62 protein-coding genes, 1 tRNA gene, 1 pseudogene, 1 riboswitch and 1 other annotated feature (1 of these 66 only partly in view) are annotated in these 56,419 nt (G+C 34.6%); of the genes and pseudogenes, 48 read left to right on the top strand and 16 right to left on the bottom strand.

From position 1 onward, the window contains the following. Positions 1-544 (top strand): annotated as a pseudogene (locus tag BCR26_RS18090) (transposase); the annotation flags it as partial. On the opposite strand, the gene BCR26_RS12100 reads toward BCR26_RS18090, so the two are convergent. Then, complete coding sequence (locus BCR26_RS12100; protein WP_069699245.1) at positions 466-1,059, bottom strand: hypothetical protein; 594 nt, start codon at positions 1,057-1,059, stop codon at positions 466-468. The pseudogene BCR26_RS18090 and the gene BCR26_RS12100 overlap by 79 nt on opposite strands. 111 nt (positions 1,060-1,170) lie before the next feature. Then, the gene (locus tag BCR26_RS12095; RefSeq protein ID WP_069699244.1) at positions 1,171-1,680 is read right to left on the bottom strand and encodes a flavodoxin domain-containing protein; all 510 of its coding nucleotides are present in this window, start codon (positions 1,678-1,680) and stop codon (positions 1,171-1,173) included. A gap of 211 nt (positions 1,681-1,891) precedes the next feature. On the opposite strand from BCR26_RS12095, the gene BCR26_RS12090 reads away from it, so the two are divergent. The 5 genes from BCR26_RS12090 (at position 1,892) to BCR26_RS12070 (ending at position 5,545) form a co-directional block, all read left to right on the top strand. Then, positions 1,892-2,491, top strand: coding sequence for a TetR/AcrR family transcriptional regulator (locus BCR26_RS12090; RefSeq protein WP_069699243.1), 600 nt, complete (start codon positions 1,892-1,894; stop codon positions 2,489-2,491). A gap of 50 nt (positions 2,492-2,541) precedes the next feature. Further along, positions 2,542-3,312: a TatD family hydrolase gene (locus BCR26_RS12085; protein ID WP_069699242.1), complete on the top strand. Its 771-nt coding sequence runs from the start codon at positions 2,542-2,544 to the stop codon at positions 3,310-3,312. Next, complete coding sequence (rnmV, locus tag BCR26_RS12080) at positions 3,309-3,881, top strand: ribonuclease M5 (RefSeq protein ID WP_069699241.1); 573 nt, start codon at positions 3,309-3,311, stop codon at positions 3,879-3,881. The genes BCR26_RS12085 and rnmV overlap by 4 nt, the downstream gene beginning before the upstream one ends. Next, positions 3,878-4,762 (top strand): 16S rRNA (adenine(1518)-N(6)/adenine(1519)-N(6))-dimethyltransferase RsmA, encoded by an 885-nt coding sequence (gene rsmA, locus BCR26_RS12075; protein WP_069699240.1) that lies wholly within the window; start codon positions 3,878-3,880, stop codon positions 4,760-4,762. The genes rnmV and rsmA overlap by 4 nt, the downstream gene beginning before the upstream one ends. A gap of 153 nt (positions 4,763-4,915) precedes the next feature. Beyond that, positions 4,916-5,545 carry a hypothetical protein gene (locus tag BCR26_RS12070; protein ID WP_069699239.1) on the top strand — a complete coding sequence of 210 codons (630 nt, stop codon included), beginning with the start codon at positions 4,916-4,918 and terminating at the stop codon, positions 5,543-5,545. A 75-nt stretch (positions 5,546-5,620) separates the two neighbouring features. On the opposite strand, the gene BCR26_RS12065 is transcribed toward BCR26_RS12070, so the two are convergent. Then, complete coding sequence (locus tag BCR26_RS12065; protein ID WP_069699256.1) at positions 5,621-6,730, bottom strand: ABC transporter ATP-binding protein; 1,110 nt, start codon at positions 6,728-6,730, stop codon at positions 5,621-5,623. A gap of 330 nt (positions 6,731-7,060) precedes the next feature. On the opposite strand from BCR26_RS12065, the gene mgsA reads away from it, so the two are divergent. The 5 genes from mgsA to BCR26_RS12045 all read left to right on the top strand — a co-directional run bounded on the left by mgsA (position 7,061) and on the right by BCR26_RS12045 (position 9,670). Next, on the top strand, positions 7,061-7,477 hold the full coding sequence (gene mgsA / locus BCR26_RS12060; RefSeq protein WP_069699238.1) for a methylglyoxal synthase: 417 nt from the start codon (positions 7,061-7,063) through the stop codon (positions 7,475-7,477). 146 nt (positions 7,478-7,623) lie between these two features. Next, a complete protein-coding gene (locus tag BCR26_RS19005) occupies positions 7,624-7,938 on the top strand; it encodes a GNAT family N-acetyltransferase (protein ID WP_342669760.1) in 315 nt (104 codons plus the stop codon). 283 nt (positions 7,939-8,221) lie between these two features. Continuing rightward, positions 8,222-8,341 carry an antibiotic biosynthesis monooxygenase gene (locus BCR26_RS19235; RefSeq protein ID WP_139124943.1) on the top strand — a complete coding sequence of 40 codons (120 nt, stop codon included), beginning with the start codon at positions 8,222-8,224 and terminating at the stop codon, positions 8,339-8,341. Between the two features lie 44 nt (positions 8,342-8,385). Beyond that, positions 8,386-8,904: a methyltransferase family protein gene (locus tag BCR26_RS12050; RefSeq protein WP_069699237.1), complete on the top strand. Its 519-nt coding sequence runs from the start codon at positions 8,386-8,388 to the stop codon at positions 8,902-8,904. Positions 8,905-8,985: 81 nt separating this feature from the next. Continuing rightward, a riboswitch (THF riboswitch) is annotated at positions 8,986-9,095 on the top strand. A 38-nt stretch (positions 9,096-9,133) separates the two neighbouring features. Then, positions 9,134-9,670: a folate family ECF transporter S component gene (locus BCR26_RS12045; protein ID WP_069699236.1), complete on the top strand. Its 537-nt coding sequence runs from the start codon at positions 9,134-9,136 to the stop codon at positions 9,668-9,670. Between the two features lie 66 nt (positions 9,671-9,736). Here the strand turns inward: BCR26_RS12045 and BCR26_RS12040 are convergent, their stop codons facing one another. Both BCR26_RS12040 and BCR26_RS12035 read right to left on the bottom strand, forming a co-directional pair. After that, positions 9,737-11,494 (bottom strand): ABC transporter ATP-binding protein, encoded by a 1,758-nt coding sequence (locus BCR26_RS12040; RefSeq protein WP_069699235.1) that lies wholly within the window; start codon positions 11,492-11,494, stop codon positions 9,737-9,739. Further along, positions 11,491-13,215 (bottom strand): ABC transporter ATP-binding protein, encoded by a 1,725-nt coding sequence (locus BCR26_RS12035; protein ID WP_069699234.1) that lies wholly within the window; start codon positions 13,213-13,215, stop codon positions 11,491-11,493. The genes BCR26_RS12040 and BCR26_RS12035 overlap by 4 nt, the downstream gene beginning before the upstream one ends. A 177-nt stretch (positions 13,216-13,392) precedes the next feature. Here BCR26_RS12035 and BCR26_RS12030 point away from each other — a divergent pair, with 177 nt between their 5' ends. From BCR26_RS12030 to BCR26_RS12020, 3 genes are all read left to right on the top strand, one after another. Then, positions 13,393-14,220, top strand: coding sequence for a putative ABC transporter permease (locus BCR26_RS12030; protein WP_069699233.1), 828 nt, complete (start codon positions 13,393-13,395; stop codon positions 14,218-14,220). A gap of 192 nt (positions 14,221-14,412) precedes the next feature. Next, positions 14,413-15,558, top strand: coding sequence for a 3D domain-containing protein (locus BCR26_RS12025; RefSeq protein WP_420842040.1), 1,146 nt, complete (start codon positions 14,413-14,415; stop codon positions 15,556-15,558). A 229-nt stretch (positions 15,559-15,787) separates the two neighbouring features. Then, positions 15,788-16,357: a GNAT family N-acetyltransferase gene (locus tag BCR26_RS12020; RefSeq protein WP_069699231.1), complete on the top strand. Its 570-nt coding sequence runs from the start codon at positions 15,788-15,790 to the stop codon at positions 16,355-16,357. 39 nt (positions 16,358-16,396) lie between these two features. Here BCR26_RS12020 and BCR26_RS12015 read toward each other — a convergent pair whose 3' ends face one another. Both BCR26_RS12015 and BCR26_RS12010 read right to left on the bottom strand, forming a co-directional pair. Then, positions 16,397-16,912: an LURP-one-related/scramblase family protein gene (locus BCR26_RS12015; protein ID WP_069699230.1), complete on the bottom strand. Its 516-nt coding sequence runs from the start codon at positions 16,910-16,912 to the stop codon at positions 16,397-16,399. A 37-nt stretch (positions 16,913-16,949) separates the two neighbouring features. After that, positions 16,950-17,819 carry a Cof-type HAD-IIB family hydrolase gene (locus BCR26_RS12010; protein ID WP_069699229.1) on the bottom strand — a complete coding sequence of 290 codons (870 nt, stop codon included), beginning with the start codon at positions 17,817-17,819 and terminating at the stop codon, positions 16,950-16,952. Between the two features lie 187 nt (positions 17,820-18,006). Between BCR26_RS12010 and BCR26_RS12005 the strand changes: the two genes are divergently transcribed. The 5 genes from BCR26_RS12005 (at position 18,007) to BCR26_RS11985 (ending at position 22,811) form a co-directional block, all read left to right on the top strand. Further along, entirely contained in the window at positions 18,007-18,690 is a 684-nt protein-coding gene (locus tag BCR26_RS12005; protein WP_069699228.1) for a uracil-DNA glycosylase, read from the top strand. Between the two features lie 452 nt (positions 18,691-19,142). Then, the gene (gene pta, locus BCR26_RS12000; RefSeq protein WP_069699227.1) at positions 19,143-20,126 is read left to right on the top strand and encodes a phosphate acetyltransferase; all 984 of its coding nucleotides are present in this window, start codon (positions 19,143-19,145) and stop codon (positions 20,124-20,126) included. A 180-nt stretch (positions 20,127-20,306) separates the two neighbouring features. Beyond that, positions 20,307-20,774 carry a tRNA (adenosine(37)-N6)-threonylcarbamoyltransferase complex ATPase subunit type 1 TsaE gene (gene tsaE, locus BCR26_RS11995; RefSeq protein WP_069699226.1) on the top strand — a complete coding sequence of 156 codons (468 nt, stop codon included), beginning with the start codon at positions 20,307-20,309 and terminating at the stop codon, positions 20,772-20,774. A 1-nt stretch (position 20,775) separates the two neighbouring features. Further along, a complete protein-coding gene (locus tag BCR26_RS11990) occupies positions 20,776-21,297 on the top strand; it encodes a GNAT family N-acetyltransferase (protein WP_069699225.1) in 522 nt (173 codons plus the stop codon). Between the two features lie 194 nt (positions 21,298-21,491). Continuing rightward, positions 21,492-22,811 (top strand): 6-phospho-beta-glucosidase, encoded by a 1,320-nt coding sequence (locus BCR26_RS11985; protein ID WP_069699224.1) that lies wholly within the window; start codon positions 21,492-21,494, stop codon positions 22,809-22,811. A gap of 231 nt (positions 22,812-23,042) precedes the next feature. Here BCR26_RS11985 and BCR26_RS11980 read toward each other — a convergent pair whose 3' ends face one another. Continuing rightward, complete coding sequence (locus BCR26_RS11980; protein ID WP_069699223.1) at positions 23,043-23,798, bottom strand: MurR/RpiR family transcriptional regulator; 756 nt, start codon at positions 23,796-23,798, stop codon at positions 23,043-23,045. Between the two features lie 157 nt (positions 23,799-23,955). Then, positions 23,956-24,687: an SDR family oxidoreductase gene (locus BCR26_RS11975; protein ID WP_069699222.1), complete on the bottom strand. Its 732-nt coding sequence runs from the start codon at positions 24,685-24,687 to the stop codon at positions 23,956-23,958. A 79-nt stretch (positions 24,688-24,766) separates the two neighbouring features. On the opposite strand from BCR26_RS11975, the gene BCR26_RS11970 reads away from it, so the two are divergent. Next, positions 24,767-25,213 carry a MerR family transcriptional regulator gene (locus tag BCR26_RS11970; protein WP_069699221.1) on the top strand — a complete coding sequence of 149 codons (447 nt, stop codon included), beginning with the start codon at positions 24,767-24,769 and terminating at the stop codon, positions 25,211-25,213. A gap of 501 nt (positions 25,214-25,714) precedes the next feature. On the opposite strand, the gene BCR26_RS19150 is transcribed toward BCR26_RS11970, so the two are convergent. Then, positions 25,715-25,849 carry a hypothetical protein gene (locus tag BCR26_RS19150; protein WP_281186549.1) on the bottom strand — a complete coding sequence of 45 codons (135 nt, stop codon included), beginning with the start codon at positions 25,847-25,849 and terminating at the stop codon, positions 25,715-25,717. A gap of 377 nt (positions 25,850-26,226) precedes the next feature. Next, positions 26,227-26,628, bottom strand: a complete 402-nt coding sequence (locus BCR26_RS11965) for a MerR family transcriptional regulator (RefSeq protein WP_069699220.1) — start codon at positions 26,626-26,628, stop codon at positions 26,227-26,229. Positions 26,629-26,709: 81 nt separating this feature from the next. Between BCR26_RS11965 and BCR26_RS18790 the strand changes: the two genes are divergently transcribed. From BCR26_RS18790 to BCR26_RS11905, 12 genes are all read left to right on the top strand, one after another. Beyond that, complete coding sequence (locus BCR26_RS18790) at positions 26,710-26,934, top strand: hypothetical protein (protein ID WP_084387121.1); 225 nt, start codon at positions 26,710-26,712, stop codon at positions 26,932-26,934. An 805-nt stretch (positions 26,935-27,739) separates the two neighbouring features. Beyond that, positions 27,740-27,964, top strand: coding sequence for a hypothetical protein (locus BCR26_RS11955; protein WP_069699219.1), 225 nt, complete (start codon positions 27,740-27,742; stop codon positions 27,962-27,964). Beyond that, complete coding sequence (locus BCR26_RS11950; RefSeq protein WP_069699218.1) at positions 27,961-28,470, top strand: phage major tail protein, TP901-1 family; 510 nt, start codon at positions 27,961-27,963, stop codon at positions 28,468-28,470. The genes BCR26_RS11955 and BCR26_RS11950 overlap by 4 nt, the downstream gene beginning before the upstream one ends. Positions 28,471-28,532: 62 nt before the next feature. After that, on the top strand, positions 28,533-28,874 hold the full coding sequence (locus BCR26_RS11945; protein ID WP_069699217.1) for a tail assembly chaperone: 342 nt from the start codon (positions 28,533-28,535) through the stop codon (positions 28,872-28,874). A gap of 56 nt (positions 28,875-28,930) precedes the next feature. After that, a complete protein-coding gene (locus tag BCR26_RS11940; protein WP_084387119.1) occupies positions 28,931-29,215 on the top strand; it encodes a hypothetical protein in 285 nt (94 codons plus the stop codon). 15 nt (positions 29,216-29,230) lie between these two features. After that, on the top strand, positions 29,231-31,237 hold the full coding sequence (locus tag BCR26_RS11935) for a phage tail protein (RefSeq protein WP_069699216.1): 2,007 nt from the start codon (positions 29,231-29,233) through the stop codon (positions 31,235-31,237). 13 nt (positions 31,238-31,250) lie between these two features. Further along, positions 31,251-32,018 carry a distal tail protein Dit gene (locus tag BCR26_RS11930; protein WP_069699215.1) on the top strand — a complete coding sequence of 256 codons (768 nt, stop codon included), beginning with the start codon at positions 31,251-31,253 and terminating at the stop codon, positions 32,016-32,018. Next, positions 32,015-34,747 carry a phage tail spike protein gene (locus tag BCR26_RS11925; RefSeq protein ID WP_069699214.1) on the top strand — a complete coding sequence of 911 codons (2,733 nt, stop codon included), beginning with the start codon at positions 32,015-32,017 and terminating at the stop codon, positions 34,745-34,747. Before BCR26_RS11930 ends, BCR26_RS11925 begins: the two co-directional genes overlap by 4 nt. A gap of 27 nt (positions 34,748-34,774) precedes the next feature. Beyond that, entirely contained in the window at positions 34,775-35,650 is an 876-nt protein-coding gene (locus tag BCR26_RS11920) for a phage baseplate upper protein (RefSeq protein ID WP_069699213.1), read from the top strand. After that, positions 35,650-35,880: a hypothetical protein gene (locus BCR26_RS11915; RefSeq protein ID WP_069699212.1), complete on the top strand. Its 231-nt coding sequence runs from the start codon at positions 35,650-35,652 to the stop codon at positions 35,878-35,880. Before BCR26_RS11920 ends, BCR26_RS11915 begins: the two co-directional genes overlap by 1 nt. Beyond that, positions 35,877-36,215, top strand: a complete 339-nt coding sequence (locus BCR26_RS11910) for a collagen-like protein (protein WP_069699211.1) — start codon at positions 35,877-35,879, stop codon at positions 36,213-36,215. The genes BCR26_RS11915 and BCR26_RS11910 overlap by 4 nt, the downstream gene beginning before the upstream one ends. Then, the gene (locus BCR26_RS11905) at positions 36,215-36,661 is read left to right on the top strand and encodes a hypothetical protein (RefSeq protein ID WP_069699210.1); all 447 of its coding nucleotides are present in this window, start codon (positions 36,215-36,217) and stop codon (positions 36,659-36,661) included. Before BCR26_RS11910 ends, BCR26_RS11905 begins: the two co-directional genes overlap by 1 nt. A gap of 55 nt (positions 36,662-36,716) precedes the next feature. On the opposite strand, the gene BCR26_RS11900 is transcribed toward BCR26_RS11905, so the two are convergent. Further along, positions 36,717-36,790, bottom strand: a tRNA-Arg gene (locus BCR26_RS11900). Between the two features lie 173 nt (positions 36,791-36,963). Next, positions 36,964-37,047 (top strand) — a sequence feature (ribosomal protein L21 leader region). A 19-nt stretch (positions 37,048-37,066) separates the two neighbouring features. On the opposite strand from BCR26_RS11900, the gene rplU reads away from it, so the two are divergent. The 5 genes from rplU to BCR26_RS11875 all read left to right on the top strand — a co-directional run bounded on the left by rplU (position 37,067) and on the right by BCR26_RS11875 (position 41,232). Beyond that, the gene (rplU, locus tag BCR26_RS11895) at positions 37,067-37,375 is read left to right on the top strand and encodes a 50S ribosomal protein L21 (protein WP_069699209.1); all 309 of its coding nucleotides are present in this window, start codon (positions 37,067-37,069) and stop codon (positions 37,373-37,375) included. A gap of 31 nt (positions 37,376-37,406) precedes the next feature. Continuing rightward, positions 37,407-37,745 carry a ribosomal-processing cysteine protease Prp gene (locus BCR26_RS11890; RefSeq protein WP_069699208.1) on the top strand — a complete coding sequence of 113 codons (339 nt, stop codon included), beginning with the start codon at positions 37,407-37,409 and terminating at the stop codon, positions 37,743-37,745. A gap of 18 nt (positions 37,746-37,763) precedes the next feature. Then, positions 37,764-38,048, top strand: coding sequence for a 50S ribosomal protein L27 (rpmA, locus tag BCR26_RS11885; RefSeq protein ID WP_069699207.1), 285 nt, complete (start codon positions 37,764-37,766; stop codon positions 38,046-38,048). Positions 38,049-38,732: 684 nt separating this feature from the next. Then, a complete protein-coding gene (locus tag BCR26_RS11880; protein ID WP_245341835.1) occupies positions 38,733-39,047 on the top strand; it encodes an SHOCT domain-containing protein in 315 nt (104 codons plus the stop codon). A 730-nt stretch (positions 39,048-39,777) separates the two neighbouring features. Continuing rightward, complete coding sequence (locus BCR26_RS11875; RefSeq protein WP_069699206.1) at positions 39,778-41,232, top strand: coiled-coil domain-containing protein; 1,455 nt, start codon at positions 39,778-39,780, stop codon at positions 41,230-41,232. An 84-nt stretch (positions 41,233-41,316) separates the two neighbouring features. Here the strand turns inward: BCR26_RS11875 and BCR26_RS11870 are convergent, their stop codons facing one another. Continuing rightward, a complete protein-coding gene (locus BCR26_RS11870; protein ID WP_069699205.1) occupies positions 41,317-42,129 on the bottom strand; it encodes a metallophosphoesterase in 813 nt (270 codons plus the stop codon). 176 nt (positions 42,130-42,305) lie between these two features. Between BCR26_RS11870 and BCR26_RS11865 the strand changes: the two genes are divergently transcribed. The 3 genes from BCR26_RS11865 to nusB all read left to right on the top strand — a co-directional run bounded on the left by BCR26_RS11865 (position 42,306) and on the right by nusB (position 44,479). Continuing rightward, on the top strand, positions 42,306-43,370 hold the full coding sequence (locus BCR26_RS11865) for a M24 family metallopeptidase (RefSeq protein WP_069699204.1): 1,065 nt from the start codon (positions 42,306-42,308) through the stop codon (positions 43,368-43,370). 241 nt (positions 43,371-43,611) lie between these two features. Beyond that, on the top strand, positions 43,612-44,037 hold the full coding sequence (locus BCR26_RS11860; RefSeq protein WP_069699203.1) for an Asp23/Gls24 family envelope stress response protein: 426 nt from the start codon (positions 43,612-43,614) through the stop codon (positions 44,035-44,037). Continuing rightward, on the top strand, positions 44,030-44,479 hold the full coding sequence (gene nusB, locus BCR26_RS11855; protein WP_069699202.1) for a transcription antitermination factor NusB: 450 nt from the start codon (positions 44,030-44,032) through the stop codon (positions 44,477-44,479). The genes BCR26_RS11860 and nusB overlap by 8 nt, the downstream gene beginning before the upstream one ends. A gap of 45 nt (positions 44,480-44,524) precedes the next feature. Here nusB and BCR26_RS11850 read toward each other — a convergent pair whose 3' ends face one another. Then, on the bottom strand, positions 44,525-46,012 hold the full coding sequence (locus BCR26_RS11850) for a helix-turn-helix domain-containing protein (protein WP_069699201.1): 1,488 nt from the start codon (positions 46,010-46,012) through the stop codon (positions 44,525-44,527). Positions 46,013-46,529: 517 nt separating this feature from the next. Here BCR26_RS11850 and BCR26_RS11845 point away from each other — a divergent pair. After that, positions 46,530-48,107 carry a peptide chain release factor 3 gene (locus tag BCR26_RS11845; RefSeq protein WP_069699200.1) on the top strand — a complete coding sequence of 526 codons (1,578 nt, stop codon included), beginning with the start codon at positions 46,530-46,532 and terminating at the stop codon, positions 48,105-48,107. A 103-nt stretch (positions 48,108-48,210) separates the two neighbouring features. On the opposite strand, the gene BCR26_RS11840 is transcribed toward BCR26_RS11845, so the two are convergent. Further along, positions 48,211-48,525 carry a DUF1827 family protein gene (locus BCR26_RS11840; protein WP_069699199.1) on the bottom strand — a complete coding sequence of 105 codons (315 nt, stop codon included), beginning with the start codon at positions 48,523-48,525 and terminating at the stop codon, positions 48,211-48,213. 200 nt (positions 48,526-48,725) lie between these two features. Beyond that, a complete protein-coding gene (locus BCR26_RS11835) occupies positions 48,726-50,957 on the bottom strand; it encodes an ATP-dependent Clp protease ATP-binding subunit (RefSeq protein ID WP_069699198.1) in 2,232 nt (743 codons plus the stop codon). A gap of 287 nt (positions 50,958-51,244) precedes the next feature. Here BCR26_RS11835 and BCR26_RS11830 point away from each other — a divergent pair, with 287 nt between their 5' ends. The 7 genes from BCR26_RS11830 to BCR26_RS11800 all read left to right on the top strand — a co-directional run. Further along, positions 51,245-51,436 (top strand): hypothetical protein, encoded by a 192-nt coding sequence (locus tag BCR26_RS11830; RefSeq protein ID WP_069699253.1) that lies wholly within the window; start codon positions 51,245-51,247, stop codon positions 51,434-51,436. Between the two features lie 170 nt (positions 51,437-51,606). Further along, positions 51,607-51,873, top strand: a complete 267-nt coding sequence (locus tag BCR26_RS11825; RefSeq protein WP_069699197.1) for a phosphocarrier protein HPr — start codon at positions 51,607-51,609, stop codon at positions 51,871-51,873. After that, positions 51,873-53,600: a phosphoenolpyruvate--protein phosphotransferase gene (gene ptsP / locus BCR26_RS11820; protein WP_069699196.1), complete on the top strand. Its 1,728-nt coding sequence runs from the start codon at positions 51,873-51,875 to the stop codon at positions 53,598-53,600. Before BCR26_RS11825 ends, ptsP begins: the two co-directional genes overlap by 1 nt. Positions 53,601-53,771: 171 nt before the next feature. Further along, on the top strand, positions 53,772-54,617 hold the full coding sequence (locus tag BCR26_RS11815; protein ID WP_069699195.1) for a bifunctional methylenetetrahydrofolate dehydrogenase/methenyltetrahydrofolate cyclohydrolase: 846 nt from the start codon (positions 53,772-53,774) through the stop codon (positions 54,615-54,617). Positions 54,618-54,626: 9 nt separating this feature from the next. Beyond that, complete coding sequence (xseA, locus tag BCR26_RS11810) at positions 54,627-55,982, top strand: exodeoxyribonuclease VII large subunit (RefSeq protein ID WP_069699194.1); 1,356 nt, start codon at positions 54,627-54,629, stop codon at positions 55,980-55,982. Between the two features lie 19 nt (positions 55,983-56,001). Further along, positions 56,002-56,241: an exodeoxyribonuclease VII small subunit gene (locus BCR26_RS11805; protein ID WP_069699193.1), complete on the top strand. Its 240-nt coding sequence runs from the start codon at positions 56,002-56,004 to the stop codon at positions 56,239-56,241. After that, positions 56,241-56,419 carry the beginning of a polyprenyl synthetase family protein gene (locus BCR26_RS11800; RefSeq protein WP_069699192.1) on the top strand. It continues 712 nt past the right edge of the window, so 179 of the gene's 891 nt are visible here — the first part of the coding sequence; the start codon lies at positions 56,241-56,243; its stop codon lies off the right edge, out of view. The genes BCR26_RS11805 and BCR26_RS11800 overlap by 1 nt, the downstream gene beginning before the upstream one ends.

Here is a 56,419-nt window from a genome sequence, read left to right as displayed (position 1 = left end):
ATCGCCCTGTCTCTTTCAAACGATACAGTAGAAGAAAAGACAAAGGTGGCTTTGTACGAGATTTCAAAGTGTATGAATGTGAAGATTGCCGGGAATGTCCTGTTCGTAGCCAATGTACCAGAGCTACGAGTGGAAAGAATCGGCAGATTCTCGTGAACAATTCATGGCGTTATTTTAAAGCCGAATGCAAGAAGAAGCTTTTGGATGAAACGACAGGAACAATTTATCGGAGACGAAAAATTGAAGTTGAACCTGTGTTCGGTCATCTAAAGGCTCATTTGGCGTTCCATCGCTTTCACTTACGAGGAAAGCTTGGCGCCAAGATTGATGTTGGCTTAGCGCTTATGGCACTAAATTTAAGAAAATTAGGAAAACATATGGAGCGAAAAGCTCTTTCAAAAGAAAAAACAGAGACGATTTTGATAATAATAGTCAAAATCGTCTCTGTTTTCTATAAATAGTAGTTTATTGTCCCACTCTCATTTTTTTATTTCTTTTAAATGGATGGAAGCGTTTAGGTAAAAGAAAAAGTAATAGGGAATAAGGAACGCAGACAATACGCCAAGTTAATGATCGGCTGATACTATTATGTTTATACAACCAATTAAGTAGAAAATGTAAACCTAGTATACTTAAAAAGACAAAAAGAAATATCAGATAGTGATGCTCATTTTTAATGAGCTTTTGAAGCAAACTGCTGGCTAACGGAACGAGATAAAAGTAAACACTTGTTAGTGTGATTCGCCAGCTTTTCACGACACTACCTAAATTAATCATCAAAAAAAGCAGTGATAACAAAATTCCAATCGGTGGGAAGAAGGCAACCAGAGCAGAATAGATGGCTCCCCATAAAATCATTAAAGGCCCATTAACGAGTGCAGAAATGCCAATGAAAAGTCCAATTAGTAAAAATTTTTGGTAGATGCTTCCGTAAGCCAACAAACCAAAAAGAAACAATAATAGCCAATGCCAGACAGTATTTATCTGTGACTTTTTATTAAAAGTGCTATTCTGTTGAACAAATGTAGTTAAAGAAGCGTGTTCCAAAAAACGTTTCAAACTAAGATAACTCCTTTCTATGAAGGCATGGTAAAAACAGTTTACTTTTATTTAGTAAAAAAATCATCAGACTAAAGTAGGTATTTTTAAATCAAGAAGGCACTTTAATGATTAAGATATATGATTAATGGTATTAATTAATTCATCAAGAGCTTGGAACTTTAAATTTTCATAACAACTTGTTTTCGTTAGATTATTGATGCCATTATTTGATAAAATTTTTTTCATAATGAGTCGTTCAAAGACATTTAATTTAGAAAAATCTACTTTTCCGCCAAGAAAAACGTTCATTTCTGCATGATTCATCAGTTCCTTTGGAAACAGTTCATTTATTTGCTTAGTAATTTCATCTGGATTGAATTGTAACCCTAAACTAAATAGAAGTAGTCTTTTTTCAGTTAATGTAGCAATATTTTCAGATAAAAAATTCTTGGTTTGTTTTCTTAAATTCCCAGCGTAGGCAGGGGCGCCTAAAATAATAATGTCGTAAGAGTCTAATTCTTTTGAGCTAATTCTATCGATGGCTGAAATATCTGATGGAGTATTCATTTTTGAAACAATTTGATAGGCAATTTCTTTCGTAGTTCCTCTTTTCGAATCAAAAAGAATAATTTTTTTCATTGTAAATTCCTCCTTATTTCGAACGTCGTTCTTTAAATGAACACTGTTCATTTGTGTTTAATTTTATTCTATCATGAATTTACTTAATTTAAAAGTTTGTTTATTCTGGCTATTTGAATAATCTATTTTTATTGCTTATAATAGACGAGTATGATTTTATGAACAATGTTCAGAATACTTGTCATCCAATAAGTAGTAAGGAGGAGTTTTTTTGAATAGTAAAGAGCGAAAAGACCGAGAGAAAGAACAATTGCAAAATAAAATTTTTGATGCAGCAGTGGAGATTATTTTGACGGAAGGACTTGAAAAATTATCTATTCGCAAAATAGCCGCCAACATCGCTTATTCACCTTCTACAATTTACAATTACTTTGAGAATAAAAATGATATACTAGATAGTATTGCTTTTTCTGTTTACTTAGAGGTCGTTAATGAGGTCAGGAATGTGTTAGCAGAGAATTCAAGAGCGACATCACGAGAAAAAATTCGCTTGTGTTCCATGGCATTCATCAAAACAATGACTAAGTATCCTGAAAAATTCAGAGCCGTAATGTTAGTGTCCAATCGATCAACGGAGGATTTAAAAACGGAACCAGATCATGAAGGAAAAGCTATTTTGGAAGAATTAATTTTATCAGGGAAAGAGCAAGGCGATTTTAATCATAGTCAAGAAGATTCTGCGGAATTATTTTTAGTTGCACTGATGGGATTTGTTTACCATGTAGTAAGCACGAACCGTCCAATAGCTGATAGCTCAACAGAAAAAATGGCTGAAACTTATATAGAAATGTTAATTCATGGCTTGGATTAAGTGGTTTTAAAGAAATTATGATAAAGTATAGAGACAGAGGAGGTCGAGAAATGATTTTTGATTCTCATACCCATTTAAATGCGGAACAATTTAAGGATGATATTCCCGAAACAATTGCTAGAGCAAAAGTGCTAGGTGTGACAGAAATGGCAGTTGTTGGGTTTGACTCAGACACGATTGAAAAATCTTTAGAATTAAGTCAAACGTATGATTTTATTCAAAGTATCATCGGCTGGCACCCAACAGAAGCAGGCAGTTATACTTCAGCCATTGAAAAAAAGTTACAAAAACAGTTAACCCTACCAAAAGTTGTTGCGTTAGGAGAAATTGGGTTAGATTATTATTGGATGAAAGATCCAAAAGAAGTCCAAGATAAGGTTTTTCGTCGCCAAATTGCGATTGCAAAAGAAATGAATTTGCCAATAAGTATTCATACACGAGATGCGATGGAAGATACTTATAAAGTATTAAAAGAAGAGAAAATCCAAGACATAGGAGGCATTATGCATAGCTTTAGCGGTGATACTGAGTGGATGGAAAAATTTTTAGCTTTAGGTATGCACATTTCATTAAGTGGTGTTGTGACCTTTAAAAAAGCGGTAGAAGTTCAAGCTGTTGCGAAAGCTGTTCCTCTAGAGAAATTATTAGTTGAAACAGATGCACCTTATCTTGCCCCTGTTCCGTATAGAGGAAAAAGAAACGAACCGGGATACACCCGTTACGTTGTTGAGAAAATTGCTGAGCTTCGTGAAGAACCTTTTGAAAAAATTGCCAAACAAACGACCCATAATGCTCATGAACTGTTTAGGTTAGAAATATGACCAGTAAACTTAAAATCGAAGAAATTATTGTAGTTGAAGGGAAAGATGATACTCGACGAATTCAAGAAGTCGTGGATGCTGACACAATTGAAACGATTGGTTCGGCAATCAACGAAGAGATTCTTGAACAAATTGAACACGCACAAGAAACAAGAGGTGTCATCGTCTTTACAGATCCTGATTTTTCAGGAGAAAAAATACGTAAGACAATCATGGAAGTCGTTCCAGATGCAAAGCATGCGTTTCTTTCTAGACGATTAGCCGCTCCTAAAAAAAGAGGCAGTAGCCTTGGGGTAGAACATGCTAGTGATGAAGCAATTCTAGCAGCACTACATTCGGTAGTTACTGCAATAGCAGAGACTGATAATTATCAAGAAATTTCTAGACAACTATTAATAAATTATGGTTTAATAGCAGGGACTCACGCGAAAGAACGCCGTGAAAAGCTCGGGGATGAGTTAAGGATTGGATATACAAATAGTAAACAACTGACGAAACGCTTAAAAATGTTTCGGATTACAGAAGAAGAACTAATTGCTGCGATGAAAAAAGTGGAGGAATCAATTTGACAGAGTATAAAGAAATAGCAACCCCTTCAAGAACGAAAGAAATATTAAAAAAACATGGTTTTTCATTTAAGAAAAGCTTAGGGCAAAACTTTTTGACAGAGCCAAACATTTTACGAAAAATAGTCGAAACAGCTGGGATTAACTCACAGACAAATGTAATTGAAGTTGGGCCGGGTATCGGGGCTTTAACAGAGCAATTAGCCAAAAATGCAGCACAAGTATTAGCTTTTGAAATAGATGACCGCTTGATTCCTGTGTTAGAAGATACCATGAGTCCATATGATAATGTGACTGTCGTTCATCAAGATGTATTAAAAGCTGACTTAGTTACAACGGTAGCAGAAACTTTTCGAGAAGAATATCCACTTAAAGTAGTGGCTAACTTACCTTATTATATTACAACACCTATTATGATGCATTTCCTTGAATCAAATTTAGACGTTCAAGAAATGGTAGTTATGATGCAAAAAGAGGTTGCGGATCGAATTTCAGCAAAACCTAGTACAAAAGCCTATGGTTCTTTATCTATTGCAGTTCAATATTTTATGGAGGCCAGTGTAGCGTTTATCGTACCTAAAACAGTGTTTATTCCTCAACCAAATGTTGATTCAGCGATTATTAAGTTAACGAAAAGAGAGAAACCAGCTGTTGAAGTAACGAGTGAAAAAGAATTTTTCAAATTGACCAAAGCGGCTTTTCAATTACGTCGTAAAACCTTGTGGAATAATTTAATTCATTACTATGGTAAAGATGAAGAAACAAAAGCTTGGTTAACAAAAAGTTTAGAGGTAGCGGGAATTGAGCCATCTCGTCGAGGTGAAACCTTGTCATTAGAAGAGTTTGCTCGGCTAAGTAATCAATTAGAAGCAAATAAAGTATAGACTAAAATAAAAGACGAACAAAAGAATAAACACTTTTGTCTGTCTTTTTTTGTGGACAAAAAGTTCATCTTCTTATGTGTCTTGACACATATTCGGTTTTCATTTAAACTATATTCTATCATATGTGTCTTGACACTTTCAGGAGGAGAAGAAATGAGAAGAAGTTCTGTTAGACAGTTAACAATTTCGGCACTATTAATAGGGATGGGGATGATTATTCCTATGGTGATGCCGAGAATTACAATCGGTCCAGCTTCGTTTACCTTAGCCAGTCATGTGCCTGTTTTTATTGCTATGTTTTTTTCACCGATGATGGCTGTAGCGGTTAGTTTGGGAACTGGGTTGGGTTTCTTTTTATCTGCAACCCCAATTATTGCGTTACGAGCACTTTCTCATTTGGTTTTCGCTGTAATTGGTGCATGGTATTTGCAAAAAAATCCAAGTATTGTTAAACCGAAAAATAAGAATATCCTTTTTAATGGACGGTTTCAGCTATTCAATTTATGTATTGGTGTCATTCATTCTGCAATTGAACTAGTGGTGGTGAGCCTCTTTTATACAATGGGGAATATGCCAGAAACTTATTATAGTCAAGGCTACATATACTCGATTTTCTTATTGATGGGCATTGGAGGATTAATTCATAGTCTTATTGATTATAATATTGCGTACTACTTAGCGTTTGCTTTAAGCAAACAATTTAATATACCAGTCTTTACTGCTGCGAATAAAAGAAAAAAGATAGGTTCTGATATACAAGTAATACCGGAAAAATCAATTTGAATACGAAAAAAAGTTGGAGCATAAATCTAAAGATTGCTCCAACTTTTTTATAGGAATTCTAAAGAAAAGTATTTCTTAAGGTAAGGTCACAACTTCTTCAGTTTCTGGATCAAAGAAATGTGCTTTATTAATATTAAAAGCTAAATCAACAAATTCACCTGGGCGATGGAAGTCACGTGCATCAACTTTAGAAATAAATTCAGTGTCACCAATTTTAGTGTATAGCATAGTCTCTGCTCCAAGTAGTTCTGAAACGACTACTTCTGAGCGAACCACCGCATCATTCATGGTATCTAAAGCTACTTGTTCACTATGAATATCCTCGGGGCGAATGCCGAAAATAATTGGTTTCCCTTCATAGCCTTTCTCGACTAAAACTTTATTTTTTCCTTCTGGTATACTTAGTTCCAAGCCATGTCCATCACGAATAACGCCATTTTGTAAGGTGACATTGAAAAAATTCATCGCTGGTGAGCCGATAAAGCCAGCAACAAAGACATTGACAGGTGTATCATAGACTTCTTTAGGAGAACCAATTTGTTGAATAAAGCCATCTTTCATAATGACAATTCGATCCGCCATAGTCATCGCTTCTGTCTGATCGTGTGTAACATAGATTGTAGTTGTTTCTAGGCGTTGATGCAGTTTTGCTATTTCAGCTCGCATCGCTACCCGTAATTTAGCATCTAAGTTAGATAAGGGTTCATCCATTAAAAAGACTTTAGCATCTCGAACAATAGCACGACCTAAAGCAACCCGTTGGCGTTGTCCCCCTGACAAGGCTGCTGGTTTTCGTTTCAAATATTCTGTTAATCCTAAAATTTCAGCGGCATTTTCGACCCGTTTTTTTATTTCAGCTTTGTCATACTTACGAAGTTTCAATCCAAAAGCCATGTTATCAAAAACTGTCATATGAGGATAAAGGGCATAGTTTTGGAATACCATCGCGATATCACGATCTTTTGGTGCGACATCATTCATCACTTTATCACCAATCATTAACTGGCCTTCACTAATATCTTCAAGACCTGCAATCATTCGTAGTGTAGTAGATTTTCCACAACCAGAAGGGCCAACAAAAACAATAAATTCACGATCAGCAATCTCTAAATTAAAGTCAGTTACAGAATAATTTTCTGCATTGTCATATTTTTTAAATACATGTTTTAAAGCCATTTCTACCATTTTATTCACTCTTTCCTCTTTTAGTCTATATACAGTATATTGAAAGCGCTGTATTTTCTCAATGTAAGGTTGCACAAGAAAAATCCGTTTTTTCCGTCAAGTTGACTAGGATGTGTTTGGAAACAAAGATGATATCTGAATTTTTTGAAATGTGTGAAAATCTAGCTTATGTGGTGCATAATTAAGACTTTATGGCAACCAGTTACCTATGATTGACGAAAATATTCGTCGCAGTAATTTTCAGACACATCCTAAGGTGCTTCCAAAGATTCGGCACAATATCGATAGGTTTGTTATAATGGTTAGAAGAAATCGATTGGAGGACAAAAAATGAAAATAGCATTAATCGCTCATGATCGAAAAAAAGAATTGATGGTTAAGTTAACACTGGCCTATTTACCTGTTTTAGAAGAACTTGAACTATTTGCTACAGGAACAACTGGGTTAAAAATAACTGAAGCTACAGGTTTGGCAGTCCATCGCTTTAAATCAGGCCCGTTAGGGGGCGATCAGCAAATCGGTGCAATGATTTCTGAAGATCAACTAGATATGGTCATATTTTTACGAGATCCATTAGCTTCACAGCCTCATGAACCAGACGTAAATGCATTGATTCGGCTAAGTGATGTTTATGAAATTCCATTAGCAACGAATATTGGAACAGCTGAAGTGTTATTGAGAGGTTTGCAGGCAGGATTTGTTGACTTTAGGGAAGTAGTTCATGAGATGGATAATAGGGTTATTTAGAAGATAGAGTTTTATGTTCCTTATAAAAATGATTGGAGTTAAGTATGAGTAAGTATATGTTGAAAAGAGAAGTTCCTGAAGTAGAAGAGTATTTAGCTTTACGTGAAAAAGTTGGCTTATAAAAAAGAGGAAGAAAAAGTAGTGAAATTGGTTTAGGAAATAGCATTCACTCAGTCACAATTAGAAAAGAATCTACTGGTGAGTTAATTGGGATGGGTCGTATTGTTGGGGATGGTGGGACAAGCTACCAAGTCGTTGATGTAGCAGTTGCTGCCGAGTTTCAAGGAAAAGGGTTCGGTAAAAAAATAATGATGGAATTAATGCTGTATATTCAGAAATATATTGATCCCTTAGCTTATGTTAGTTTAATAGCAGTTTGCCCTGCAAACAAACTATATGAACAATTCGGTTTTGTTGAAACTAGTCCAAAGAGTATAGGTATGTATTTCAAAAGAAGTTGACAGTGGAGTAGAATTATAGAAATTAATTGCAGAATTGTCATAGTTTTTTATAGAAAGACTATAAGTATTAAAAAAGTGATTTGTACTATTTTGAAAAACAAAATTTTTCTAGGCAGGCGAAAAATTCATGAGATAAATAGTTGCTTCTTCAAAGATAAAAATAGGTTGTTTAACAGAAGCGTTGTTTCTTTATGAAGAATTAGCAGCTAAAACTAGACAAGCAACTGGGTGTCTTTTTGTACGAGCAGCATGAAGAGTTGAGAGACAATCATTTTTTCCTTTAATTGAAGAATGGGAAAGCTTAGAGGCTTTAAAAGCACATACAAAAACAGAACATTTTATGAGTATTGTGGCACAACTCTCTAAATATGAAACAGAATTACCGGTCTTAAGATTGAAGTAAATTTTTTAATACTGATTGATTGAATTAGATAGGAGAAATGGGAGATGAACAGCTTTGTTTTAATTATTCCGTTACTAATTATTCGTTTTATTATTTTGGGAGCTTTGAATCCAACGGCTTTAAAAGAAGTAGCCTACTTTGCACCACTTTTAGAAAAGGAAAGAATAGCTTATTACGTTTACCAACTAGCCAATGCGCTACTGATTATTTTCCCATTTTTTCTTAAAACAAGATTTGATTCAATTATTGGTATTCTTGGTGGGACTATTTATCTAGCTGGCATTCTTTTATTATTAATTTCTACCACTAATTTTGCAAAGTCGACAAAAAAAGAATTAAGAACGCAGGGAATCTATCGTTTTTCGAGAAATCCAATGTATGTAGGCTATTTTTTATTCTTCTTAGGATGTGTTCTTATTACCAAATCAGTGATTTTATTTGTGAGTTTGATTAGCTTTCAAATCTCTTCACATTGGATTATTTTATCTGAAGAACGCTGGTGTCAAGAAAAATTTGGTGAAAAATATCTGAGTTATAAAGGAAAAGTTCGTCGCTATTTTTAGAAAAGTTCTTTTAAGAAGAATAGAAATTTGAGATTGATTACGATTTGTGCTATATTTCATATAGGCTTCGGGCCTAAATAAATCAGAGTAGGAAATAAAGCGTTAAGTGCTGAATAGATGGGATGTTGCTATTTGGACGAAGGATAAGTTAAACGAGGCTTATACGCGGTTTTATTTTCGCATTCGCTGCATGTTTATTTGTGTAGCAACTCTTAGAGGAGATGCTAAAATGAAAAAAAGTAAAATTGAAACACGGATGATCACATTGATGGGCTTGCTTATTGCAATGATGGTTATTCTCTCACGTTTTATTGCGATTGAAACGCAGTTTTTAAAAGTGAGTGTAACATTTATTCCCGAGTCATTAATGGGAATTCTATTTGGTCCTTTTTGGACTGGAATCGGTAGTGCTATTGCAGATGTAATAGGAATGTTGTTATTCTCAAAAGCTCCTTACTTTCCTGGGTTTACATTGAATGCTTTTATTACCGGTGCAATTTATGGCTTTTTCTATTATAAGAAGGAGTTGACGTGGAAACGGATTTTCATGGCGACATTTTTGGTAACAGTTATTGTTCACTTTTTCTTAACACCGTTATGGTTAGGATTAATGTATGGCGTGGACATTACCAATATTATTTGGTGGATTCCAAGGATTGTCAAAAATACGATCTTTTTCCCAATTCAAGTAGTTGCAACTTACTACTTAGGAAATAAAATTCCTTACAAGAAAATGCTTGGCAAAATAATGCCTAGTTTAAAATAATAACATAAAAATGCACTGCCTTCTCCAACATCCATAGAGAAGGCAGTGCATTTTTTTGCTGTTTTTTTAATGATCAAATTGAGCTTCGTAGAGCGCATGGTAGAAACCATTTTTTTTATTTACTAATGCTTCATGAGTACCAATTTCTACAATTTTTCCATGATCCATCACAACTATTTTATCTGCTTTTTTTATTGTTGCTAATCGATGAGCAATGACAAAACTTGTACGGCCTGCCATCATTTGTAAAAAAGCATCTTGAATATATTTTTCGGTTAAAGTATCAACAGAGCTAGTTGCTTCATCTAAAATAAGCATACTTGGATTACTTATCATTGTTCGTGCAATTGTCATTAATTGCCGTTGCCCTTCTGAAATTTTAATGCCGGTACTTCCAAGCATAGTGTCTAATCCTTTTGGTAGACGTTGAACAAAATCAAAAATATAGGCTTTTTTCATAGCAGCTTCAATTTCTGCCTCAGTTGCCGAAGGGTTTCCATAAATTAAATTATCTCTAATAGAGCTATCAAACAACCAAGTATCTTGTAAGACCATACCGAAGCTTGTTCTTAGGCTATCCTTATTTATATTAGTAATAGGAATGCTGTCAATAGATATCGTGCCACCATCGACCTCATAAAACCTCATGAGAAGATTCACTAACGTGGACTTTCCAGCACCAGTTTGTCCTACAATCGCAATCATTTCGCCTGGATGAGCAACTAAATTAAAATCTTCAATTAAAGGTTTTTCTTTAGTGTATGAAAAATAGACATGTTCAAAGGCAACTTCACCACGACAGTTTTTTAACTCAATCCTATTTTCTGTTTTCTCTTTTTCAACGGGTTGATTCATCAGATCGAAAGTACGGTTCAATCCTGCTAAAGCGGTTTGGATTTGTGTACTAATACCAGATAATTCAATAAAAGGTTTTGAAAACTGAGAAGAGTAAATAGTAAAGCTAGAAAGGATACCAATCGTAATTCCTTCAGCACTATTAACAATCAATAAACCGCCAATCAATCCAATAGATAGATAAGAAAGATGATCAATAAAACGGGAAAGCGGGTTTGTTAATGAGGAAGAAAACTGTGCTTTTTGGCCTCGAACATACAGTTCTTGATTGAACCTTTCAAATTGTTTCTGAGAGACTTTTTCTCTTTGGAAAGTTTTTACTAACTTTTGATTTCCAACGATTTCTGTAACATAACCTGATATTTCTCCGACAATTCTTTGTTGTGCTGCGAAATCTTTTTGAGAGGTTTTCGCTACAATCCAGTTTACGATAAAGATAATAGGTGTCATAACCAATACAACAATCGTCAATACTGGACTTAATCGAATCATAAATAGAAACGTAATAATGATTACGGATAAACCAGAAAATACTTGATTAAAAACTGCCGTGCAAGCAGAGGAAATATTGTCCATGTCATTAGTAAAGCGGCTCAAAATATTCCCGTGGGACGTTCGGTCGTAGTAACTTAATGGTAGTTTATTTAAGTGCTCAAAGGCATCTTTTCGCAACTCTGCAATAGCAAGAAAGGAAACGCGATTTCCTAGCAATTGAATGAGCCACTGACTGACAACCGTAATAAACAAAATAATTCCTAGTAGCATAAGGATCTTTAGTAGCGCTGTAAAATCTACTGCGCCTTTTCCAATCATCGTATCTACCGATTTACCCATATAGAAAGTTAATAAAACCGTTGTTAAACCATTAGCAATTCCTAAGATAATAGCAGCTACTAATTCTATTGGGTATCGAAGTAAATAAGGTGAAAACCGTTTTAGTGAATGAAAAGCAAATTTTTTGTTCATCATTGGGAAATCACCTCTTCCTGAGAATGGATAATTTCTTGATAGTCCTTGGATGTTTTTAATAATTCTTGATGAGTCCCTAAACCTACTTGATGAGCACTATTTAAAACAAGAATTTGATCAGCTTGTTGGATGGAGCTAACTCGCTGAGAAATAATAATTAAGGTAGTCGTTGTTAATTCATTTTTTAATGCCTGTCGTAAATTTGCATCCGTCTGATAATCTAATGCACTTAAAGAATCGTCTAAAATTAAAATAGCTGGTTTACGAATCAGGGCACGCGCGATGGTTAGTCGTTGACGTTGTCCACCAGAGAAATTTTTTCCTCCTTCAAAAACAAAGGTATCTAAGCCATTTTCAAGATTTTCTACAAAGTCTTTGCATTGGGCAATTTCCAACGCATGCCAGCATTCTTCATCAGTTGCTTGTTCTTTTCCCCATTGGAGGTTTTCTCGAATAGTTCCGGTAAATAAAAGGGCTATTTGTGGAACAATCGCTATTTCATGACGCAACTTTTCTATGGGCCAGTCACGGACATTCAGATTATCAACAAAAATATTTCCTTCAGTTACATCATAAAATCTAGGAATTAATTGTGATAATGTACTTTTACCACTCCCAGTAGGACCAATGATTCCTAAAAAGCTATTTTGGGGAATGGTCAATGAAATATGTTGTAAAGAATATCCTGCCGTTGATTGGTATCGGAAGGAGACGTTATCAAAAATAATTTTGCCTTTCCCAGCCGTATGCTTTTCTTTACTAGCCATTGGTTGAAGGCTAGGCACTATCTCTAGAACCTCATTGATCCGGGAAGCTGAGGCCGATGCTCGAGTAAAAATAATAACCAAATTTGATACAACAATTAAAGCTAACAGCATTTGATTCATATAATTGATTAAGGCCAAAATTTCTCCCTGTTGAAGATTACCAATATTTATTTTGATACCACCAATGTATAAAAGAGTAATGATTCCAACATTCATGATTAAGGTTGTGGCAGGATTTAGTAAAGAAGAAATATTAGAGACTTGGATATAAGTTTTTGATAAGTCATCGGTTACTTGATTTATCTTTTCCTGCTCTTTTTCTTTTTGAGCAAAGGCTCTAATGACCCTCACGCCACTTAAATTTTGACTGATTTGACGACTAAGAGAATCGATTTTTCTTTGGACTTTTTTATAAATAGGCACCGTTTTTCTTATGATAAAATAAAGAATAATGCAGAAAATAGGCAATAAGGCTAAAAAAAGAAGACCCATCTCAACATTAATATAAAAAGCCATAATCACAGAACCGATACTTAAAAAAGGGGCTCGTATCACTAAGCGAATCAGCATTGCTAGAGCTAGTTGCAGTTGGTTCACATCATTAGTCATACGAGTAACAAGGGTATCCGTTCCTAAGCTATCTAATTCAGCATGGGAAAGCTGATTAATTTTTTTCATTAGTTGATTTCTTAATTCTGTACCAAACCCCTGTGAAGCAATGGAAGCGTAGTATTGACAAATAATTACACAGACCAATCCAATAGCAGACATGGCCAACATCCAACTAGCCATTTGAACAATATAGTTGAAATCACGTTGTTTAATTCCTGAATCAATCAGACGAGCCATAAATAAGGGCAAAACTAATTCAAAGCAGGCTTCTAAAAATTTAAAGAAGGGGCCTAGAATAATTTGTTTTTGATATTTTTTTGCATATTTCAGTAAGCCAATCATGTTCTGTCTCCTCTCTTTGTTATTATTGTAACGTAACACCTATCTCAAAGGAAGTTCCGAAGCATAAAAGTAGAAATTTTGTTACAATAGATAACAAATCAAACAAATGGCGAAACGTAATCCTGTTTTGTTAGCCAGAAACGGTGGATATCAGATTTCTAAGAAAAGGAGTATTATATGAAGGAATTTATCGAAGTAGTCTTATTATTTTTTATGTATTCATTTATTGGATGGCTATGGGAGACAATTTATTGTTCGATAAAAGCAAAAAAATTTATTTATCGAGGATTTTTAATAGGTCCGTATTGTCCGATCTATGGCTTTGGCATTTTAAGTGTGCTTTACTTTTTAAATCCATTTCAGAACAATCTTTTTTTACTCTATATTCTTTCTGCTGTTATGGTAACAGTCTTAGAATATATAACAAGTTATGCTTTAGAAAAATTATTTCACGCATCTTGGTGGGATTACAAAGATGTACCTTTGAACATAAATGGTCGAGTAGCAATCCCTGTTTCTTTATTTTGGGGAATTGATTGTGTCTTAATTGTTAAAGTAATTCAACCTAAAGTGTTGATTTTGGAACAATTTTTAGCGAATCGGTTTGGTCTTGCATTGCCGCTTCTATTATTGGTGCTAATTTCTAGTGATCTAGTCTATACTCTAATTAACATGCAGTCCTTCAAAAAAGTTACAGCTGAAATGAGTGCTTTGATTGAGGAAAGAAAAGTCGAATTAGAAAAGAATCTAAATGAAAAACGCACAGAATTGGCCACAAATTTATCTGAACTAAAAGAGGAAATAGGAGCGAAACGTAAAGAATTTGAAAAGGCAACTTGGCTGGATGAACTAAAAGAAAATGTTAATGCGAAAAAAATCCTGTCTAAATTGAATTTTAGCCAAAAAAGAATGGTTCAGAACTATCCTAACTTGAAATTGAAAACCATTAGAAACCCCGAGGAAGTCAGAAAGCTAATGAAGGAATTTCGAAACAAAATAAAATAGAAATGCGCGAAAAAAACTTGTAATTTTATAAATACAAAAAAAGTTAAAAAGAGCGTAAATACGCCATGAACTGCCCTTAATATTACAGGGAAAGGAACGCTTGAATCAAATTGTAATGAATTGTAACGTTATTGAAATGAAAAAACACCTTTTGATTAGTATAATAGATAAAGTTGGATTTAGTTAGGAAAGGTGTTGGATTCAGTGAAAGTAAAAAAATTGATACCATTTATAGCTGTTATCATGATGACCAATCTAGTTCTTCCATTAGTTGCTGGTGCCGAGTCACTAGATGCTTTGAATGAAAAAGAAGCAAAAGCGGAGGAGACTGGCAAGACAGTTAGTCAAGATATCAACGAAGCTTTAAATGATGTTAATGAAAAATACGCTGAAATTGAAAAACTTAAAGTGGATATTTCAAAAACTGAAGAAACAATAAAAGAATCAGAAAACCAAATTGCTGCAACAGAAACAAGTATTGCAAAACGTAAAGAAGCAGTTGGAAATCGTATGAAAGATGTTCAGCTTAATGGTGGCGGTGAACGTACATGGCAAGTACTATTAGATGCTGAAAGTATTACTGATTTCTTCCATAAAGCGTATGCGATGAATGTTTTGCAAAATGCAGAGCGTGAAAAAATAGATGGTCTGTCTAAAGATAAAGAGAGATTAGCTGAATTGCAAGAAACTGTAAAAAGCAAACAAACAGAATTAGAAACCAACGAAGCGAAATTACAGTCTGAAGCATCTGTTATGGATGAGCAAATAGCTGCATTGAAAGAACAATTAGCTAACAATGAACAAGTATTATCTCAAATTACTAGTGAAAAACAAGTAGAAAAAAATAGAATTGCGGATGTTGCAGCGAAAGCTAAAGCGGAAGAAGAAGCGAAACAACGCGCTATAGAATCTAGTCAAGAGTCAGCAAGCTCATCATCTTCTAGTTCACAAAATTCTTCAAACTCTACTGAACAAACCGTTCCATCTCAACCAGAAGCACCAAACACAGGAAATACTGGTGAGAATAGTGGCGGTGGAGAAACCCCTTCGACTGGCGGAAATGTTTTGTATGTTCAGTCAACAGCCTATTCTTGGAGAGAAGGAAATGGCTTTATTACGGCAACTGGAATTGATTTAAGAAATCAAAGTAATGTCATTGCAGTTGACCCTAGCGTTATTCCTTTAGGGAGTATTGTAGAAATCGAAGGCTATGGTGTGGCTATTGCTGGGGATACCGGTGGAGCCATTAAAGGGAACATCGTTGACGTGCATTTTGATACAGTTCAACAATGTATAAATTGGGGACGTAAGTATAACTTAAAAGCAGTCATTCGTTAATAAATGATAGAAAAGAACAACTGAACGTTAGTTGTTCTTTTTTTGTATGGTTTTGTGCTATAAATTTAGGGAGAATCCGTATGTAACAAAGTAAGTAAGGAAATGGTGCTAATTAAAGCTATGGTCTACCTAAAACCAAAGGATAATGAGAAGATAGTAAAAAAAGCTTGTCTGCCATGATTTATCCTTAGATAAATGATAAACTAAAATGAGAAAGTGAGGAATATAAATGATTCGTTTTGCAACTAAAGAAGATAGTCAAGCTATTGCACCATTAATTTTAGTTATTTTAAAGGATATGGAATTGCCGTTATTAGAGGAAGTTTCTGAACCAATAATATTATCCGTTCTGTCAGAAGCGATTAAAAATCCAATTTACCGATTTGGTTATCAACGTGGTCTTGTTTATGAAGAAGACGGCGAGGTAGCAGGTGTAGCTTTTGGATATCCAGCAGAGGATGAGCCCATCATTGATGAACCGTTAAGACGAGCATTGAAAGAACATGATTTAAGCCAAGATATTAAGCTGTTTATTGATCCTGAAACTTTACCAAACGAATGGTATTTAGACTCTATTTCAGTCAATGAAAAGTACCGAGGGTTAGGAATCGGTTCTAAGTTATTAGATGCATTACCGGAAATTGCCAAGCGTGAAGGAAAAAAAGTCATAGGTCTAAATGTAGATAAAGAAAATCCAGCAGCAAAAAAATTATATAGTAGAAAAGGATTTAAGGATATCACTGAAATGACAATTAGTGGACATCTTTACGATCATATGCAAAAAGAAATCAGCGAATAAATTTCGCTGATTTCCTTCTTCTAAATAGGTTCTATTTATTTAACAGATTCGCAAATCATTGAGTGGTTTGCGATTCTTTTTTTTCTTTCTATTGTACAACCAGTAATCTAGGACGGCTGCAATGCAGATACATAAGGGGGCATTTTCATCATTTGCTACATTTAAACAGAAATAATCACCAGAAAAAAGGGTTGTTTTATTCATGTCCATAATCTTATGATTTCTTTGGAAGATGCTATAGTAATGATTTCTAATGTCTCCAATAACAGTCCAATTCAAGTGTTGAATGTAGTAGAAGTCAGCATTAAGATTTAATAGTTTTTGTAAAACTCCGACTTTTTCAAACCCTTTATATAGCTCAAAGCGAGAACCAAAAATTAAGGAGACTTGCTTAATACTAGCAACTAATTCCCCGTTCATAGCGTATAGAGAAAGGACATCCCCTTTAGTTCCCCAACTGCCTACAAGTAAATACAAAGATTTTCCATCAACGTCTTTTACGATCGTTCGCGTAACTAGTCCTAAGTGTTGTTCTTGGATAAAGTATTCAGTCACTAAGCATCACCCCTTTGCTAGTTCAAAAAACTTAACGTTATAATTCTTCACGAATGGCCCGCAAAATTGCTTCTCCGACACCGTTTTCTAAATTGGTTGAGGTTACGTATTTTGCGTAATCTTTCACTTCAATTTCAGCATTTCCCATTGCAAAACTAACTCCAGCCCACTGAAGCATACTAACGTCATTGAAGTTGTCCCCAATCGTCATTACTTCTTTTGCATGAATGCCACGATCTTTTGCAACTTGAGCGACAGCAATCCCTTTTTGGGCATTTCGATGATTGATTTCGATATTATTTTGGGCAGAAGACGTCACAATTAAATCATTTAGTTTCTCGATTTCAAGACTGGCAGGTCCTAATACTTTTGGTCCCTCAATACTAAATCCGATAATTTTTAACACTTCAATATCATCTTTTGCGATTAATTTATGGATATCTTGAATATAGTTAATGTTTAACAATGCTAGATGTGCAGAAGCCATAGCAATAGCAACCTTGTAGGTTAAATGGGGCATAGTTGTTGCAATATGAGAAGCGAAATTTTCAATTCTTTTCTCTTGATGTTCTGAAAAAATCCCTTGGTTGGTAGAGACTTCATAGTAAATATTGTTTGCATCCAAAAGATCTAATACTTTGTTTGCTGAAGCTTTCTCGATACCAGCAGTAAAAATACTTTTTCCACTTTTATCAAACACTTGAGCACCATTTAAGGTAATCATAGCACAGTCGATGCCAGCTTCCTCTAAAGCGGGTAAAGCTTCTAGCCGCGCTCGTCCCGTAGCAACCATAAATTCAATGCCATGTTTTTTAGCCTCACGTATTGCAGAGATATTATCCTGAGAAATACTCATTTTTCCGTCTAACAATGTTCCGTCCATGTCTGAAGCAATCAATTTTATCATAAATATTCTACACCTCGTTTATTTAACTTATCTATAGTTTACCACGTTTTTTGAATTTCAGCGCAAGAAAAATCCTCTTGTCAGAATCAATAAAATTAGTTATGCTAAAAGAATAAAGAGAAGATGAAATGATCGTTGAATGAGTCCGTTCAAGTCAACGATAAAAAGTGAAAAGGAGCTTTCAAACATGAAAACGATTATTCATAATAGTTGGCAAGAACAATTACAAGATGAATTTACTAAGGAATACTATTTACATTTAAGAGAATTTTTAAAAGAAGAATACAGCCAACAGACTATTTTCCCAGATATGTATGATATTTTTTCCGCACTAGAGTTAACGCCATACGAAGAGGTCAAGGTAGTCATTTTAGGTCAAGATCCTTATCATGGTCCAAATCAAGCACATGGATTGAGTTTTTCTGTACAACCAGGAATCAAAACACCGCCTTCTTTAGTGAATATTTACAAAGAGTTGCAGAGTGATTTAGGTTACCCCCCAGTTTCTCATGGTTTTTTAGAAAGTTGGGCTAAACAAGGAGTATTGCTTTTAAATACAGTTCTGACGGTTCGAGCAGGTCAAGCCTATTCTCATCGTGGACAAGGTTGGGAACAATTAACAGATGTGATTATTCAAAAGCTTAACGAACGCGAAAAGCCAATCGTCTTTATATTGTGGGGAAAGCCTGCTCAAGAGAAAATGAAAATGATTGATACTAATCGTCATGTTATTATTACAGCACCACATCCAAGTCCGTTATCTGCCCATCGTGGATTTTTTGGTTCAAAACCATTTTCAAAAGCCAATACAGCGTTAGAGAAATTAGGAGAGTCGCCAATTCATTGGGCATTACCTGAAACAGTGTTGTAAAACAGGGGGTATCTGTTATAGTGCAGAAGTGATTCTTTGTGAAAATGTAATCAGAGAGCCTTTTTTTCACTAATACAGCTATAAATAACTGTTATTTTCTTTGAGAATGGTGTATCATTAGTTTGTCATATTGTTTATCGTTTGGATTCAAGTGATTAAGGAGAAGAAATTCATCTCCATTTTACTGAAAACACTAGTATTGAGGCTGTTTGACTATAAGTTTTTTCTTATAAGTTTCAGATTGTATAAAGAGTCACTATTCTTATTTCAATTCCGTTGAATCATACTTCATAATTAAAAGTGTCATCAACGTAATTCAAAATAGAGGAGACACTTTTTCGTTCGCGAGCTTCATTTTCTGCTGTTTCCAGTAAAATCAGTTTCATAAAGTTCGATGGAATAAAAAATATTTCAAAGACGAACGGGTATAAAAACAAATTGGAGGGTACATCGTGGAATTATTTGATAGTTTAAAATTTAAAGTTATTCGTCGTAACATCAGAATTGTTTTCCCAGAAGCGACCGATTCACGTATACTTGGAGCGGCTGCGCGATTGAAAGCAGAAGAGTTAATGGAACCTATTTTAATTGGTAATCCGGATGAGATTGTTAAAGCTGCTCATGCGAGAGGAATCAAAACTTCCAACTTTACAATTCTTGATCCAGAGAATTATGATCGTTGGGATGAAATGGTGGCTGCTTTTGTTGAACGCCGTAATGGTAAAGTAACAGAAGAAGATGCTCGTAAAATTCTGAAAGACGTTAACTATTTTGGTACGATGCTTACGTACATGGGGATTGCTGATGGGATGGTTAGTGGTGCTATTCATTCAACAGGCGACACTGTGAGACCAGCATTGCAAATTATTAAAACAAAACCAGGTGTTAGCCGTACAAGTGGTGCAATGATTATGGTACGTGGACGTGACCAAGAAAAATACATTTTTGCGGATTGTGCAATTAATGTGAATCCAACAGCACAAGAATTGGCTGAAATTGCTGTAGACAGTGCTAGAACAGCAGAATTATTTGATATTGAACCTAAAGTTGCTATGATGAGTTTTTCTACAAAAGGATCTGCAAAAGCACCAGAAGTAGATAAAGTAGTAGAAGCAACAAAAATTGCACAAGAATTAGCTCCTCAATACCAAATTGATGGCGAGTTACAGTTTGATGCTTCATACGTGTCATCAGTTGCTCAATTAAAAGCGCCAAACTCAAAAGTTGCTGGTTCAGCGACAGTCTTTGTTTTCCCAGAGTTACAATCAGGAAATATTGGCTACAAAATTGCTCAACGTTTAGGCAACTTTGAAGCCATTGGGCCAATCTTACAAGGATTGAACAAACCGGTTTCGGATTTATCTCGTGGTGCGAATGAAGAAGATATTTATAAACTTTCAATTATTACTGCTGCTCAAACGCTAATGAGTGAATAGAAGATAAGAGATTGACAGAAGTTACTGATTTTATAAATTAGTAGCTTCTGTTTTTTGCTAGGGCAAGAATATTCTAGGGAGAAAAAAATTTTTTAACCTATTTGTTGTAGTTATTTTTTTTAGAATTCGGTATACTACTTTACATAGAAAGAACAGAGGAAACAGATAAGTAGGTGGAAAATGGATATTAATGTAAAAAAACCAGAAGAAACGGAGAAACTTGCGAAAGTAATTGGTTTGTCTGCTGTAGCAGGGGATACAATCATCTTGACTGGGGACTTGGGCGCTGGCAAAACAACGCTGACAAAAGGAATTGCACTAGGGTTAGGAATAGATCAAATGATCAAAAGTCCGACATATACGATTATTCGAGAATACCAGCAAGGACGGATTCCTTTGTATCATATGGATGTTTATCGGATTGAAGAGGGTGCGGATGATTTGGCGCTGGATGATTACTTTGAAGGAGATGGATTATCTGTCGTTGAGTGGGGAAAAATGCTAGGAGATTTTTTACCTGAAGATTATTTGGAAATCACTTTTACAAAAGATTTGACTGATATAGAAAAACGAGAGATTCATTTAGAAGCTTTTGGAGCGAAGTCAGAAGCATTTTTGAAACGAGTGATAGAAAGATGGGGGAAATAAAATGACTGAAGTAGAAGTGACTGTACGAGAAGCAATCCCTGATGATGCGGCTGAGATTTTAACCACTTTGAAACTCATTGGGAGTGAAACCCCTTATTTAGTTATGGATGACAAAGGGTTAGCGATGTCAGTAGAGGAGATGGCTCAAAATTTAGCAGATATGTATGATTCTCCAAATAATGTCTTGTTAGTGGCTTTAGTGGATTGTAAAATCGTCGGTACAGCCTCTGTTAAAGCGTCAAATAAGGGACGAATGGAACATATTGGTGAAATTGGGATTAGTATCTTAAAAGATTATTGGGGCTTTGGCTTGGGACGCTTAATGATGGAAGAAGTGCTTCAGTGGTCTAAAGAATCTGGAATTATTCGTCGTCTGGAACTAACGGTGCAAGAACGGAACCAGCGAGCAGTCTCTTTATATGAGAAAATTGGTTTTAAAACGGAAACGATTATGGAAAGAGGAGCTAAGACAGATACAGGGGAATTTTTGAATGTTCACTTAATGAGCAAGATGATTGATTAGTGTCTCACTAAGAGAGTAGCAGTGGTGCCTACTAAAGATGGCCTACTGCTTTTTTATATATAGTTACAAAATGTGACAATAATGGTACAAATGACATTATTTTGAACCTGTAACCAGTTGTTGATTTGGGCTATATTATTTCCTGAGATGGATTTATACTGAAGGTAGATAGTTAATTAGGAGGCCAAATACTTATGTCAAAAGGAATTAAGATTGTAACCATTGGTGGAGGTTCAAGTTATACACCTGAATTAGTAGAAGGATTTATTAAGCGCTTCGATGAGTTGCCCGTTAGAGAATTATGGTTAGTTGATATTGAAGCAGGAAAAGAAAAACTTGAAATCGTTGGTGCGATGGCCAAACGGATGGTAAAAGCAGCAGGTGTTGATTGTGAAGTACATTTGACTTTAGATCGTCGTGAAGCACTAAAAGATGCAGATTTTGTTACGACACAATTACGTGTTGGTCTTTTAGATGCTCGTATTTTAGATGAACGTATTCCTTTAAGTCATGGATTGATTGGACAAGAAACAAACGGAGCAGGTGGAATATTTAAAGCCTTAAGAACTGTACCCGTTATTTTAGATATTGTAGAAGATATGAAAGAGCTATGTCCAAATGCTTGGTTGATAAACTTTACAAACCCAGCTGGTATGGTGACTGAAGCTGTTTTAAGATATGGTAAATGGGATAAAGTAGTTGGTTTATGTAATATTCCAGTGAACGCTGTTTTTGAAGAAGCAGAAATTTTAGAAGAAAAACCAAAAAATCTATTCTTCCAATTTGCAGGGATTAACCACTTGCATTGGCATACTGTCGTGGATTCAAAAGGAAATGATCGGACAGATGAATTGATTGGAAAAATGTATGGTCAAGAAGAAGCGAAGTCTATCGTTGCAAATATTAAAGACAATAATTTAATTTTTGAACAAGTTGAAAATCTACACATGGTTCCTTGTCCTTACCACAACTACTATTACTATACTGATAAAATGTTAGCTGAAGAGCTTGAGGACTTTAAAAATAACGGTACTAGAGCTGAGAAAGTAAAACAGATTGAGCAAGAGCTATTTGATTTATACAAAGATCCTAAATTAGACTACAAACCACAACAACTGGCAGAGCGTGGTGGTGCTCGCTACAGTGATGCGGCTTGTGAAATCATTAATTCGATTCACAATGACAAACGAACAACAATGACTGTCAGCACAAGAAACAACGGAACAATCACTGATTTACCGAGTGACACGGCAGTGGAAGTAACTTGTATGATTACGGGTAAAGGGCCGATTCCTTATACTTTTGGGAGCTTTGAACCTAAACAACGTGGCTTACTTCAACTAATGAAGTCAATGGAATTACTGACCATTGATGCAGCTGTAACCGGTGATTATGGAACTTTACTACAGGCCTTCACAATGAATCCATTAGTAACAAGTGGTGATGTGGCAAAACAAGTCATGGATGAATTATTAGAAGCACACAAACAATATTTACCAAACTTTTTCAATTAAGTAAAAAATGAATCGTAAAACTTACTACGATTAGAGGGGAAACTCACCCGTCGAGAAGTTTACTCTCTAATCATAGGAAAGAGGTTGCGACAGAAGTCGTTTTGGGGCGAGAAATTGGACCGCAAAACGCGCAATAGGTTCTATGTATTGAGTGATTTGCGGGGAATTTCCGAAGATCCAGACTTTTGACCACCGTTTATTCGGATTTAGAGGATGAAACAAAACTGATTTTTAGTTTTGTCCCATCCTCTTTAATTTTTGCACTTCTTTTGCTAAATATTCAACAGTGTAAAGCGCTGGAACTTGTGAGGTGATATCACTATCTCCAATTCTTTCAGTTGAAATATAGTAAGGAATGTTAACATTGGATAGTTTAGCAATCGTAGATTTTTCACTATTTGTAATAGAAATAATAGCACTATCGTTGGTAATAAAATGATTCAAGTAGTTGATGACAGCATCGTTTTCACCACTAACAGAGAGTGCGATGACACAAACATTTTGCGCTATACTTTTATTAAAAAAGTTAACGGGATGATTAATAGGGTCTTCAATATGAAAAGCCATACTAAAAATAGAGGAAAAATAAAGTGCACCGTACTCTGCCATAATATTTGATGAACCTGTTCCAATAAAGATAACAAGCTCTTTTTCAGCTAATAATTTTGCGGCTGCTTGGATTCGTTCTTGATAAAAAGATTCTGTAGAACGTTGAATAAAATGTGCGAAGGAAGTTTCATCTACTGCATGAGAAGTTGGTTGTTGAGCGAGCGACTCTTGGTAAAGATTTAGCTTAATTTTAAATTCTGAAAAGCCCTCGCAACCAAATTTTTTGCAAAAACGAAGGATACTAGCAGTGCTACTGTGAGTTTCTTGAGCTAGTTCTCTAATTCGCATATAGACCACTTTATCGATATGTGTGGCTACGTATTTATAAATTTCTAAATCAATTGTGCTTAAATCAGGAGTATAGTCTAAAAATAGCAAGGTTTGTTCACCACTTTCTGTTGCTAGTATAGCATAAAAATTCGAGAGGAAAGAAAAAATGATTAAGTAAAAACTAAAAAAGTTTTCACCTAATCACGAAAGCGTTACATTAACAAAACTGAAAAGTACTACCTAAAGTAGCTGTTTGATTAATCATTTACGCGTTTTGTTTTGTAGCAGCAATTAATACTTCTCTTATTGAAACTTCTTGAGGCATGTCGTACATATATTTAACCGTTTTTGCTACATGGATTGGATCTAATGTTAGTCCCCCCATACTTTGCTTCCATTGTTCGTATTCAGATAAAGCTTTGTCATCGGTCGTATGGGTCAGAAGCTCAGTTTCAGCAGCACCAGGAGCCATTACGAGGACACGTACGTTATCCCCAGAAACTTCTTCTCTAACTGTTTCAGATAAAGCATGAACGCCAAACTTGCTGGCTGCATAAGCCGCATGGTTACCAAAAGTCTTTCTACCCGCGATAGAGCTGATATTAATGATAGTTCCTGTTTGGTTCTCTTTCATTGTGTCAAGAACAGTTTTCATTCCATTTAAAACACCAAGTACATTCGTATCCATCATATTTTTCCATTCATTGATATCTTGATTCCAGATGTTACCCAATAGCATTACCCCAGCATTATTGACTAATAAATCGACAGGCCCATAGATTGCTGTTGCTTCATCAATCGCTGCTTGAAAGGCTTCGTAATTTGTTACGTCTACTGATTTTACTAGTACATTTGAGAAATCTAATGCTAATTCTTTTATCTTGTCAATTCTTCTGCCAATCAAAAGCATTGGATGTCCTTCTTTATTAAAGAGTTTCGCCATTTCAGCACCAAAACCAGAGCTTGCACCTGTGATTACAATTAATTTTTTTGTCATTATGTTTCCTCATTTCTTGATGATATAATATTATCATACACGTTAAAGTATACTTGAAGTCAAGGAAAGGGTGTTTTTTATGTATAGCATTAGTCAGGTTGGAAAAATGATGGGGTTTACTCCCGCAACATTACGCTATTATGAAAGTGAAGGGTTGCTACCTTTTGTAAAAAGAAAAGAAAATGGTATTCGTTATTTTGAAGAAAAAGACTTAGACTTGTTAGCAACCATTCGCTTTATGAAAGACACAGGTGCCTCGTTGGGAGACATTCGTAATGTCATTCAGTTAGTTATGCAAGGCGATGAAACTTTACAAGAGCGCTTAAGCTATTATTTAGATCAAGAACAAAAAATAAAGGATAAAATCCAGCAATTATCAACAGATTTAAAAAAAGTAGCATGGAAAATAGAGTATTATCAAAAAGCGATTGAAGCTGGAACGGAAGAAGTCAATCAAGGAGAAGCAGGGCTTTATGACTTATTTTATAAAGATTTTGATGTTGACATAGAGAAAAAAGCTAACTAATTTATAATAGGAAATTTTGGTAAAGATTTGCTTATAGGGGGTGATACTAAGCTCTAAGCTATATCAAAAAATACGCTGAAATCTGATTTTTTTCGCAACTATTCTGGCGATATAGAAAGAAAAATGCGTTTTCGTGGTACATAAGTGAGTCTTTATACTGGGTGGGTTAGATGATCAGTCAAGAAAATATTTGTCGTTGTATTCTTCAGATACGACCTAGGATAATTAGCTATTTTCTGTAGAAAAAGTGGAGTTCGAGACAAAGTATCTATTCGCTTAAGAAAGGTAGGGGGATTTTACAGGAAATTCCCTTGATCTTTCTGATTCAAAGTAATTCTAGTGTGATCTCTAAAGAAAATTTGCGTTAGAAACCCACTTTATAGATCGTATCTTCATCTTTAAATGTCATTTTAGTAACGTACGAGCTTTTCTATGAGGAGAATCTTTTGTGAAAACGTAGTAACATTGGAAAAGATTGTAAGAACTTCTTTCTCTCGCTTTTTATTCTGATTTAGAGAACCAAATAAAATGATAAATATAACTTGCTTGGCTGGTGTGAATTCGGTATTGGAATGGATTCATAACAGCCAATGTCATTTTTATTGATAACAGTGACTGGATTTTTGGTGATATCAAACAAATTTTCAATAATGAATGTGTTCTTTTCATTTTTTTCTTTATTAAGAATTTTTCCCACGAAACGAAAAGGAGTTCTTTCAATATTTATTAGGAAAATTAAAAGTCTAAAATAATTGAATATGAAAGTTGTTATCTTAAGAGAGAACTTGATCTATAAAAAAGCGGGAGGGGATACTCGGAGTATAAGGTTGTGGACATAGAAATAATCTGATTATAAGAAAAAATAGTTCTTGCAGAAACATTCAACTATTACAAATTGCTGAATGAAACTGTTAACTGCTTAATCAAATAGAGCATAAAATTTAGCGTTTAGTAAAAATAGATGGGAAACGGGAAAAAAGAGCCTACTAAAAAAAGTAGGCTCCATTAGATAGTTAAACGGATTGAAGTTTATTTTTTTCAGCATCTGTCTTACGTTTCTCTTCTAACATGTTGTTGTATATGTTAATTTTATTGTATAAAAACTTGATATGTTCAGCAACCTCTTTTTGCTTCACAAATAGAACGTCTGCTTGCTGATAAAGTAGCTCAAGTCGGATTTCAATTGTTTTATCACCTTGATATCGCAATTGAGAATAATACTTTATATTTTTCAGTTTCATACCAGTCAATTTGAGCTTTTTTATGAATTCTAACCAGCCAATATCACTTTCTTCAAATACGCGTCGATTATTTTTATCTCTATTGGGAATTATTAGGCCTTTTTTTTCATAATAACGAATAGTGTCAATCGCCAAATCTGTTATTTTAGAAAACTCTCCAATACTGTAACTCATAATTTTAATTTCTCCTCACTTGACATAGAGTGTACTTCATCAGTTAACACATACTACCATAAGGTGAAAGTAGGTTCAACTATGAGTTATGACAACTATGATTTAGGATCTGAGGCTCTAAATAAATTAGATAAGGGAGCTAGCAAAGGAGCAATAAAGAATATAGAAGACATTGCACCTGATGTATCAGACTACATTATAAATTTTGCTTTTGAAGAAATCTATAAGCGGCAATATCTAGACTTAAAGTTAAGACAAGTAATTTCGCTAATCGCATTAATAACGCAAGGAGATACAGAGTCTTAATTGCATACATACATTAAGGGTGCTCTAAATTTTGGATGGAGTAAAGAAGAAGTCATCGAAATATTCACTCACTGTATTTCATATGTCGATTTTCCCAAAGCACTTGGTGGTGTTAGCTCTGAAAAAGAGTTTTTTCTGAAATTTGACCATCCACTACAAAATAATCTATACAATCACGTATTTGCGACACCAAATTTTTAAGCTTTTAAGTTAATACTAGCTTTTGTAAAATGAAAATGGTATTCATTATTTTGAAGAAAAAGGCTTAGATTTGATAGCCTCGATTCGTTTTATGAAAGATAGAGGTGTCTCGTTGGGAGACATCCGTAACGTTATTCAGCTAGCCTTGGAAGGCGATGATACCTTACAAGAATGTTTAGCTTGCTGTTTAGAACAAAAAAATAAAGGATAAAATCCAGCAATTATCAACAGATTAAAAAAAGTAGCATTGAAAATAGAGTACTACCAGAAATGGATTGAAGCTGGAACCCAATAAGTGAACCAATGAGAATCCAGTCTTTATGCCTTGATTTATAAAGCTTTTGATGTTGTCGTAGAGAAAAAAACTAATTAATTACGAGAGAAAAAATCTCGGTAACAATGTATTTTAAGTAAGCCATAGTAGTTCGTAAACATACGATTATTATGGTTTTTTTATTATGCATAAAGAAGCAAGAATAGTGCAAGAAAGTTGGCATACTTTTAGAAGATAAGTGGGAGTTTTAGTTAAACGATTGATTGTATACTGTTGTTATCAAGCAAGAGAGCTAGTCGCCCGGGACTTAAAATGAGAGGAGATGTCTAATTGAAAAATCGTATTTTTTTATTAAAAAAAGAAGACAACCATTTTTTTCAACAGCAAGATAAGACAATAAAAAAGCAATTACAGATTATCAAAAAGCTGCAGAAAAGAGTACATGAAGAACAAAGACGAAAAAATCAATTAGCATCTCAATTGAAGCGATCGCTTAATTATATAGAGAAACTAAAAAAGAGTAACAGAACTTTAAAGGAGGAAATGAATAAATGACAGCATTAAGTGGAGTAGATGTAGTTTGGCGTTTTCGTTTAGCAGAAGATGAGGGCAATGAGAATGCATGGGGATTAGCTTATAGTACAGAAAATGGTTATTCAAAATCAAAAGAAAGTGAAGCTACTGTGACAAAAGATGGTAGCGTTGTGACTCCTGGAGCAACAGAAACAACTGTTACGGCAACGACACTATATAAAATCGGATCAACTCAAATCGATAAATTAGAAACTGCGATGGATGAAAATAAGCGTGTTCAAATTTGGCGCATTAATACAAAAGAAATTGGGACTGGAAATAATGAAGGAAAATTTAAAGCAAAATATTTTGAAGGCTATTTCACTTCGTTTGAAGAAACCGATTCAGCTGAAAGTAAAGTGGAGTATTCTTTAGAGTGGGCAATTGAAGGGACAGGTAAAAATGGTTTTGCTGCTCTAGAACTGGACACTTCAGAAGGTGGAGATTATACCTTTAAAGATACTGTAAAAGTAGCGCCAACCGTATAAAAATATGAATAACATCTAAGAGGTTAGCTTAACTAGCCTCTTTCAACCTAGGAGGAAATATTGTGGAATTAACAATAGATGAAAAATTATTTGAATGTAAATTTGGCTATGGATTTTTAAAAGAAATTAATAAACGATATTCTGTAGATCGTGGAGGAATGCAGCTAAAATTGGGAATCGGTGCAATCGTTTCTAATTTAATGTTGTCAGATGTCGATACTTTGTTTGAAGTTCTACTTATTGGCAATATGACAGAAAAACCTCGGATGACAGTGAAACATCTAGAAGAATATGTTGAAAAAAATGGTACGAAGGACCTTTTTCAAGAAGTGATGGATGAGCTAAAAAAGTCGGAATATACCGGAATGATGACCAGCAAGATGTTGGAAGAAGCTCAGACGTAAAAGAGGTTCACTTTGATGAAATATATGACCAAATCCGTTTAAATTGTTTACGTTTTTTGAAAATAGAAGATTTAAAAGAGATTGATCGTTTAACCATTATTGAATATGAATTAAAAATGAAAGCTTATCAATTAAGGCAATTAGACCGACAATATGAAATTCATATGCAAGCGTGGGCGACTGTAATGGCTGGACAAACGAAAAAAGGAAAACCAGTTTTCAGAACTTTTGAAAAATTCTTTGATTACAAAAAAGCAGAACAAAAATTATTAGGTAGAAAAAAAGAAACATCACCAGACAAAGAAAAATTACAAAATTGGATTGCCAATTTTAATTCATAGGAAAGGAGGAAAAAAGTGGACTCTAAAATAAATATAAAGGCTATTCTAAAAGTTGTAGATGGAGGTTTGAACGGATCGTTAACACAAATAGCTGAAAATACTGCTCGATTAGAAACACAGATTAATCATCTGTTTTCATCTGTTTCAGATCCCAGTGCGGTAACAACCGCTTTTAATGGTGTTAAGGACTCATTTAAAGATTTGAATATGACTTTAGCTAGCTTTGGTTTACCTTCTATTGAATCAATGTTTACAAACTTTGGTTCACAGGCAACTACCCAGCTAGGAAAAGCTGCAGGAGCGTTTAACACACTAGGTAAAAAATCACAGGGATTAACGGATGTTGTTTCAACTAGTTTTAGTAAAATGCAAGCGCCATTTAAAGATTTACCTACAAAAATGTTAGATCCGTTTATTTCGTTAGATTCTAAAGTAATGGGCTTTACAAAAAATCTATCAAAAACAGTGACAAGTCTAGCCCCACAGATGGAATATGGAATGGTGTCTTTAGAATTAGGAGTGGGCAAAGTATTAAATAAATTAGATTCAGGCGCACTAAATGTAGCTGGTTTTTTTGAATCTATTTCACTAGGATCAAAAAAAATGGCTGGAGAAGTACCTTTAATTACAAAGGCTTTTGGCGGTATCGGTCAGGGAATACAAAAATCTGCTGGAGTAGGAACGACAGCTTTGACTTCAATGGTTCAGGGCTTAACTTCTGTAATGGGCTTTGCATTAAAAGCTTTAGGGCCTGCTGCAATTCTAGGAGTTGCACTCGTTGGATTTGGTATGTTGGATAGTCAAATGGGGGGACAGATTTCAAAGATGATTGAAACTGTTACAACAAAAGGTCCTGAAATGATAAAAGGTTTTGTCAGCGGAATTCTCGCTAAACTACCAGAATTGATGAACTCTGGGGCTCAAATTGTTTCGGGATTAGCTTTAGCGATTTCTGAAAATCTTCCAGTCATAATGCAAAGTGCAATGGCGTTGTTGAATGGATTAATTGATGGAGTCGTAGTCAATTTACCCACACTGATTCCGGCAGCATTGATGATTATTGAATCTCTAGCAACTAGCTTATTGGAATTAGCACCACAATTGCTGTTAACTGGATTGAATTTACTTATTTCTTTAATAGATGGGATTTTAGCAAACCAAGGCCAACTTGTTGCTACAGTTACTACAATTATTGAATCATTTACCAAAAATATTACAGATAATTTGCCACAAATTCTGGATAAAGGGATTGAGATTTTAGTTAAACTTGCAGAGGGGATTGCTTCAGTGTTGCCTCAACTAATTCCAGTAGCATTAAAAGCTATCACAACTCTAGTCAGTACGCTATCAGAAAATTTACCGAAACTGTTAAATGCAGCTGTAGAGATTGTAGGGAAATTATGTGAGGGCTTGTTAGCGAATTTACCACAAATTTTATCTGCAGCAGTGGAATTAATTTTAGCGTTAGTAATGGGAATTGGAAATAGCATTCCAAAAGTTATCCAAGCAGGTGCAGAAATTCTATTGAAATTTATTGAAACATTTGGTAAGGCTCTTCCTGACTTAAAAGATGCAGGAATGAACTTGATGAAAGGATTAATAGACGGGATTGGCGGTATGGTTAATACAGTCATTGAGACAGTTAAAAATATTGGTAAGAGCATTGGTGATACGTTTAAAAATATCTTCAAAATCCATTCGCCTTCACGTTGGATGCGTGATGAGATTGGCGCGATGCTACCAGCCGGTTTAGCCATCGGAATTGAGAGAAATGCATACGTAGTGGATCAAGCGATGGATCATCTAGCATCCGATATTATGTTGCCTAGTTTAGATAGTTTGAATCAACAAGTAGATACCGTACAAAAACTATCCGTTCATTCTAGCAGTGCACAAACACAACAAAACGAAAAACAACCTGCAACATTCAATATTAAACTAGGAAATCAAAACTTTAAAGCATTTGTTTCAGATATTTCAGAAGCGATGGGGCAAGATGCTGCGATTAATTTAGCGTTTTAGAAGGAGGAAAAAGATGTATTATTTTGAAGATACAAAAAAGAAATTACACAAAGATGAGCTGATTCTTCCTTCTTCTGCGATGATGTATGACGGTGTCCATATCGAAAAGATAATTGCTGGTTATCGAACATTGGCTGTAACTGGCAGAGAAATGCTATCAGTTAATATTGAAACAGAAGAGAGCCAGATTGGGAGCATTAAAACCAACCAAACATTACCCGCCAGAGTGATAAAAGTAACGTATCAATTAATTGGTAAAGACGCTGAAGAGTTGCAGAAAAAGTATCATAAGTTGATGCAAGTTCTATACACAGAGGAAGAAGTAGAAATTCGATTTAAAGATGCCTTTGACTATCATTACTATGGACAATACATGTCGACTGATGAAGTTCGAGGAGACACAAACAGCATTATTTCTAGTTTTGAACTATTGTGTAAAGATCCTAGAAAGTATTCTAGACTTTTTAAAAGCGATGGAGATATTGTTTCATACCTACCTTATTTAGTGACACCAGAGAAAATTGAGGTTGAAATTAGAAATGTTGGCGGTTTAATGGTAACAAATGGCACAGAACAAATTAGCTGTACAAGTAGAAATTTTCAACAAGGAGATAAAGTTGTTTTTGATTTTAAAATGGGAAAAGTATTTTTAAATAAAGTAGATCAAACCTTTTTACTTGATTTAGCAAGTGATTTTGAAAATTTTTATTTGAGACAAGGCCAAACGATTAGCAGTAACAATGGAAATATAACAATATCTTATAGGGAGGTCTTGCTATGAGTGAAAGTGTTTATTTTTTTAATGATTATCAAAAATTAATTCGAATAGTGAATGAAGAGCACTTACTAGAAGTTGTTCAAGAAAAAGAAATTACCATGAATCAAGAAGAGCTGATGCACGATACCTTAACTGTAACAACTAGTTATTTAGAGGAGCTGAAAAAAGCGGCTTATATGGCTGTTAAAGAATCAGATAAATCTTTCAGTTTGTATAGAATTGTGATGGATAGTGATCCCGAAAATAAACTTAGCTTTACTGGAATCAATTTTGCTCCAGATGAATTGGATTCTTACGTTGTAAACGATTTTCATGCAAATAATGAACCCATCAGAACGATGCTACAACGATTATTGCGAGAAACGGAATGGACATTAGGTTACAGTAGCAATAATTTGCCAACTATTACTGAAAAATTTTCATATATTTCCATTCGTGATGCCCTAAAAATAACCCAAACCCATGGTTGTGAAATCGTCTTTAAATATAAAATAAGCGGGAATGGCATTCAAAAAAAATGGATAGAAATCCATCAAAGAATTGGTAAGTATAGCAATCAACGTTTTACTTATGGCGATAAAGCACTAAGTATTGTAAAGGAACAGGATCGTAATCAGGTTTATACTAGTTTGATTGGTCGTGGTCGAGGAGAAGATGTTGGAGATGGCAAAGGAAATCGTATCGAGTTTGATAAAGTTGAATGGAAAAAATCCAAGGGAAAACCGTTAGACAAGCCGAAAGGTCAAAATTGGCTTGAGATACCAGAAATGACAAAACAATACGGAATTCCTTTAAGTAATGGCGATATGCGTCGAAGAGAAAAGGTGATTATTTTCGACGACGAAGAAGATGCTGAGAAATTGTTACAAAAAACCTATCAAGCGCTAATAGATTATTCCCGTCCACTGGTTCAATTTAAAACAGAAATCTTGGATGGAGACATTATCGGTAATACAGTTACCATTCATCGTCATGATCGAAAATATCATTATGAGACACGTATTTTTAAAGTGAAAATAGATCGTTTAACAGGAAAAATAGAATCCAGTTTAGGCGATAACATCACAAATAATATCGTGAAGGTCGCTTCTGATTTAAAAGGAAATGTAGCTTCTCTAGAAGAAAAAAAGACAACTTTTTATGATTCAGAAGAAATTTCAAAATGGCAAGACGACGTTTTGCGAGGAGCCAAAGGTGGATCAATTCGCATAATGAATGGAATTGAAACCGAAAAATCAGACAGTCGTGAACCCTACCAAATGGTATTTATGAATGGAATAACAGTAGAAAAAAGTAAACACTTTTTGATAATGAATTCAAGTGGAATTAGCTTTGTCAAAGGTAATTTAAATAATAAACCAGAAACAGCTTGGACGATTGACGGCGAACTCAACGCAGATTTTATAAAAGGTGGAACATTAGAAGGAGTTAATGTTAGGACAAGTTCAGAAAGAGATAGTCAAATAAGACTACAATCTAATGGAACGATTGTCGTATACAACAAAAATAAAGCTGAAGAGATGTTTTGGATGGGATCGGCTGGTAATCATTCAGTGGTTGGTTTGACACACATTGAAGGGTATGGTTTTCAGATTGGAACGGCAACAAACAAAGAAGATAGAGCGAACAATGCAATTTTCGAAATTCCTAAAGAAGCAAAAGGTTCAAATAAATTATATAAGTTATATGGAAATGGGACTCTAAAAGGAGATATCAAAATTGAAGGTCGCTTGTTTTTGAATGGTAAAGAGGTTATTCATGGACAAGGTGGTGGATCCGGTGGTGGAAATACAGGGGGTGGTACTTATCCGCCAGACTTAACAACAGATGCTGAAAAAAGGGCTTGGGATATTTGGGCATTTTTGCTTGCAAATGGTTATTCAAAACAAGCAACAGCTGGAATTCTTGGAAATATTCAAGGAGAGGTGGGGTCATCTATGAACCCTGATACTGGACAAAATGGTGGACCTGCCTATGGTTTGGTTCAATGGGACGGCTCAAGTTATCCACTTGTTGGAAGCCAGACAACAAATGGTCGAGAGTACGTACAGCGACTAATGGCTGCTGCCAGAATATCAGAGGATTATACTACCTTGTCTGCACAGTTAAAACTAATTAGCTGGTGTATGTATAATGGACAGTGGATTGGAGCAGTAAATCCAACCAGTGTTGAAGGATTCAAAGTCTGCAATGACATTTACACAGCAACGTTTGCATTCCTAAAAAACTTCGAACGTGCTGGAATTGAACGATTACAAGAGCGGATAGATGCAGGAAATTATTGGTACCACAAACTCAAAGATTTAGAAGCAAGCAGTGGAGGGTTTGTTAAGCCTATTTTTGATCCTATAACTGTAACTAGTGAATTTGGTTGGCGAACAAGTCCAATTACTGGCGCGCAAGAGCTACACAATGGAATCGATTTAGTAAACGGTAATCCTAATACCCCAATCTATGCAAGTGCTGCTGGCCAAGTGGTCGTTGCAGCCAACTATCCAGAGTGGTATGGCCTATATATTGTTATTAAACATTCTGATGGCAAGTATACAGGTTATGCTCATAACTCTCAGTTATTAGTCTCACAAGGACAGACAGTCAAGCAAGGTCAGCAAATCGGCGTGATGGGAACGACAGGACCTTCAACAGGAAATCACTGTCACTTCCAAATTATGAATGATATTTGGCCTAATAATAACGGATTTTATAATCCAAGAGACTTTGTCAAATTTTAAAAAAGATGTAAAGGAGGAATACATGGCATGTCTATAATCTATCCAATTTTTTTATCAAGTACACAACCGAATGATAATATACCAACGATGCTCATTCGACAATTTGATGAAGGTAGTCAAGTTTTAGATGTTACAATTACTGAATTTGGAAAACCAAAGGATATTACTGGAATGACCCCATTTTTTTGCGTGAAACAAGGACATCATACCGGCTTGGGTTTATCCGAACAGAAAGTGACTAAAATCATTGATGCTAAAAAAGGGAAAATTCAATATACATTAACAAAATATGATATGCAAAATATCGGTGAAAATATCGCTTATTTTAGTTTTAGAGAATTACAAAAAGATTTAAACTGGAAACAACAATTTTCGACTAGGGACTTTGTCTACCAAGTAAAAGAAAGTATTTACAACGACGGTATCAAGGATAGTAATTATATTTGGACTTTTGAGGAAATTTTACGCTATTTTACAGAATGGGTAAAAACCTGTCAACAAACTTATGACAACTGGTATGTTGTAGCAGAAAAAGAGCTGCAGCGAATTATTGCTGAGTTCCATAATTGGATTTTAACTAGCCAGAAGGAATATAAAGAATGGTCCGGTGATAAAAAATCAGAATTTGAGCTATGGTTTAACGCAATCAAAGACATTCTAAATGAAAATGCCGCAGCGAATCTTTTAAACAAAATAGAAGAGTTAAAATTAGCACATTTTACTTTAAAAAGCGGAGAAACTGGCATCATAAGAACGATTCGTGATGATAAGTTCAGTTTAAATCATACAGTAAAAAAAGTAGCAACGGTTGAACATAAAAAAGAAGATTCAGCGTTAGTGATAGCTGAAATCGATAACCAAAGACAAAATACCTTTTTCTTAAGAAAGGTGGGAACTGTTTAATGGCACATGAAGTTGAAGTAAAAAAAGTGATGGAAACAGATGAATCAGGTGTACAAAGGCAAGTTTTTCCAGAAACCCATGTATCAGCAATTCTCGGTTTGGAAAAATTTGGCTCATCAGGAGTAGGTGTGACATCTATTAATGGTAAAACTGGCGATATCACATTAACAGCAAAAGATTTTGGGGTTGCAGAAAGTAAAATAACAATCGAAAAGGTGGGAGTAGTATGACAGATATCGTTGAATTAAAAAATGACGGCGTCGTTGTTTTTCCAAAGACACACGTGAATGCAGTCGAAGGATTGACCTCAGTAAAAGGTGAAAAAGGTGATACAGGAGCGACTGGACCACAGGGACCGGCTGGAGCAGTTGGACCACAGGGAGTAAAAGGAGCTACCGGCGCAACAGGAGCACAGGGGCCTAAAGGAGATCAAGGACCTGCTGGAATTAATGCCACAACAACGGCTGTAGCAACTCAAACAACCAATGGTTTATTGAGTGCGGCAGATAAGAAAAAAATCGATACATTACAAACAATAACTTTTAGTAAGGTGGGATCAGTATAATGGCAGATATCGTGCAATTAGAAGAAAATGGAACAGTGTTGTATCCAAAAACACATGTGAGTGCGGTTACTGGATTGGCAGATGAATTAAAAAATAAAGTAGATGTTCAAACAACAGAATGGATAGATATTCCATTAATAAATGGAGTTTCTGGAACTTTAGAGGGACGATTAATAAATGGAGTTGCCTTTTTACGTGGAAATGGTATTCAGGCAAATAGGGACAGAGGAACTTGGCTGATAATGGGGACAATTCCAACTAAACTTAGACCAGAAGCAGGAAAAACATTCTACGTTGTAGGTGCACCAAGTGCCGGTTCTACATCGTATCCTGAACAAAATTCTGCAACATTTCAGTTTAATGGAAATGGTCAACTGTTCATTTGTAACTGGACAAACGCAACAACTTCATTTTATTTGACACTATCTTATCCAGCATCTAGTTAATATTAAATAAAAAAACGACTAAACTTCAATTAAAAGAAGTTTAGTCGTTTTTTTATACGCCAAGAGAGATTCGAACTCCCGACCGCTCGCTTAGAAGGCGAGTGCTCTATCCAGCTGAGCTATTGGCGCAATTAGTTGTGTAACACAACAAACATTATTATAAAGAAGAAGCTAGGTAATGTCAATCAGAAATTAAAATAACAACGAAAAAAATTTAAAATGAGCAAATAGAGCGATCAAACAAGTTTTCATTGACGTGACTTTCATATTTTGGTATGATATTAATGTTGTAATTGTGGACTCCACAGCTACAACCGCACAGAACAAGTTATGTTAAGTACCATTCGTTTGAAGGGTCACTTGGGATGGCGAGTCTAAGTTTAAAAGAAGGAGGTGCTTTATAGCATGTACGCAATTATCAAAACTGGTGGTAAACAAGTAAAAGTTGAAGTCGGTCAAGCAATTTACGTTGAAAAATTAGACGTAGAAGCTGGCGAAAAAGTTGTATTTGACGAAGTTATTTTAGTGGGTGGCGAATCTACAAAAGTAGGTGCTCCAACTGTTAAAGGTGCAACTGTTGAAGGAACTGTCGAAAAACACGGCAAACAAAAGAAAGTCGTTACTTTCCAATACAAACCTAAGAAACATTCACACCGCAAACAAGGTCATCGTCAACCGTATACAAAAGTTGTCATTGATGCAATCAACGGGTAATCGTTGTTTAAGAAAGAAGGCCTGCTAATTTATGATTAAGGGCTCTTTTAAGCGAAATGACTCGGGTCAAATCGTTTCATTTGAAATAACTGGACATGCTGAAGCAGCAGAACCAGGTGAGGATATTGTTTGTGCAGCAGTATCTGTCCTAACTTTTAGTACATGTAATGGGATTGAGGCCTTAGCGGGTTTTGAACCGATTATCGATATGGATGAAAAAGAAGGCGGATATATGTATGTTGAGACAATAACTGATATTAATCAAGAACAAGTCAATATTTCTCAAATCTTATTGGAAAATCTATTATTAGGTTTACAATCTGTTGCAGTAGAAAATTCTGAATTTGTTCAGATTACAACTATAAACTAAAATAGGAGGTGCAGACGAATGTTAAAAATGAACTTACAATTTTTCGCCCATAAAAAAGGTGGAGGTTCTACTTCCAATGGTCGTGATTCAGAATCTAAACGTCTAGGTGCTAAACGTGCTGACGGACAAACAGTTACTGGTGGATCAATTTTATACCGTCAACGCGGAACTAAAATTTACCCAGGAGTAAACGTTGGGATTGGTGGAGATGATACTTTGTTTGCTAAAGTTGATGGCGTAGTACGTTTTGAGCGTAAAGGCCGCGACAAAAAACAAGTGTCTGTTTACCCAGTAGCACAATAATAATTGAACTAAAAAATTCTATTCCTTGTTTCATAGGGAGTAGAATTTTTTTATTTGGAAAATTAAAGAATTGAATACCATAGTCAATGCTATTTATTAAAACTAGTGAATTGATTTTTTTCTAAAAAAAATTTAGTTTGCAAGATAAAAAATCAGAAAAATTCAATATACGAAAAAAGATTTCATTTTTGTTGATAATTTAAAGAGAATGTTGTAAAGTCTATAGTGTGCATCGGAAAAAACGTCTAAATAATGTTTATTGAAAACCTTGGGGAAGAGTTGACAACATTATTTAGGCGTTTTATTTATCTTAATTGATGTCAAAGTTAATCAATTAAAATAGTCTGAAGTTTTGAATAAAGTAATTTAGTATAAAATGTAAGGTATTTTCTAGTGAAATCTTAGCACAACAATATCATTTTTTTTGATTGTCTTCAAGCAGAAAACTGATTTTTACGATTTATTTTATTAAATTCGCGTCATTATTTATTGATTTTTAATAATACATATAAATAGTGTCTTTTTTGTAGCTGAAATAAGATAATACAGTTACTCTTTTTTATTATTCTTGTAAAAAATATGGATTGCAAGTATCCTATTTTCAAGTTTGTTAGTTTTCGACACTTTTTTGACACATATTCCTACTATTATTAGTTCTGTAAAAAAAATTGAAAGGGGCTTTCTATGATGCATTATCAAAACTGGTTTGATGGAAATACTCAAGAAGCATATAAAAATGGGTGCCAAGCGTTGGGGCATAGAGGAATGTATTATCATAATGGAGGATGGATGTATATGTTGGGAATTGGAATAATTATTATATTAGGGATCATTTTTTTAGTGATGTACTATTTTAATTCAAAAGATACGAATAAAAGTCTGACAAATGATCATTCCAACAAGATTGATTCTGCATTTGATATCTTGGATAGAGAGTTTGCAACTGGGAATATTACAGAAGAAGAATATTTAAGGAAAAAAGAACTGTTGAAAAAGTAGAGTAAAAAGACATAAGTTAGTAGGTTTTTACAAGAAGACTTTGACAGATTCCAAATTAATTTTTTAGAGTGAAAAAACATTGATTTAGTTTTTTTTACTCTTTTTTGTTTTCTTAGGAAATTATCGTTTTTACTTTCTTTTATTCTATAGATTATCAATAATTTATTTATCGGGAATTTCGTTTACTGGTTATTCTACTATTTAAGAAAAAAGTTGGAGTTATTGTGATTGTTCTCTATGGAATTTTACGCTAAATCTTTAAAGGCTACTGTTTAGATGTATTTCTGTTGGAACTTAAATTATTTTTTAATGAAGTGTTAAATTTGACGTCCTTTTTATCTATAAATTCCTTTGTTTTTCATTTTTATAATCAGAATTCTCGTTTAATTATTTATTATATATATGTATTTTAAATAATTTTTTAGAGAAGAATTCTTTCCGAATGTAATCTATTTTCAGAAGTATATTTCATTGTTGTTATATTAGTACAGACTAGTACTTTAAACCTGTTTATTTGGATGCTAAGAAAAAATATATCTTCTATTTGTTTCTTTATTTATTGTGAATTAAGTAGATTTATAGAGATTTTATGTTAAACTCATTATTGGGGGGATAATAGCTAGGTGTTATTTTTCTGTAGAAATGCACAGCCTCTTATCCGGCATAATACGATTTGCTATTTTATTGAAAAATTGATTAGTATGAAGATTTTAAGAAATGAGGAACAGGAATGGCTGGATTTAAATATTGTGAAGTGAAGTTTTTTAAGGAACAGGACACAACTCTACATAGCAATGACTCAAAGGGAATTGAGGAACAACAGTTTGAAAGAATCAAAAGAGAAATAAAACTTTCTTTTTTTAATTATGATTGGTCTGAGGAACAGTTTGAAGAGAAATGTGTGGGGATGTTGGAGTCTTTTCAAAAGCGTCACAGTGATTTTGAGATTGTTGATGGGTGTTTAGATTTTTCAAAAGACAGTGAAGTCTCTCTCTCTTTTTGCATAATACATAGTCAGAAAATGATTAAAAGTCGAATAAAAGGGCTGAAACAAGAGTTACTGTTTTTAGTTCAAACTTTAAGTGAGAACGAAAAGAATAGCGATACTTCCAATTCAACAATAGAAACTACTGAAAATAAAGTGACGGATTCATTAGTTAGCGTAGAAAAATCAATCGAAAAATTATCAGAGAAATCGGATCTTCAAAATGACAAAATGCAGGCGGAGATCAATAATATTCTTGGCATTTTGAAAAATAACGGGATTCAAATCGAAAAAATAGATGGAAAAATTCAAATAAGTGATAAAGTGACCGAAAATTTGCAGGATAAATATCGAAAAGAACAGCGACAGTTTTTTGAAGAGGGAAACCAAAAGCTGTTAGTTAAGTTTGATTATTTAATGCAAACAGTTGAACGTTTAGAGTCAAGAGTTATTAATGATAAAAAGAAAATTGCTATTATAGAAGAAACACATCGAAGTTTGACTACAACATTGAGTAATATTGAGTCAAAGCTCACAGAATATTTAGAAGAAAGTACAGCTAAACCAAAAGCATCAGTGACCATTGAGAAAGGAAAAGAAGTGCAACAATTGTTTGAGGAAGTGGCTGTATTAAAACGTACAATAGATGAGTTGAAAGTCGATTTAAACGACGGTAAAAAGCGATTTTATAAAGAACAATCAAATGAACAAACCAATTTGTCTGGTGTGACGACAGATTCTGAAAGTTTATTGAATCATCAAGAAATAAAAAACAATATGCAACAGGAAATAACAATTAGTAATAAGGAAAATCCGTTAATTAAGGAACATGAAGCTTGTAGAGAGCTATTTTCAAACAGCAGCGAAAATTCTCCTAAAAACAAAAAAGTAAAAGTGAGTAAAGAAGAATTTCTAGATATAGTCAATCGAATCACTTTTTGTGAGTTTAACTGGTCAAATATTTCTAGCCAATTTTCAAAAGAGCTATTTAATTTATATGACCTGCCTGCTTATCAAGACTACATGGAAAATCTTTCTACTTTCTTAGAGGGTTTAAATCCTAGCGATTACACGATTCCTTTTGTAAGTAAGAATGTATTGTTTGTAAATAGGAATGATTGGGAACAATTAAAGAGCTATGAATCTTTAAATCAGTATTTAGAACATATTTTAAGTGATCATGGTTTGTTAATAAAATAGAAAAGTAGACGGATAAAAAAACAAGTTAGTTTTTTGTCCGTCTACTTTTTATTGTATAAATTAGAGTTTATCTTATTGAATGGACTAAAGATAGACATTAAACAAAGTGATTTCAGGAGGGACCCCTAATCTTACTGGGATTGCGGTTGTCCCGAGCCCAGTGTTTACAAAAAGAGTAGTCTTTTCTGAAAGTTTGTAAAAGCCAGCAAAATATTTTTCAGCCATTATATTTTTTATAGGAAAAAAAGGAATCTTTACTTGCCCACCATGACTATGCCCCGATAGAATTAATTGAATATCTTCTGTGGAAAAAAGATCTACAGCATCAGGCTCATGACTTAATAAAATAGTATAGTCATTGCTATTTTTATTTGCTAAAGCATCTGGAATGGAAGGAGAACCAAGCAAAGCATCATCTAATCCACCGATATAGATGGACTGACCATTTTGCAAAGAGACAGTTGTTCCGCTATTTTGTAATAATTGAAAACCAGCAGCAGCTAGAATATCAGGATAGATGCGAACGGCACCACCGCCATAATCATGATTACCAAAAATAGCGAACTTTCCTAAGGGAGCAGATAATTTATTGAGAGTTTGAGCTACTTGTTCTGTTGGTCCGTATTCAGCATAATTATCAAATAGATCTCCAGTAAAAGTAACAATATCTGGTTTTAGAGCATTTGTTTTGGTAACAATTTTCTCTAGCTGTTCGATAGAGTAATTTTCTTGGATATGAATATCTGAAAGCTGAACGATTTTAAGTGGTTGCTGCCCGTTTTCTTCGCCAAGTTTGTGAGTATGAATGACAATTCTTTTTGGTTCTATAAAAAAAGCGTAAATAGGGATGCTTAGTAATAGCAATAATAGCGTGAGTAGAATAATTCTTTTTTTCATTCATGAACCTCTCTTTCATGACTAATTCTAACTTAAAATAATAAAAAAAGAGTTAAGAGGAGCCTTAAAAAGGAAACCTTTAGAATAATTTATAGGATTAATTCATTTAGGATGTGTCTGAAAACGATCTTTGCTATAATGGTAAAGAAGAAATGGTAGAAAGAAGGATATGAAGTATGATGAACAGAGTCAATAAATTACGTGAAATGATGAAAAAAAATGATCTTTCGAGTTTTTTAGTAACAAGCCCTTACAATCTTCGTTATTTAACTAATTTTACAGGAACGACTGGGTTGGCTATTATTACTATGAGAAAGGCTTTTTTCGTAACTGATTTTCGTTATACGGAACAAGCTGCGATACAAGCAAAAGGGTTTGAAATTATCAAAAATACGGGTCCAATTTTTGAAGAAGTGGTTTCAATTCTTGAAAAAGAGCAACTAGAGAATATTGCTTTTGAAGAGATGCATGTAAGTTTTGCGGAGTACAGTGCGCTAGAAGAAATATCTCCTTGTGAACTTGTACCAGTAGCTGGAATGATTGAAGAGCTTCGTGAAGTGAAAGATGAAGAAGAAGTCGCGATTATTGAAAAAGCTTGTCAGATTGCTGACGCTGGGTTTAAGCATATTTTAACAGTCATTAAGCCAGGAATGAGTGAAATTGAAGTAGCCAATCAATTAGATTTTTACATGCGTTCATTAGGCGCTACAGGTGTTTCTTTTGAAACGATCGTTGCCAGTGGTGCTCGTTCTGCAATGCCTCATGGTGTAGCAAGTGAGAAGATTATTGAAAAAGGAGACCTGATTACGTTAGATTTTGGCTGTTATTATCAAGGCTATGTCTCTGATATGACTCGAACTTTTGCACTTGGAGAACCTGATAGTAAGTTAAAAGAAATTCATCAGATTGTTTTGGATGCCCAACTGAAGGTGTTAGATGAAGCAAGACCTGGATTGACAGGGATTCAATTAGATGCTATCGCTCGTGATTATATTGCTTCATTTGGATACGGAGAAGCCTTTGGTCATAGTACAGGACATGGAATTGGTTTAGAAATCCATGAAGGACCTAACGTGTCATTTAAATCAGACAAACAATTTGTTGCAGGTAATGTCATCACGGATGAACCAGGAATTTATTTACCAGGTTTAGGTGGTGTAAGAATCGAAGATGACTTGTTGATTACCGAAAAAGGAAATCGTATTTTGACTCACTCTCCTAAAGAATTGATTGTTTTATAAGTATTTAATGAGAGTGTAAAGGAATCGATAAGTTCGTGCGCCTTTTCTTGTAGCGAAACAGTCCATTTAATGATAAACTAAGAACGAGTTAAAAATCATAAGCTATTTAGCCCAAACGACTGTAGTGCAACCTAACAATAACATTAACGAATCGCTTATTTTGTTGATTAAGTAATTGTTGGTCTGGACACACAAAGCGGCTCGCATATCATTCATGCGTAACCAATAGGAGGATATAGAAATGAACGATGAAAAAAACTTAGTGATTAACACGAAAGATGCTTTAGGAGAAATCGTTATTGCACCTGAAGTAATAGAAGTTATTATTGGCATTGCAGCATCAAAAGTTGATGGTGTCTATGGCATGCGTGGAACATTTGCTAATAACGTGACTGAACTTTTAGGTCGTGCTTCTCACGGTAAAGGCATTTATTTACGAGCTGAAGAAGAAGGCTTGAAAGTGGACATTTATTGCTACCTAAACTATGGGATATCTGTTCCTAAAGTAGCGCTAGAAATACAAGATCGAGTAAAACAACAGGTCCTATTTATGACAGATATTGATTTGGTAGAAGTGAATATTCACGTAGTAGCTGTAGTGCCAGAAAAATTACCAAAACCAGATTTTGATGAATTATTCCCAGAAAATGGAGAAGAGAATGAGTAAAGTGAATTTAAGTCGCCATGAAATTCGGGAAAAAGCATTACAAGCTCTATTTCCTTTAGATTTTAATCAAGATTTAACTAAAAAAGATGCGATTAGCCATGCTTTAGAATTGGATGAGCGAGAATTTATTAGTGAAGATGGCGAGGAGTTTGTACCTGTCTATTTAGATCTTCTTGTAGGCGGTGTTTGCGATCGAAAAGTGGAATTAGATGAAAAAATAAAAGGGCATCTTGGAAAGAATTGGACGATCAACCGGATTGCTAAAATGGATTTAATCATTTTAAGAATGGCTATTTTCGAAATGTATTATATCGGAGATGTTCCGGATACTGTTGCCTTAGATGAAGCGTTGGAATTAACCAAAAAATATAGCGACGATCATTCAAGAAAATTTGTCAACGGAGTTTTAGCAAACGTATTAAAAGAAAAAGACGAAGCGTAACAATCAAAGGATCAGCAGAAGAGAAAATTCTGTTGATCCTTTTAATTAAGATTCTGCTATTTTCTTATGTGTTTGAGCCTTTTTTAGTGCTTTGAACAGATCAATATATTGGTCTGTACCAGAAGTGAAACGGAAAATAAAAGATGGGGTATTACAATTTTCTGGTATTAAATAGGGCGATGTTCCAATAATGAAATCAAAAGAAAAAGGATCGTCTTCTTTATAAGCGATTAATCGTGTGAAAGTAAGTTCGTCTAAGAAATCAGTTAATTGTCTAGTAAGTAAAAAATCTGATTCGGCAACAATAGCAACTCGAACGATATTATCTTTCAAAGCATGCTCAAAAATAGGTAATAAGAGATAAGCCAATGATTCAGTTAGATCATCAATCATGAATTTTAACCAACTAAATTTTTGTTGTCTAGCCATTTTCTTGAAAAAATTTGAGAATGAAAAAAATAACTGTTGATAACATTCATTTTCTTTGATAGATTGTCTTTTTATTAAATGAAAAAGAGTCGGAAAGGGCTTTTTGAGAATAGCTGTTGAAAATAGAATATTGGCAACATTTCCAAAAAGGATTGGCTGGTCATCCCATTTAAATTCGTCCGTCATTAACTGAGTAGCAAAAAAATTGCAAAAATTTTGCATAATTTCCGTCGCTAAATTGTGTTCTTGTTTTAAATAGTTCATTAAGAAAGTAAGGCGATAGTCATTACCTCTGAAATAATTTGGCGTAATAGTCAAAAGAAAAGCAGAAAATTGTGCTTCAGCTTCTAAAATGTCTTTATCTGTAATAGTTTTAGACCAAAAATTTTCAGCATAATCTATATCAGATGGAATATAAGGAGGAAGAGTCGTTTTTTCTTTCAATGAATAACCTGACTTAATTCTTAAGTAGACAACATCTAGAATAAGCTTGATTTGTTTAGACGCGGAATAACTATAACTATCTGGGAAAAAGGGGCTGACAGCAGCACTGACATCTCTATAATTAATAGTAGCATTATCTGATGAAGGGAGGTTCATCCCTTGAGAGGAAAGCCAAATTAGACAATAAAGAATTAATCGGATATTTCGTTCATCTCCCGAAAGTTTTAATTGAGACAAGTTTAGACGAATGTCAAATTGCTTGAAATAGTCAACTAATAACTTGGATTTTCTAATAACTGATGCTCGACTCAAAAAGTTAATTTTGCAAAAAGCTTCTAAGTCATTTTTTGGGGAATATAAAATAGAAACTAATAACTGATAAGGAATACTTTGAGTAATTAAATACTGGTAATAGGAATCGTAGCTAACAAATTTATTAGGATGAACGCCATTTGAATCAAGCAATACAACAGGTTTGTTAGTAATTTTGGAAAGATCTTGCTGAATTTGTTCCAATAAATAGACAATTCGACTGTAGGAATAATCTAAATAGTTTGCAAAAAAATTAATGCTATAGGTTTGTTCGGAAAATTTTATTATCAGCTTGAATAAAGTCAGTTTTCTTTTAGAAATATCTTCAAGCATCATATCTTCAAACATATTAAAACCTCCTTTCGGTAAAGAGTAAAATAAATGTTATTTAAGTTTTTTAGTTTAGAGCTCACTTGAGAAAATTCAATCAATAACATATTCGGGATAAATAAATCTAACATGTGATGCACCTTTCTAACAATAAATAAATGCAATAAAAAAGTTATCATTGAACGTCGATTGCTTATTTTATGTGGTATCCTAAAAAAAAACAGCGCTTTTATTCGGTTACTTTTTAAAAGATACTCCCGCTTATAATGTTATAGCATATTTAAAAAAAAATGCCAGTCAATTAGTGTCAATCAATCATTTTTAAGATTTTCTTGTTTACAAAATACATTTTTGGCGCATGTAGCCGCTTAAAAGCGAGTAGATTCAATTTTTTGATAAATTTTACAAAAATTGACAAAGACTTTGAAAAGTAAGGTAAATCCGTGATATACTACACTAGTTAAAAAAGAAAAATCCAATATATTATAGCGAATAGATAGAATTTTTTTAGATAAGAAATAGAATGGAGTAAACAATGAATAATCCAAAATTAAAAGAACAAGTTGATAGTCGTCGTACCTTTGCCATTATTTCCCATCCAGATGCCGGAAAAACTACCATTACAGAGCAGTTGCTCTTATTTGGAGGCGCGATTCGTCAAGCAGGAACCGTTAAGGGGAAAAAAACAGGGAACTTTGCTAAGTCTGACTGGATGGAAATTGAGAAACAACGTGGAATTTCGGTAACGAGTTCAGTCATGCAATTTGATTATGAAGGGAAACGAGTAAATATTTTAGATACACCAGGGCATGAGGACTTCTCTGAAGATACCTATCGAACGTTAATGGCAGTCGATAGTGCAGTAATGGTGATTGATAGTGCTAAAGGGATTGAGGCACAAACGAAGAAATTATTTCAAGTTGTTAAAAGACGCGGTATTCCCATTTTTACTTTCATTAATAAATTAGATCGTGATGGTCGTGAGCCTTTGGAGTTACTGGAAGAATTGGAAGAGTTATTAGACATTGAATCTTATCCGATGAACTGGCCAATAGGTATGGGAAAAGGACTGGAAGGACTCTATGATATTTATAATAATCGTGTAGAAGTATATCGTCCAGAAACCAATAATGGCGAACGTTTTATTCCTTTAGTTGATGGTGATATTCCAAGTGATTTACCTCTACATTCAGACAGTTTATATAAGCAAGTGTTGGAAGAAGTGGAACTGCTAGTTGAAGCTGGTGATGTATTTGATACTGCAAAAATTGCTTGCGGCAATCAAACCCCTGTCTTTTTTGGCTCAGCATTGACTAATTTTGGTGTACAGACATTTTTAGAAACATTCCTTCAGTTTGCACCAGCACCTTATGCACATGAAACTGAAGCCGAGGAGGAAGTAAGTCCTTATGAAGAAGAATTTTCTGGCTTTGTTTTTAAAATTCAAGCGAATATGAATCCAGCTCATAGGGATAGAATTGCTTTTGTGCGTATTTGTTCAGGAACGTTTGAACGTGGCATGGATGTAACGTTAGGTCGAACAGGCAAAAAGATTAAGTTAAGTAATGTGACACAATTTATGGCTGATACAAGAGAAAATGTAGAAGAAGCAGTTGCAGGAGATATTATAGGTATTTATGATACTGGAAACTACCAAATTGGTGACACCCTTTACGAAGGGAAGCTAAAAGTTCAATATGAAGAGTTACCTTCTTTCACGCCAGAGTTGTTTATGAAAGTAGCGGCCAAAAATGTCATGAAGCAAAAGTCTTTTCATAAGGGGATTTATCAATTAGTTCAAGAGGGAGCGATTCAGCTCTATAAAACGTATTTGACAGATGAATATATTATTGGAGCAGTAGGTCAGCTTCAATTTGAAGTGTTCCAATATCGGATGCTAAATGAATACAATGCAGAAGTTGTTATGACACCAATGGGTTCAAAAATTGCTCGTTGGATTAAACCAGAAGATTTAGATGAACGCATGAGTTCTAGTCGGAATATTCTAGCGAAAGATCGTTTCGATCAACCACTATTTTTATTTGAAAACCAATTTGCGATGCGTTGGTTTGCCGATAAGTATCCAGATGTAGAATTGAAGAGTCTAATGTAATAAATAAAAGAAGATAAAAATACAAGATAGAGATTTGTAGTGACCCGAAAAAGTCTGACTTTTGGGGGCGACTCAGTTTTCTTTCTGTATTTTTATCTTCTATTTAATTTTGAACCAGATCAGTAATGATTGGAATCGAGATTTCAGTGACATCTTTCAATTCAATAATTGAGATTTGTTCTTTATCATATTTTTCTTTTGGCGTACTCTTTAATAGATAGGCTAAAATTTCATTAACTTCTGTTTTGCGTAGGGCTCTTTTTTTGTTGATAATAAGAATTTCAATATGTTGAATAGCTTCTGTATAAATGACGGTTGTATTGCCAGCGGAAAAGACTTTGACTAGGTAGGCATCGGTGTTTTCAAGCTGTTTATTCACTAGCTGTTTATAACTATTTGTTACATTAACTAATTTCATTGTTCTCCCTCCAATCTTTATTTTTTTAATTAGACGTTTAAGTAATTATAGTAATGAATAAAAAAATTATTCTAATAGATAACATTAGGTATACTATACTATTATAAAATTTTTTTTGATAAATATAAAGGACTTTGTCTTCGAAATAAAAAAATCACAAAAGAGAGTAGCGGATCTCTCTTTCATGATTTCATAAAAATTTATTCTTTGTCTGTTTCTTGAGTAAGAAGTTCTTCTTTTTCTTTTCCTGTCACAATAATTTTTCCTTCTTCATTTAATTCAGCCACTAGTTGATGTTCTTCAGGGTGATCTAAATAAAATTCAGCAATTCCATCTTCAATTTGTTCTTGAATTGTTCGACGTAAAGGTCTTGCACCCATGGCTGGATCGAAACCTAAATCGACTAATTTTTCTTTAGCTTCTTCCGATACATCAATGTGTAATTTTTGACTAGCTAGTAAGGTATTAACCTCATTTAACATTAAAGTAACAATTGACATCAAGTTTTCTTTGCTTAGAGTTTTGAACTCGATAATTCCGTCAAAGCGATTTAAGAATTCTGGTGTAAAGAAATTGTTTAGCTGCCCTAAGACAGATTTCGTTATTCCTTGACGAGCAGCACCAAAGCCGACATTTGCTTCTATGTTTCCAGTTCCAGCATTACTTGTCATAATAATGATGGTATCTTTGAAACTAACTGTTCGACCTTGTGCGTCGGTTAAACGGCCATCATCAAGTATTTGTAAGAACATATGGAGAACATCCGGATGGGCCTTTTCGATTTCGTCTAGTAAGATTAAGCTGTAGGGATTACGGCGAACTTTTTCTGTCAATTGACCTGCTTCATCATAACCAACATATCCTGGAGGAGAGCCGATTAGTTTTGAAACACTGTGTTTTTCCATATATTCACTCATATCAAAACGAATCATAGAATCTTCTGAACCGAATAATTCATAAGCTAGTTGTTTAGCAAGTTCTGTTTTTCCAACACCAGTTGGACCGACAAATAGGAAAGAGCCAATTGGCCGATTTTTTTTGCCTAAACCAACACGATTTCTACGAATTGCTTTTGAAACTTTATCGACAGCATCATCTTGTCCAATAACATGAGCTCTTAAATCAGCAGACAGATTTTTAAGTTGTGTCTGTTCTTTTTCTTTTAAATCGCCGACAGGAATCCCTGTTTTTTGCTCAACAATTTTTTCAATATCTTTTTCGGTAATAACTGGCGTTTCTTCATCACTGATTTGTTTTTCCTTCATTGCTTGAAGTTTGTTGATTTGATCACGATAATAGGCAGCTTTTTCAAAATCTTCTTCAGCAGAAGCTTGTTGTTTTTGTTGTTCTGCATCCGCCAATTTTTTTTCTATTGTTTTTGGATCAACAATTTGGATGGTTAAGTTCATTTTTGAACCAGATTCATCCAATAAGTCAATTGCTTTATCTGGTAAAAAGCGATCTTGGATATAGCGATTAGAAAGAGAAGCTGCTGCTTTAATTGCTTCATCGGTATATTTCACATGATGGTAGTCTTCGTATCGTTTTTGTAATCCTTGTAAAATAGCGACAGTTTCGTCTACGGAAGGTTCATCTACTCGAACAGGCTGCATTCTTCGTTCTAAAGCAGCATCTTTCTCAATAATTCGATATTCATTTAAGGTTGTTGCACCAACCATTTGTAATTCACCGCGAGCTAAGGCTGGTTTCAGAATATTTCCAGCATCCATACTGCCATCGCCAGTAGCGCCAGCACCGACGATTTCATGCACCTCATCAATGAATAAGATCACATTGTCAGCTTGTTTAATTTCTTCAATTAGCTTTTGAATCCGTTCCTCAAATTGACCGCGGATACCTGTTCCTTGAACTAAAGAAACCACATCTAAACGGATGACTTCTTTTTCAAGTAATTTTTGTGGTACATCTCCGTCAACGATTTTTTGTGCTAAGCCTTCTACCACCGCTGTTTTACCTACACCAGGTTCTCCGATAAGGACAGGGTTATTTTTTGTTCGACGATTTAAAATTTCGATGACACGTTTAATCTCTTCGTCGCGTCCAACTACTGGGTCAATATCTCCGTTGCGGGCTGCTTGAGTAATGTTTATCCCATATTCCCCAAGTAATCCCCCGTTTTGAGGAGCATTTCCTCTCGGTGGTTGTCCTCCATTGATTCCATTCCCATATTGAGTTGGTGGAATTTGTTCTTGTGGATTTTGTTGTTGCATTTGACGAGAGAGTGAACGGTATAAATCATCTAAACTTCCAAAGCCAAATGGGTCCTGAGCCATATTTTGCTGAGAGTAATTTGCTTGAGATTTTAATTTTTGGTAACAGCTTTGACAATAGTCTAGCTGTTTTCTGTGTCCATTAACATTTGCATAAAGGTGGATTGTCGCTTCATTTTGTTTACAGTTTTGACAAATCATATGCTGAGCACATCCTTTCAATTATAAAAGAGAGGGAAGGTTAAAATAGGCATTTTTACTAAGTGTAAATTTCCCTGTCTTCAGTTTATACAGCAATCATAATAAAAGGTCGAAATAATTATTGACCAATATTGACCTTTTGAAATATTATAGCATTTTTTGAGGTAGAATCAAGTAATTGAGCTTTTGACTTTAGAAAAAATAAAATATTTTAGGAAGACAAATAAATTAATTTAAACTACAATAACATCATACCTAGGAAAATTGAATTGAAAGTAGTGATAAAGATGATTGAAAATCCTTATACAGAGAAATTAAGAGAATTAAAGGAAGGTAAAATAAAAGAAATAATTGTAGAAGCAAAAGATTTTCCAGCCTTTAGAGAGGTTTGGAAAGACCTGCCAGATCGAATGGATATTGTAGGAGAAGCCGGCTTGAATGGGCGGATTGTTTACAGATATGTCAAAACAGAGGAATAATAGAAGACAATCAGACATAAAATAGTGGAAAAGTGTTGTATATCAGCGAAAAAAATGGTAACCTTAAAAACTGAAAGGGTCTTTTTGTGATTGCTGTTTTTTATCAATAATACATGAAAAGGAAAACCCTAACATAAAAATTATTTCACTTATGAAGGAGACCGATTTATATGGAAAAGAAAGACTTTCACATTGTAGCAGAAACAGGAATTCACGCACGTCCAGCTACATTATTAGTACAAACTGCAAGCAAATTTAACTCTGATATTAATTTAGAGTACAAAGGCAAATCTGTAAACCTTAAATCAATCATGGGCGTTATGTCTCTTGGTGTTGGTCAAGGTTCTGACGTAACAATTACTGTTGAAGGTGCTGACGAAGCAGATGCAATTGCTGCAATTGTTGATACAATGAAAAAAGAAGGATTGTCTGAATAATGTCTGAAATGCTAAAAGGGATTGCCGCAAGTGATGGTGTTGCTATTGCTAAAGCTTACCTGCTAGTTCAACCGGACTTATCTTTCAACAAAATTACAGTAGAAGATACTCAAGCTGAAGCGAGTCGTTTAGATAGTGCTTTAGCGAAATCTACTGGAGAGTTGCAAGCAATTCGGGAAAAAGCAGCACAAAGCCTTGGTGAATCAGAAGCACAAGTATTTGATGCACATTTAATGGTATTAGCTGATCCAGAAATGATTGGCCAAATTAAACAAAATATTGAAGATAACAAAGTAAACGCTGAGTCAGCGCTTAAAGAAGTAACGGATATGTACGTTGGAATGTTTGAAGCAATGGACGACAATGCATACATGCAAGAACGTGCTGCAGATATTCGTGACGTTGCTAAGCGTGTATTGTCACATCTATTAGGTGTAACACTTCCAAATCCATCTATGATTAACGAAGAAGTAATCGTGGTTGCCCATGATTTAACACCAAGTGATACGGCTCAGTTAGACCGTAACTTTGTTAAAGCTTTTGTTACGGATATTGGTGGACGCACTTCTCATTCTGCGATTATGGCTCGCTCTTTAGAAATTCCTGCAATTGTAGGAACAATGGAAATTACTTCTAAAGTAAAAGCTGGCGACATTTTAGCAGTTAATGGTATTGATGGAGATGTTATTTTACACCCAACTGATGCTGAAAAAGCTGATTTTGAAGCTAAAGGAAAAGCGTATGCTGATCTAAAAGCAGAGTGGGAAAAATTAAAAAATGCTAAAACAGAAACAGCCGATGGCAAGCATTTTGAATTAGCTGCTAATATTGGAACGCCTAAAGATTTAGAAGGTGTGCACAATAATGGTGGTGAAGCAGTTGGATTATATCGGACAGAGTTCTTATATATGGATTCTCCAGATTTTCCAACAGAAGATGATCAATATGTAGCTTATAAAGCAGTTCTTGAAGGAATGGACGGAAAACCTGTAGTTGTTCGTACGATGGATATAGGTGGAGATAAAGAATTGCCATATCTTCAACTACCTCATGAAATGAACCCATTCTTAGGTTACCGTGCTTTACGTATTAGTTTGTCTGAACAAGGAGATGACATGTTCCGTACGCAAATGCGTGCCTTGTTACGTGCATCTGTTCATGGGAATTTACGTATTATGTTCCCAATGGTTGCGACTCTAAAAGAATTTAGAGCAGCGAAAAAAGTCTTTGATGAAGAGAAACAAAAATTAGTAAGTGAAGGTATAAAAGTTTCTGACTCAATTCAAGTCGGAATCATGATTGAAATACCTGCTGCGGCAGTTATTGCTGATAAATTTGCTAAAGAAGTTGATTTCTTCAGTGTTGGAACAAATGATTTGATTCAATACACAATGGCCGCTGACCGTATGAACGAACGTGTTTCTTACCTTTACCAACCTTATAACCCATCAATCCTACGTTTGATTAAAAACGTTATTGATGCAGCTCACGCTGAAGGTAAATGGGCTGGAATGTGTGGAGAAATGGCTGGAGATCAAACAGCTGTTCCATTATTAGTAGGAATGGGCTTAGATGAGTTCTCAATGAGTGCAACATCTATTCTTAAAACACGTAGCTTAATGAAAAATCTAGATACTAAAAAAATGACTGAACTTGCAGATCGTGCTTTAAATGAGTGTGATACAATGGAAGAAGTTGTGGCATTAGTAGAAGAATATACTAAATAAGTATTTCAATGAAACTGGAGAGTATTCTCCAGTTTTTTTTACATAAAAGTAGCAAGTTTTGATATTTATTGTTTTATAACTATATACGGTTTTAAGAGCTAAGAATATGTGCTAGAATAAAAGCATTGAAAAAGCAATGAGTAAATAATTATAGATTATAAGGAGTAGCACATGGGAGAATTGATTAATGGTCGCGAACTGGCAGATAAAATGCAGTCTGAATTAAAGGTAGAAGTGAATGAATTAGCAAAATCAGGAATTAAACCAGGTTTGGTTGTAATTCTTGTAGGAGATAATCCGGCAAGCAAAACATATGTGAAAAATAAAAATATCGCTGCGGGAAAAATAGGTATTCATTCAAAAATAGAGCATGTAGCTGAAACAATCAATGAAGCTGAATTGTTAACGCTAATTGGAAAATACAATAAAGACGACCAATTCCACGGTATTCTTGTTCAGTTACCTTTACCGAAACATATAGATGAAGAGAAAATTCTTTTAGCAATTGATCCTGAAAAAGATGTGGATGGTTTTCATCCAATGAACCTAGGGCGTTTATTTATTAATGAACCAACGATGATTCCTTGTACGCCTTATGGGATAATGAAAATGTTTGAAGCGTATGATGTCGATTTAGAGGGGAAAAATGCTGTCGTTATTGGAAGAAGTAACATTGTCGGGAAACCTATGTCTCAGTTATTATTAATGGAAAATGCGACGGTCACAATTGCTCATTCGAAAACAAAGAATTTAGAAGCAGTAGCAAAAGAAGCGGATATTTTGGTTGTAGCAATTGGTCGTGGTCACTTTGTTACAAAAGAATTTGTTAAGCCAGGTGCAGTAGTGATTGATGTGGGAATGAATCATGATGAAAACGGGAAATTAATTGGAGATGTGAAATTTGACGAAGTGTCTGAACTGGCAAGCTACATTACCCCTGTTCCTAAAGGTGTCGGTCCGATGACGATTACTATGTTAATGTATCAAACCGTCCAAGCGGCAAAAAAACAAAAGTAAGGTGAAAAAATGGCAGAGCAGTATTTAACAGTAACGGCTTTAACAAGATACTTAAAACGTAAATTTGATGTAGATCCATACTTGGAAAGAGTCTATTTGACTGGCGAAATTTCTAATTTTCGTTTGCGAGCAAATGCCCACCAATATTTTAGCCTAAAAGATGAGGGGGCAAAAATTTCTGCGATTATGTTTAAGTCTGCTTTCCAAAAGCTTAAATTCCAACCAAAAGAAGGAATGAAAGTTCTTTTAGTAGGAAGAGTCTCTCTTTATGAGAATGGGGGATCTTATCAAATTTATGTAGAGCACATGGAACCAGACGGTGTCGGTGCATTATACCAAGCTTTAGCAGAGTTAAGAGAGAAGTTAGGTAAAGAAGGTCTTTTTGAAGGACCTAAAAAAATCTTGCCTCGTTATCCAAAAAGAATTGCCGTTATCACTAGTCCAAGCGGCGCTGTCATTCGAGACATTATTACAACTGTAAAAAGACGATATCCTATTGCCCAACTTGTCTTATTTCCAACTCTCGTTCAAGGAGATAAAGCTGCAGCAGATATTGTAAAAAATATTGATAAAGTTGAAGAACTTGGTAATTTTGATACAATGATTATTGGAAGAGGTGGCGGATCGATTGAAGATCTTTGGCCGTTTAATGAAGAAAGTGTTGCCAGGGTCATCTATCATGCAAAAACACCAATTATTTCTTCAGTAGGTCATGAAACAGATGTAACGATTGCTGATATGGTTGCAGACGTGCGAGCAGCAACGCCAACTGCAGCTGCTGAATTAGCTGTTCCTGTTTTAAATGAAGAGCTTTTAAAGATAAAAGATCGCCAGAGTCGTTTAGAACAAAGCTTTTTAAATTTACTTCAACAAAAAAATGAGCGCTTTAAACGATTAAAAGATTCCTATGTATTTAATCAGCCAAACCGCTTATATGAAGGACAATCGATTAAATTGGATCGGGTGACTCAGCGATTGATTCAGTCAACAGAAAATATTTTTCATCAAAAGCAAAGGCTCGCGCAGCAGATTATCGCTCAATTTCAACAACAATCTCCTGTCGGGAAGTTAAGAGAAGCCCAACAACAATGGCTGTTTATAGATAAGAGTATGAAAGATAATATGAATCGATATATGAAGGATAAAGAGAAACAATTCACGTCAGTTGTGCAACAATTAGATTTATTAAGTCCTTTAAAAATTATGGGACGTGGATATAGTTACACGACGAAAGAAGAGCAAATTGTAAAATCGGTGGAAGAACTGCAACCGGATGAATTGATTCAAGTCCATTATGCAGACGGATTTGTAAAGGCAACAGTAAATGAAATAACAAAAGTAAAACAATCAGCAATTGATGGTTAAATAGAGAGGAATAGTAATCATGGCAAAAGCAAAAGAAGTGGAGAAAACCTTTGAGGAATCGTTAAACGAGTTAGAAGGAATCGTTCAGCGTTTAGAACGTGGCGATGTTCCTTTAGAAGAAGCTTTAGTCGCTTTTCAAGAAGGCGTAGCTTTAAGCAAACAGTGCCAAGACACATTAGAAAAAGCTGAAAAGACTTTAACGAAAATGATGACCGAAAACAATGAAGAAGTTCCGTTTGAAGAAAGCGAGGAGGCTTGATGAAAGAGTTAACTCACTTTCGCAAGCAACAACTTCCTCTTATTGAAAAAGAGATGGAAGAGTTTATAAAAAAACATACAACAAATCAACGGTTAAAAGAATCGATGCTCTACTCAATCCAAGCGGGCGGCAAGCGTCTGCGACCAGTGTTAGTATTGGCGACAGTAGTCTCGTTTAA

The sequence above is a fragment of the Enterococcus rivorum genome (genome assembly GCF_001742285.1).
GTDB classification, from domain to species: Bacteria; Bacillota; Bacilli; order Lactobacillales; family Enterococcaceae; genus Enterococcus_L; species Enterococcus_L rivorum.
The sequence above is the reverse complement of the archived record's forward strand: the minus strand, read 5'-3'. Positions and strand labels throughout refer to the sequence as shown.

Coding starts and splice junctions, on each gene's coding strand:
- BCR26_RS12095 (WP_069699244.1), bottom strand. CDS start 1,680: ATGAAAAAAATTATTCTTTTTGATTCGAAAAGAGGAACTACGAAAGAA.
- BCR26_RS12085 (WP_069699242.1), top strand. CDS start 2,542: ATGATTTTTGATTCTCATACCCATTTAAATGCGGAACAATTTAAGGAT.
- rnmV (WP_069699241.1), top strand. CDS start 3,309: ATGACCAGTAAACTTAAAATCGAAGAAATTATTGTAGTTGAAGGGAAA.
- BCR26_RS12070 (WP_069699239.1), top strand. CDS start 4,916: ATGAGAAGAAGTTCTGTTAGACAGTTAACAATTTCGGCACTATTAATA.
- BCR26_RS12065 (WP_069699256.1), bottom strand. CDS start 6,730: ATGGTAGAAATGGCTTTAAAACATGTATTTAAAAAATATGACAATGCA.
- mgsA (WP_069699238.1), top strand. CDS start 7,061: ATGAAAATAGCATTAATCGCTCATGATCGAAAAAAAGAATTGATGGTT.
- BCR26_RS12050 (WP_069699237.1), top strand. CDS start 8,386: ATGAACAGCTTTGTTTTAATTATTCCGTTACTAATTATTCGTTTTATT.
- BCR26_RS12045 (WP_069699236.1), top strand. CDS start 9,134: ATGAAAAAAAGTAAAATTGAAACACGGATGATCACATTGATGGGCTTG.
- BCR26_RS12040 (WP_069699235.1), bottom strand. CDS start 11,494: ATGATGAACAAAAAATTTGCTTTTCATTCACTAAAACGGTTTTCACCT.
- BCR26_RS12035 (WP_069699234.1), bottom strand. CDS start 13,215: ATGATTGGCTTACTGAAATATGCAAAAAAATATCAAAAACAAATTATT.
- BCR26_RS12030 (WP_069699233.1), top strand. CDS start 13,393: ATGAAGGAATTTATCGAAGTAGTCTTATTATTTTTTATGTATTCATTT.
- BCR26_RS12020 (WP_069699231.1), top strand. CDS start 15,788: ATGATTCGTTTTGCAACTAAAGAAGATAGTCAAGCTATTGCACCATTA.
- BCR26_RS12010 (WP_069699229.1), bottom strand. CDS start 17,819: ATGATAAAATTGATTGCTTCAGACATGGACGGAACATTGTTAGACGGA.
- BCR26_RS12005 (WP_069699228.1), top strand. CDS start 18,007: ATGAAAACGATTATTCATAATAGTTGGCAAGAACAATTACAAGATGAA.
- tsaE (WP_069699226.1), top strand. CDS start 20,307: ATGGATATTAATGTAAAAAAACCAGAAGAAACGGAGAAACTTGCGAAA.
- BCR26_RS11990 (WP_069699225.1), top strand. CDS start 20,776: ATGACTGAAGTAGAAGTGACTGTACGAGAAGCAATCCCTGATGATGCG.
- BCR26_RS11985 (WP_069699224.1), top strand. CDS start 21,492: ATGTCAAAAGGAATTAAGATTGTAACCATTGGTGGAGGTTCAAGTTAT.
- BCR26_RS11975 (WP_069699222.1), bottom strand. CDS start 24,687: ATGACAAAAAAATTAATTGTAATCACAGGTGCAAGCTCTGGTTTTGGT.
- BCR26_RS11970 (WP_069699221.1), top strand. CDS start 24,767: ATGTATAGCATTAGTCAGGTTGGAAAAATGATGGGGTTTACTCCCGCA.
- BCR26_RS11965 (WP_069699220.1), bottom strand. CDS start 26,628: ATGAGTTACAGTATTGGAGAGTTTTCTAAAATAACAGATTTGGCGATT.
- BCR26_RS18790 (WP_084387121.1), top strand. CDS start 26,710: ATGAGTTATGACAACTATGATTTAGGATCTGAGGCTCTAAATAAATTA.
- BCR26_RS11950 (WP_069699218.1), top strand. CDS start 27,961: ATGACAGCATTAAGTGGAGTAGATGTAGTTTGGCGTTTTCGTTTAGCA.
- BCR26_RS11930 (WP_069699215.1), top strand. CDS start 31,251: ATGTATTATTTTGAAGATACAAAAAAGAAATTACACAAAGATGAGCTG.
- BCR26_RS11925 (WP_069699214.1), top strand. CDS start 32,015: ATGAGTGAAAGTGTTTATTTTTTTAATGATTATCAAAAATTAATTCGA.
- BCR26_RS11920 (WP_069699213.1), top strand. CDS start 34,775: ATGTCTATAATCTATCCAATTTTTTTATCAAGTACACAACCGAATGAT.
- BCR26_RS11915 (WP_069699212.1), top strand. CDS start 35,650: ATGGCACATGAAGTTGAAGTAAAAAAAGTGATGGAAACAGATGAATCA.
- BCR26_RS11910 (WP_069699211.1), top strand. CDS start 35,877: ATGACAGATATCGTTGAATTAAAAAATGACGGCGTCGTTGTTTTTCCA.
- BCR26_RS11905 (WP_069699210.1), top strand. CDS start 36,215: ATGGCAGATATCGTGCAATTAGAAGAAAATGGAACAGTGTTGTATCCA.
- rplU (WP_069699209.1), top strand. CDS start 37,067: ATGTACGCAATTATCAAAACTGGTGGTAAACAAGTAAAAGTTGAAGTC.
- BCR26_RS11890 (WP_069699208.1), top strand. CDS start 37,407: ATGATTAAGGGCTCTTTTAAGCGAAATGACTCGGGTCAAATCGTTTCA.
- rpmA (WP_069699207.1), top strand. CDS start 37,764: ATGTTAAAAATGAACTTACAATTTTTCGCCCATAAAAAAGGTGGAGGT.
- BCR26_RS11880 (WP_245341835.1), top strand. CDS start 38,733: ATGATGCATTATCAAAACTGGTTTGATGGAAATACTCAAGAAGCATAT.
- BCR26_RS11875 (WP_069699206.1), top strand. CDS start 39,778: ATGGCTGGATTTAAATATTGTGAAGTGAAGTTTTTTAAGGAACAGGAC.
- BCR26_RS11870 (WP_069699205.1), bottom strand. CDS start 42,129: ATGAAAAAAAGAATTATTCTACTCACGCTATTATTGCTATTACTAAGC.
- BCR26_RS11865 (WP_069699204.1), top strand. CDS start 42,306: ATGATGAACAGAGTCAATAAATTACGTGAAATGATGAAAAAAAATGAT.
- BCR26_RS11860 (WP_069699203.1), top strand. CDS start 43,612: ATGAACGATGAAAAAAACTTAGTGATTAACACGAAAGATGCTTTAGGA.
- nusB (WP_069699202.1), top strand. CDS start 44,030: ATGAGTAAAGTGAATTTAAGTCGCCATGAAATTCGGGAAAAAGCATTA.
- BCR26_RS11850 (WP_069699201.1), bottom strand. CDS start 46,012: ATGTTTGAAGATATGATGCTTGAAGATATTTCTAAAAGAAAACTGACT.
- BCR26_RS11845 (WP_069699200.1), top strand. CDS start 46,530: ATGAATAATCCAAAATTAAAAGAACAAGTTGATAGTCGTCGTACCTTT.
- BCR26_RS11840 (WP_069699199.1), bottom strand. CDS start 48,525: ATGAAATTAGTTAATGTAACAAATAGTTATAAACAGCTAGTGAATAAA.
- BCR26_RS11835 (WP_069699198.1), bottom strand. CDS start 50,957: ATGATTTGTCAAAACTGTAAACAAAATGAAGCGACAATCCACCTTTAT.
- BCR26_RS11830 (WP_069699253.1), top strand. CDS start 51,245: ATGATTGAAAATCCTTATACAGAGAAATTAAGAGAATTAAAGGAAGGT.
- BCR26_RS11825 (WP_069699197.1), top strand. CDS start 51,607: ATGGAAAAGAAAGACTTTCACATTGTAGCAGAAACAGGAATTCACGCA.
- ptsP (WP_069699196.1), top strand. CDS start 51,873: ATGTCTGAAATGCTAAAAGGGATTGCCGCAAGTGATGGTGTTGCTATT.
- BCR26_RS11815 (WP_069699195.1), top strand. CDS start 53,772: ATGGGAGAATTGATTAATGGTCGCGAACTGGCAGATAAAATGCAGTCT.
- xseA (WP_069699194.1), top strand. CDS start 54,627: ATGGCAGAGCAGTATTTAACAGTAACGGCTTTAACAAGATACTTAAAA.
- BCR26_RS11805 (WP_069699193.1), top strand. CDS start 56,002: ATGGCAAAAGCAAAAGAAGTGGAGAAAACCTTTGAGGAATCGTTAAAC.